At 51.9% G+C, this 56,980-nt stretch carries 29 protein-coding genes (1 of these 29 running past the window's edge); 22 read left to right on the plus strand and 7 right to left on the minus strand.

Annotation, left to right across the window (positions count from 1 at the left end; all coding sequences use genetic code 11):
• Together RID21_RS18570 and RID21_RS18575 are read left to right on the plus strand one after the other, a co-directional pair.
• Window positions 1-6,539, plus strand: the 3' portion of a protein-coding gene (locus RID21_RS18570; protein WP_350191393.1) for a beta strand repeat-containing protein. It extends 4,348 nt beyond the left edge of the window; 6,539 of the gene's 10,887 nt are visible here — the last part of the coding sequence; the start codon falls outside the window, past its left edge; the stop codon is at window positions 6,537-6,539.
• A gap of 196 nt (window positions 6,540-6,735) precedes the next feature.
• Window positions 6,736-9,375, plus strand: coding sequence for a hypothetical protein (locus tag RID21_RS18575; RefSeq protein WP_350191395.1), 2,640 nt, complete (start codon window positions 6,736-6,738; stop codon window positions 9,373-9,375).
• 204 nt (window positions 9,376-9,579) lie between these two features.
• Here the strand turns inward: RID21_RS18575 and RID21_RS18580 are convergent, their stop codons facing one another.
• From RID21_RS18580 to RID21_RS18590, 3 genes are all read right to left on the minus strand, one after another.
• Complete coding sequence (locus RID21_RS18580) at window positions 9,580-14,187, minus strand: SEL1-like repeat protein (protein WP_350191397.1); 4,608 nt, start codon at window positions 14,185-14,187, stop codon at window positions 9,580-9,582.
• A 351-nt stretch (window positions 14,188-14,538) separates the two neighbouring features.
• Window positions 14,539-15,888 carry a DUF1552 domain-containing protein gene (locus RID21_RS18585; RefSeq protein ID WP_350191399.1) on the minus strand — a complete coding sequence of 450 codons (1,350 nt, stop codon included), beginning with the start codon at window positions 15,886-15,888 and terminating at the stop codon, window positions 14,539-14,541.
• A 46-nt stretch (window positions 15,889-15,934) separates the two neighbouring features.
• On the minus strand, window positions 15,935-17,998 hold the full coding sequence (locus RID21_RS18590; protein WP_350191401.1) for a DUF1592 domain-containing protein: 2,064 nt from the start codon (window positions 17,996-17,998) through the stop codon (window positions 15,935-15,937).
• A 368-nt stretch (window positions 17,999-18,366) separates the two neighbouring features.
• Between RID21_RS18590 and RID21_RS18595 the strand changes: the two genes are divergently transcribed.
• From RID21_RS18595 to ppc, 12 genes are all read left to right on the plus strand, one after another.
• Window positions 18,367-19,806 (plus strand): sulfatase family protein, encoded by a 1,440-nt coding sequence (locus RID21_RS18595; protein WP_350191403.1) that lies wholly within the window; start codon window positions 18,367-18,369, stop codon window positions 19,804-19,806.
• Window positions 19,807-20,432: 626 nt separating this feature from the next.
• Window positions 20,433-21,134: a PspA/IM30 family protein gene (locus tag RID21_RS18600; protein WP_350191405.1), complete on the plus strand. Its 702-nt coding sequence runs from the start codon at window positions 20,433-20,435 to the stop codon at window positions 21,132-21,134.
• A 92-nt stretch (window positions 21,135-21,226) separates the two neighbouring features.
• The gene (locus tag RID21_RS18605) at window positions 21,227-22,060 is read left to right on the plus strand and encodes an RNA polymerase sigma factor (protein ID WP_350191407.1); all 834 of its coding nucleotides are present in this window, start codon (window positions 21,227-21,229) and stop codon (window positions 22,058-22,060) included.
• Window positions 22,053-26,111, plus strand: coding sequence for a protein kinase domain-containing protein (locus RID21_RS18610; protein ID WP_350191409.1), 4,059 nt, complete (start codon window positions 22,053-22,055; stop codon window positions 26,109-26,111). The genes RID21_RS18605 and RID21_RS18610 overlap by 8 nt, the downstream gene beginning before the upstream one ends.
• A 17-nt stretch (window positions 26,112-26,128) precedes the next feature.
• Entirely contained in the window at window positions 26,129-30,001 is a 3,873-nt protein-coding gene (locus RID21_RS18615; protein ID WP_350191411.1) for a WD40 repeat domain-containing protein, read from the plus strand.
• 617 nt (window positions 30,002-30,618) lie between these two features.
• Window positions 30,619-30,834: a hypothetical protein gene (locus tag RID21_RS18620; RefSeq protein WP_350191413.1), complete on the plus strand. Its 216-nt coding sequence runs from the start codon at window positions 30,619-30,621 to the stop codon at window positions 30,832-30,834.
• A gap of 5 nt (window positions 30,835-30,839) precedes the next feature.
• On the plus strand, window positions 30,840-33,500 hold the full coding sequence (locus tag RID21_RS18625) for a class III lanthionine synthetase LanKC N-terminal domain-containing protein (RefSeq protein WP_350191415.1): 2,661 nt from the start codon (window positions 30,840-30,842) through the stop codon (window positions 33,498-33,500).
• Window positions 33,497-34,339 carry a phytanoyl-CoA dioxygenase family protein gene (locus RID21_RS18630; RefSeq protein ID WP_350191417.1) on the plus strand — a complete coding sequence of 281 codons (843 nt, stop codon included), beginning with the start codon at window positions 33,497-33,499 and terminating at the stop codon, window positions 34,337-34,339. The genes RID21_RS18625 and RID21_RS18630 overlap by 4 nt, the downstream gene beginning before the upstream one ends.
• A 147-nt stretch (window positions 34,340-34,486) precedes the next feature.
• Complete coding sequence (locus RID21_RS18635) at window positions 34,487-36,172, plus strand: hypothetical protein (RefSeq protein ID WP_350191419.1); 1,686 nt, start codon at window positions 34,487-34,489, stop codon at window positions 36,170-36,172.
• Window positions 36,159-37,427, plus strand: a complete 1,269-nt coding sequence (locus tag RID21_RS18640) for a cytochrome P450 (RefSeq protein ID WP_350191421.1) — start codon at window positions 36,159-36,161, stop codon at window positions 37,425-37,427. The genes RID21_RS18635 and RID21_RS18640 overlap by 14 nt, the downstream gene beginning before the upstream one ends.
• A 553-nt stretch (window positions 37,428-37,980) precedes the next feature.
• Complete coding sequence (locus RID21_RS18645; RefSeq protein WP_350191423.1) at window positions 37,981-38,325, plus strand: hypothetical protein; 345 nt, start codon at window positions 37,981-37,983, stop codon at window positions 38,323-38,325.
• A gap of 27 nt (window positions 38,326-38,352) precedes the next feature.
• Window positions 38,353-41,058, plus strand: coding sequence for a phosphoenolpyruvate carboxylase (gene ppc / locus RID21_RS18650; protein ID WP_350191425.1), 2,706 nt, complete (start codon window positions 38,353-38,355; stop codon window positions 41,056-41,058).
• A 178-nt stretch (window positions 41,059-41,236) separates the two neighbouring features.
• Here ppc and RID21_RS18655 read toward each other — a convergent pair whose 3' ends face one another.
• Complete coding sequence (locus RID21_RS18655) at window positions 41,237-41,917, minus strand: FMN-dependent NADH-azoreductase (protein ID WP_350191427.1); 681 nt, start codon at window positions 41,915-41,917, stop codon at window positions 41,237-41,239.
• A 135-nt stretch (window positions 41,918-42,052) separates the two neighbouring features.
• Between RID21_RS18655 and RID21_RS18660 the strand changes: the two genes are divergently transcribed.
• Both RID21_RS18660 and RID21_RS18665 read left to right on the plus strand, forming a co-directional pair.
• Window positions 42,053-42,361 carry a winged helix-turn-helix transcriptional regulator gene (locus RID21_RS18660; RefSeq protein ID WP_350191429.1) on the plus strand — a complete coding sequence of 103 codons (309 nt, stop codon included), beginning with the start codon at window positions 42,053-42,055 and terminating at the stop codon, window positions 42,359-42,361.
• Window positions 42,362-42,541: 180 nt separating this feature from the next.
• Window positions 42,542-43,816, plus strand: a complete 1,275-nt coding sequence (locus RID21_RS18665) for a sialidase family protein (protein WP_350191431.1) — start codon at window positions 42,542-42,544, stop codon at window positions 43,814-43,816.
• A 226-nt stretch (window positions 43,817-44,042) separates the two neighbouring features.
• Here RID21_RS18665 and RID21_RS18670 read toward each other — a convergent pair whose 3' ends face one another.
• Window positions 44,043-45,368 carry a hypothetical protein gene (locus RID21_RS18670; protein ID WP_350191433.1) on the minus strand — a complete coding sequence of 442 codons (1,326 nt, stop codon included), beginning with the start codon at window positions 45,366-45,368 and terminating at the stop codon, window positions 44,043-44,045.
• Window positions 45,369-46,098: 730 nt separating this feature from the next.
• Window positions 46,099-47,820, minus strand: a complete 1,722-nt coding sequence (locus tag RID21_RS18675; protein WP_350191435.1) for a putative inorganic carbon transporter subunit DabA — start codon at window positions 47,818-47,820, stop codon at window positions 46,099-46,101.
• Window positions 47,821-48,634: 814 nt separating this feature from the next.
• Here RID21_RS18675 and RID21_RS18680 point away from each other — a divergent pair.
• From RID21_RS18680 to RID21_RS18705, 6 genes are all read left to right on the plus strand, one after another.
• The gene (locus tag RID21_RS18680; protein WP_350191437.1) at window positions 48,635-48,763 is read left to right on the plus strand and encodes a hypothetical protein; all 129 of its coding nucleotides are present in this window, start codon (window positions 48,635-48,637) and stop codon (window positions 48,761-48,763) included.
• A 391-nt stretch (window positions 48,764-49,154) separates the two neighbouring features.
• Window positions 49,155-49,799: a hypothetical protein gene (locus RID21_RS18685; RefSeq protein ID WP_350191439.1), complete on the plus strand. Its 645-nt coding sequence runs from the start codon at window positions 49,155-49,157 to the stop codon at window positions 49,797-49,799.
• A gap of 296 nt (window positions 49,800-50,095) precedes the next feature.
• Entirely contained in the window at window positions 50,096-51,124 is a 1,029-nt protein-coding gene (locus RID21_RS18690) for a DUF1559 domain-containing protein (protein WP_350191441.1), read from the plus strand.
• A 73-nt stretch (window positions 51,125-51,197) separates the two neighbouring features.
• Window positions 51,198-52,550, plus strand: a complete 1,353-nt coding sequence (locus RID21_RS18695) for an outer membrane protein assembly factor BamB family protein (RefSeq protein ID WP_350191443.1) — start codon at window positions 51,198-51,200, stop codon at window positions 52,548-52,550.
• Between the two features lie 221 nt (window positions 52,551-52,771).
• Entirely contained in the window at window positions 52,772-53,596 is an 825-nt protein-coding gene (locus tag RID21_RS18700; RefSeq protein WP_350191445.1) for a peroxiredoxin family protein, read from the plus strand.
• Between the two features lie 102 nt (window positions 53,597-53,698).
• Window positions 53,699-54,757 (plus strand): DUF1559 domain-containing protein, encoded by a 1,059-nt coding sequence (locus RID21_RS18705; protein ID WP_350191447.1) that lies wholly within the window; start codon window positions 53,699-53,701, stop codon window positions 54,755-54,757.
• 230 nt (window positions 54,758-54,987) lie between these two features.
• Here RID21_RS18705 and RID21_RS18710 read toward each other — a convergent pair whose 3' ends face one another.
• Complete coding sequence (locus RID21_RS18710; protein WP_350191449.1) at window positions 54,988-56,313, minus strand: DUF4832 domain-containing protein; 1,326 nt, start codon at window positions 56,311-56,313, stop codon at window positions 54,988-54,990.
• Between the last annotated feature and the right edge of the window lie 667 nt (window positions 56,314-56,980).

The following is a 56,980-nucleotide window of genomic DNA, read 5'->3' on the forward strand; positions in this document are numbered from 1 at the left end:
TGGCTGGAGATCTGGTAACTCAGAGCCCCACTTATCGGGCTTTCGTTTACGGTAGCACGCAGGCGGATACCTTCTGGATCGCCCCCTGCCTGAATTCCCAAATGATTGTGAATGCTGATACACCCGCTTCTCCAGACCTGATTGGGGATACGCTGAATTACTTACTGCCCGACGGGGAGACGGCGACACCGGTTCCGTCAAGTGATGCAAATGGTACTATTTCATTTACGGGCGGTTATCAAAACATCTTTTATAATAACGTTGAAACACTGCAGCAGGGAGATCTTTCACAACTGGCTGGTCAGCTAAGGATCGAGGGGACCGCCGCCAATGATGTGCTCACGATCAATGCGACTGATTCGAATTCCGGAACCTGGCAGCTCAATGCCGGACCAGTAGTGGCATTTTCTGCGATTGACGAACTCGCCTTTTATGGTCTGACAGGTGACGACCGGCTGGTGATCAATCATCCCGACGGCGCGATTTTCAATCCGGCTGGTGGAATCCTGTTTGATGCCGGCGGTCAGGCAGGGGACGAACTGGAACTCACAGGAGGGACCGTTCAATCCGTACAACATCGGCTGGACGAGGGACAGAATGCGATCTATTTAAACGGCTCTGTTGCCCCTACTGTGCGTTATCAGGGCGTCGGAACTGTCATCGCGGATACCGATGCAGTGGCGACCACAGTGGTGGGTGACAGTCTCACTGTTTCCTCGGATGATGGTGTGCAAACGCGAGTCACCGGTAATACGGGAGTGCTCTTTACGAGTTATTCTGGTCTCCTGGCGGTAGAGGGAATTTCAGCATCAGCGACGATACAGCTCAATTCGCTGGGATCGGGAGTGTCGGGGACGCTGCTGATCGGTGGTAATCAACAGGAAACCGTGATCTTGAACGATGGTCTGAACCTGGGTAGTGCGGATCTCACGATCCGCGCAGGTTCCGCGCAGGTGACCGGTGAAGTCACGCGGGCTAGTGATCTTCAGATCGAAGCAAACACGATTACATTTGCAGATGCGAACAGTGGGATTGATGCCGGTTCCGGGAATATCGAACTGATTTCCAGTGAAGATCTGATTGTTGGCAATTTGACAACGACAGGAGCTGTGGTACTGACTTCGTTGAACGGGGATATTCGCAGAGTCAACGCGGGAGCGTTCCTGATCAAAGCCTTCTCTGCTGTGATGTCTGCAGAAGAAGGAGGGATTGGTTCTTCCATTAATTTGGTTACTGAGCTGAGTCACTTGGAAGCAATTGCATATGGTGAAGTAGTAATCAACAATACCGGGGACCTGATCATTGGTGGCGGTAGTGATCTGGTGGGAATTGAAACACTGGCAGGGGGCGTAAATATCTATAATCACGGCAGCCTGAAGGTCTGCGAAGATGTGATTTCATTTGGGAGCCTTTATTTAAGGACACTAGATGACACTAATCCATCGGCCAACAGTAATCTTATTGTAGATTCAGGGGTGTTCCTGCAGGGCGGTTCGTCAATAAGTCTCGTTTCCAGTGATGATCTGTTGATCGAACAGAATGCATTGCTGACTTCTTTCTACATTGGTCTCTTCCTTGATTCATCCAGTGATGATGTGAGTGGCGGCAGGCTCGATTTACTGGGAGAACTGGTCGTTTGGGGGGGAGCACATGCGCGTATTTACGGTGGCGATCAGGCGGATTCCTATTACATCAGTCCCAGTCAGAGGAATCGGATTCAGGTTTATGCCAACGCCCCAACCTCTCCCGGGGATACATTGTATTATTATACCCCGGAAGGTGTCACAGCGACGTTGTCCAGTTCCAGTACCACCGTGGGCACAGTGAGTTTTTCAGATGGTTATCAGGAGATACTGCATGTTGATGTAGAAAATATTGAAAATGCAGGCACTCCTCCTGAACCAGATCCTGCCTGGGTCTCAGTCGCTGGAACCTCTGGCAATGATATCTTGACGGTCAATGCGACCGATTCGAATTCCGGTACCTGGCAATTGAATGATGGCCCCGTCAACACATTTTCAAACATTGAGAGCTTTACATTCTTTGGTCTGGCAGGCGATGACCGGCTGGTGATTAATAATCCGGTCGATAGCGTGTTTCATCCGACTGGAGGCATCAACTATGGTGGGGGCACGGGGGGCGAGACGCTGGGCGATAGCCTGGAAATCATCGGAGGGGGGATCGAAGACAGCGAGTTTGAGTTCATTGCTGAGAACCGGGGCCGGATTTTTTATGGAGAGGGGGCTACACCAGCGATCAATCACTTCAATCTGGAAGAACTGTCTTCTGAACTCTCGGTTACAAATCAGCAGATTTATTACAGCTTTCCAGGCACACGGCCGCTCATAATCAGTGACGCCGGAGCAGGTGTGACTGCCTTTGATACTCGATTTGGCACCCCGTTGAAACTGATCTCGCCCATCGAGACACTGGCTCTGCAGTTTGGTAATAATCCGCTGAATGTTTATCAGATCAATCTAAATTCCCTGGGAGCGGGGTTCAGTGCCGACTTGATTATTAATGATCGGGATGACAATACCAGCATCACTCTCGGAGATGGACTAAACCTGGGTAGTGGCGCTGTCTCCATCACTGCGGAAACCGTGCAGGTCGCAGGAACCGTAACCGGTAACGGCGATCTTGATGTTATGGCAACCACGATCGATTTTCCCAATACGAACAGCTCTCTCAATACGGGGGATGGGAATCTCAGACTGCAGTCTGAGAATTCGATTAACCTCGGGGAAGTAATCAGTACGGGACTCGTTGAGATTACTTCGATAACCGGTGATATCACTGACAACAATGACAGCGCGAACAACATTGCGGCTTCGCGGGCAATTCTGTCTGCGGTCAATGGTCACATCGGTTATACCCTGGAGACCGAGGTCGGAAATCTGGAAGCGGTGGCATCTGGGGATATCGACATCACTAATACCGGCGACCTGATCATCGGTGGTGTCAGTGAACTGGAGGGGATTGAATCGACTTATGGCCGGGTCATCGTCCGGTCTTTTGGGGGCATCGAGGTACAGGAGAATGTGTCCTCATATACAAATCTGTTGCTTTGGACGCAGGACTCGGCAGTGGCCAGCCTGGATGAAGATATCCTGGTTCACTCAGGGGTGACGCTGCAATCGGAGACAAACTATGTTGCCCTGTATGCCGACGATGATGTGACAGTTCAGGAACAGGCCCTGCTTCAAACGACCGCTAATCATATCCATATTCATATTAATTATGACAGTGCCGATGGGGTCGGAGGTGTACTGGATCTGGCCGGGAAATTGATTACACAGGATCCCTCTTATCGCACTCTGGTTTGGGGTAGCTCCCAAGCGGATTCCTACCAGATTGTCCCCAGTTTGGATTCTAGAATTATCATTCAGGGTTATCTTTGGTCCCAGACGGAGACGCTGGATGATGAGCTGATTTACTATATACCCCAAGGCGAAGTTGCTACGCACAATATTAGTGGGCCGGATCAGGGCCAGATCTCTTTCAGTGGTTCGTATCAAGATATCGGGTATAATAATGTGCATACTCATTTCCTGGCCGGCAGCCTGACGCTGGAAGGAACAGCCGGTGATGATGTCTTAACGATCAATGCGACTGATTTCAACTCCGGCACATTTCAATTCAACGAGGGGCCGGTCGTTGCGTTTACAGATCTGTCAGACCTGACATTCAGGGGACTGGAAGGAGATGACCGGCTGGTTATCAATCATCCGTCGGAAGGTCTGTTTGCGCCTCTGGGGGGAGTCCTGTTCGAAGGAGGGGGGCAGACGACGGAAGACACGCTGGAGATTTACGGTGGAACAGCGTCTTCAGTCGAACATCGATTTATCAACGAAAATGATGGCAGCATTTTCTATAACGGCCAGACGACAGCAGCGATAACCTACACGGGGTTGGAACCGGTGCTGGATACGATTGCCGCGACTGATCGCAGCTTCAGTTTTACTGGCGATGCAGAGACGATCACCTTGTCTGATGAAGGCGATGCGGGCGATGGTGAGTCAATGATCGATTCAACACTCGGGGAATCGGTGGTTTTCACTCATCCGACAGGCACGCTGACGATCAATACCGAAGTCTTCGGCGGTACAGGATCGGATACCATCATTGTCAACCCGGTCGATTCGACTTTCACGGCTAATCTGACAATCAACGCCGGTAACGATGATACGGTGACACTGAATACGATTGATTCTGGATCCGGAAATGTAGAACTGAATGCCAATGAGATTGACATTGATGGCACCCTGACGACCAGCGGCATGGTTGCGATCCAGGCTGATTCTCTGATCCGTTTTGCAGAAACCGGTGTCATCGATGCTACGGCAAATACCGTTCAGCTCACTGCAGGTCTCTCTATTCAACTGGGAAAGATCATTACAGCGGGGGATGTCTGGCTGACTTCCACAGGCGGTGCGATTCTGGACGGTACTTTAAGTGAAAGCAGCCTGGTTCAAAGTAACAGCCTGTTTTTGCAGGCGGCAACTGGAATCGGTGGAGCAGGCGATGCGGACATCGATATCGAAGCGAATCACATCACTGCGGATTCATACCAGGGTCCGCTCATGATCGAAAACTTCGGGGACCTGTTTGTTCAGCTTTCAGAACTCCCTGATCTTATTCTCAATGAAGATGCGGGCGAACAGACGATTCCTCTCTCTCTGATTACGACTGCGGGAGGGACATCTCAACCGTTAAGCGTGACGGCCACGAGTAGTCAGCCATCCCTGATTGCAAATTCCCAGATAAACTATGTCGCCGGTGATACCACAGACAGCCTGGTTTTCACACCGGAGCCCGAGCAGACCGGAACAGCCACGATCACCCTCATTATCACAGATGGAGGCGTGGATCATCTGCTGGAGACAACGGGAGATAACCGGTCTATCGAGTTGACATTCGATATCACGGTCAACCCGCAGAATGATGACCCCGAACTGGATCAACCCGGTGATCTTTTGGTGAGTGCAAATGCACCTGAGCAGACGGTTCTCTTGAGTGGTATTACCGCCGGTGGTGGCGAAGTGCAGCCCTTGCGTGTTACGGCAGAAAGCAATAATCCGGGTTTAATTGCAGATCCGGTGGTGAACTATACGTCGGCTGATGCTACCGGCAGTCTGAGCTTCACTCCTGTCGCCGATCAGACGGGGACCGCCACCATTACGGTCATCGTGGAAGATGGTGGCCTGGATGGCGATCTGGGGACAACAGCTGACAATGCCACATTGACTCGAACGTTTGTTGTTACAGTGAGAGTGCTGGAAACAGTCTCCTTGCGGGTCATGGACAATCCAACTGCAACTGACGGGAATGGAGAAACGGAATCGTTGTCAGCTGAGGTGGACTGGCTGGGTGAGTGGGACAGTTACTGGCTCGAACTCTGGGTGAGCACCGAAGACCTGAGCTCCCAGGGGATCGCATCGGTTTCGCTGGATCTGGCGTATCTGACGGATCTGACTTCAGCGACTGGCATCGAATTCGGGGCAGCATTTAACCAGAATCAGTCTGGGTTCATTAACGACGAAAATGGTCTGGTTGAAGGCCTGTCAGCGACAACCGATTTAACGGACCTGGGAATCAATACGCAGCTGCTGTTCGCACGAATCCAATTTGAATCACTGGCCGAGGATAACGTTCTGCTGGATCTGGAGGGGCAACGAATCGGTCCATATGATCTCGGTCTCCAAATTCAGACTTCGCAAATCGGACTGGGAAGTGAAAGGGTGGGCCAGAACGCGAACGTGGATCATTCCGCCGCTGCGATCTGGGCCAACCCGTACGACCTGAATGATGATGGCCAGATCAGCTTCCGGGATCTGTTGCTGTTTGCGAGTGTTTATAACAGCATTACTGCGGAGTCGAGTTCACAGCTTGCCTGGTTCAGCGACTTCAACCAGAGTGGTCGCGTCGCTTTCCGGGACCTGGTCTTACTGGCGACGAATTACAATAAATCGAAATTGCAGCAGCAGGAAGTGATTTATCCCAATAATTATCCCCAGGATTGGGATCAGCAACTGCAGGTTTCATCGGTTGTGGATGCTCCCTCAACGGCAACGGAACTGACTCAAGATCAGGCACAGACCGCTCTGCAGAGTGCTGCGGATGATGTGCGACCTAAACTGAGTGACGAGGGACAGCAGAAACTGTCACAAGTCCAGGTCGAGGTTGTTGATCTGTCGGGGAACACACTGGGCAGGGTAGAAGGGGACACGATCTATCTGGATGTCAATGCGGCCGGCCATGGCTGGTTTGTTGATCAGACGCCCCGGGATCACAGCGAGTTTCAATATAACAGCCAGCTGTCACTCATCGCTTTGCCTGACAGTGAGGCAGCTGGTTTGATTGATCTCTGGACGGTGATTCGACACGAACTGGGGCACCTGCTGGGTTACGAACATACAGACGACGGATTGATGGAAGCAGTGCTGGATCCTGGTGAACGAAAATTAGCGGACTGGTCAGAGGAGACCGATGACTTTTTTGCGTCCCTGGAAGACGATACCGAGCTGCTTTCGTTTTAACTGTCACCCATGACAAACGCAGTGGGACCAGGATAGAATCTGATTGAGTGCCGGGGAAGACGTTTTGTGAAGACCGTCCATTCCTCCTTCATACGATTAAGCGTGAATGGTATTGAACTGCGGCCTCTCCCTGAAATAAAATCTGAATCAGATTTCTCCAACTGCAAGATAGGTTTTCCTTGAAGTGAGACTCCTGATGATGAGATTTGCATGTGTCGTGATTCTGTTTTTTGCAGGGAGTGCGAGTGTCTGGGCTGATTCGGTCCGTCTGCCTGCCAACCAGGACAACTCGATAGTCATGGTTGACAAAGAGTGGTCGGTCAATGCTGGTTCGAGTGGCCGTATTCGGATCAAGGGGAACCAGCACATCGTGGCACTGAGCTTCGATCTGGCGGCTGTACAGGGGAAGACAATCACGCGGGCCGAACTGGTTTGTTATCCCGCCGCAGAGACGATTTCGGCAGTCACGCTCTCCACGATCGCGACCCCCTGGCAGGAGATGACATCAACGGGTTTGACTGCGGGCATTGAGGGCGTCAACGGATGGGGCTATCCTAATGCACGATTTCCTGCTGTTTCAGGCGGAAATGCATTTACCCTGGTCCAGCAGTCCGAGTTTGAACTGCGTGACGGTCAGTACCACTGCGAGGTGCCGGTCGATCTGATTCATGCCATGACCACAGGCGTTGCCTTCGGACTGGCACTGCATGAACACGAAACGGATTACGGACGGAACCCCACGATCTTCTCGCGTGAACAGTCCAGCAAACAGCCGTACCTGCTGGTTGAGACCGAAGACCGTTCTGACGACGCACCACTGCCTGCCACAGCATTGCAGCTGGTCCCCGTTGATGGAGCGTCTGCTCAACTGACACTGAAGGCACCACAGCGTGGCTTTGCCTACAGCGTTCTGGTGGATGGGCATCCATTAGGACGGCATAATATCCCTTTGGTGAATCCCGGCGTCAGGCAGACGATTCCGCTACGCGACCTTCCCGAGCGCGTGACAAAGTCGGGGCAGCATACAGTGGAAGTGATCACGGTCAACCGCACAGGACAGCAGTCGCAACCCGTTAAAGTAACAGGGAAACTTTTCAGTACTGCAGCAGTCCGTTTTCCACAAGTACGCCCGCTGCCTGCTGCCAGAGCTCCCGTGTCTGGTCTGGCAGTGATTCCCGTGACTGACAAGTACGACCAGAAGGGACGCGCCGTGGGGGACTTGCCCCCGGATTATCGGACACATAATTCCCTGTTCGATGGCCAGCGAATTCACCTGACGGCCGCCGCCGGTGAAGTGGTCGGCTTTCAGGTACTCCTGCGTGGTGACAAAGAAGTTTCCGTCGAGTGCAAGCTCGATGCTCAGAATTGGCGTATGGATCTGTTTCAGGCAAAATACGTTCCGACCCAGGGGCGTCAAATTCCAGATCCGCTGGTACCTCTGCCGAAAACGATTCCTTTAGATCGAGAGCAGGATCAGGCAGTCTTTGTCGACTGCTACGTTGCGTTCGAGGCAACAGCAGGGGACTATACCGGGAAGCTCACGGTTTCCGATGGTCGTGAAGTTCCGCTCAAGTTGACCGTGCTGCCTGTCCGACTTCCGCGGAAGGCGTCGTTCCTGTGTGAAATGAACGGCTATGGTCTCCCGGACCATGTTGACGATTATTACGCGCTGCAGCAGGTGGCCTACGACCATCGGGTGCATGCGAACATTCTGCATTATTCTCATCATACCGCAGCCCCTGGTGCCCGGAAGAGTAACCTCGATATGCGTCTCCGCTCCGGTCGCCGAATGAATAATCGACGGTACGATGCCATTGAGCCGGGGGCGAAGCGGGCTTACTGGGACGACTTTGCCGAAGCGTTTGGCCCGTATCTTGATGGATCGTGTTTTGAGGATGGTCACCGCGGTCGGATTCCGGCGCCGGGGTTCTACCTGACGTTTCATGAAAGCTGGCCGCTGAACTGCCGGGCGTATTTTAATGGGGATCCTGATGCGTATCGTGCCTTTAAAGACACTCCGGTTTATGCTGAGACGTATGTGAATGTGCTGGATGATTTTGTGCGACTGGCAAAATCCCGGGGCTGGTCCCAGGCTGGTTTTCAGGTGTATTTCAACAACAAAGGGTCTCTGAACGAGAAGACCAAAGCGCCATGGATTCTGGATGAACCGTCGGCTTATTGGGACTATCATGCGCTGCAGTATTATGGCGAGCTGACGGACCGCGGACTGAGACGCGCCGACGAGATTCAGGTCGACTACCGGATCGATATTTCCCGACCAGAATATACCCGGGGAGAACTCGCGGGGCGGGGAGACCTGTGGGTTGTTTCGGCCTCGGCGTTTCAGAACTATCGCAGGCTGGTCACCGACCGGATGGAGAGGGATGGATTACAGGTCTGGGTTTATGGTACTTCGAACCCGGTTCACGAGAGTAATCGTCAGTTGCAGGCCTGGGCTGTGGATGCCTGGCGACATGGGGCGACCGGTCTCGTTCCCTGGCAGACGGTCGATAAATCAGGTAAGGCGTTGCGACAGGCTGATCAGTTGGGACTGTTCATCTTCGATCAAACACCGGAGGGAAAAACGGTGATCCGCCACTCGACACGTCTGAAAGCCTATCGCGAAGCGGAGCAACTCATCGAATATCTGACACTGGTGCAACAGCGGCAGGGCTGGTCAGCCAGTCAGATGCGGACCTTTATCGATCACTATGTCACCTTGACTGGATCGGTGCGGAAGCAAAACGATGACGATGCGGGGACAGCGGAATACGAACGGCAGACTCTGTTGAATTTTGATCGGCTGAGACAGGCGGCTGTTGCACTATTACGATAGACGGTCTCCACAGCAGCCCGAGCTGTTCTCCTCGCATGGCTAATGGAAAGCCTTACCTGTTAAGCTGCTTGATCTTCATCTACGAGAGTGCGCTTCAGTTGAACAAAATGAAGGCGGTGTTGCGAAACATGACTGCGAAATGATTTGAGATGATACGGGACAGCGAGAGCGGGGCATTTTGTTCCGGTGAGAAATCGAACTGGTCTAATTCCCGGTGGGCTTGTTTGTTATGTTTCCAATCCTGGTGAGCAGTTTGCGAGCCTGCTGATCGCCCTGGTTCGCAGCTGCCTGCAACCAGCTCTTGAGCGTCTGCAGTTGCATCTCGCTCAGGGATTTGGCCTGACCGTCAGATACCATCTGGGCCAACTTGAGTTGAGCCGCGCGGTCCTCTTTCTCGGCTGCCTTCCAATACCAGTCTACGGCAGCATCGAGATCGACTGTCACACCGGTGCCCTTTCTGAGTCGATCGGCCCAGTCGTTCATTGCCATCGTATTGCCCTTTTCGGCTGCGGCCTGCACCAGGGCAATAGCCTGTTCTTCGTCAGGCTTGACCACTGTACCCTTCGCGTACATTCGCGCGAGCATCGTCATCGCGGCGGGGTGCTTGTGGCGGGCCGCCAGCTTGAGATACAAAACACCTTCCCTGGGTTTGGCGGGTAATTTGGTTCCGAAGACGAGGGTGTAGCCCAGTTGGTAATAGGCTTCATCATGCTTGTCTTTGGCGAGTTTTTGGAGACTGTGCAGGGCCTGTTCGTAGCCTTGCCGTGCGGCGTAGCCGTAAAACTCGATCCCTTTATCTAAATCTTGAGGCACCCCTTTTCCACGATGGTAACAGTAGCCGACATTGTTGAGTCCCATCGGGTACTGCTGTGCCGCCGCTTGCTTGGACCAAAAGTATCCCTGCTCATTGTCTACCGCAACGCCATTGCCGGATAGATAGGCGTAGCCCAGTTCCGCCTGGCCTTCTGCGTCACCCAGGTCCGCGGCTTTGCGATACCACTTGACTGCCTCCGCCAGATCCTGCTCGACACCTTGTCCTTTTTCATAACAGACACCGAGCTTTGTGTTGGCAGAAGCATTTCCCGCCTCTGCCGCTCGACGCAGCCAATCCATTCCCTGGGCCGGATCTGCATCCACATGCTTGCCTTGCAACAGAAACTGACCCAGATTACGCATGGCCTGAGCGTTACCTGCCTCTGCGGCCCGACGACACCAGTGAATCGCCTGGTCCATGTCGCGTGGCGTCCCCACTCCAAATTCATAGGCGACGCTGAGGAGGAGCATGCCGGTAGCTTCCCCCGCTTCTGCCGCTTGCTTGTAATAGTCAAATTCCCGTTGGGGATTTTTCTTGACGAACTGCCCCCGCTTGTAGGACAAACCCATCATCATGGCGGCAGTGGCATTGCCCCCCGCCGCCGCTTTCTCGACCCACTGGATGCCGGCCCGCGTGTCTTTGCCTGTCCCACGCCCTGCGATGAGCAGTTCGCCGAGATAATACTGTGAATCGCTGTCGCCCTGTCTGGCGGCAGCAGTCAGCCACTTGACTGCTTCGGCATAATCCCATTCATCCCGATGCAATTCGTCAAAGGACAAGCGAAAGCCGAGCTGCGCCATCGCCGCGGTGTTTCCTGCAGCGGCCTGTTGTCGCTGTAGTTCCAGTTCGGAAAGTGTTTTGGTGTCTGAACCTTCTACGGTTGCCAATGACTCTGACGGTGAACTTGTCTCCTCCCCGGAAATGTCGTCCCGGGTACTGTTGGTTGACGGTTCAGGTTGTTTCTTTAGGGCGGCCAGTTCCTTCACGTCGGTGGTTTGCTCTTCCTTGAGCTGCGCCAGCAGTTTTTTGGCGAGTGAACTCCCGCGCCCGGCTCCGTCGGTCAGGAGCTCCCTGGCTTTTTGGGTGTCCCGATCGACCCCGTTGCCTCCCATGTAGAGATATCCCAGCCAGACGGTCGATCCTCGATCCCCCGCGGCGTGTCCTTTCTCAAACCACTCGCGCGCTGTTTCAAGATCCTTTTTTCCCCAACTGCCGAACAGGAAGCCCTCTCCTAAATCAGAATGGGCATCGACCAGTCCACCATCGATGGCCTTCTGGAACAGGTTTTGCGCCTCTGCTTTGCGCTCCTCCCCCAGATCTTCTTCCAGGTACAGGCGGCCCAGGTTAGCCATCGCCAGTGGGATATTGCCTTCAACCGCGGTTCGCAATAGCTTTTGCGCTTTGTCGATGTTTTTTTCGACAAGCTCGCCAGTCCAATAAAGGATTCCGAGATTGTTTGAGGCTTTGGCAACAAGTTTGCTCCAGCCTGCGGCCATGTTCTGACCTTCTGGGCCCTCGGCAAGCCACTTCGCAACCTGCTTTGTGCCTTTTGCAATCGATTGCTCGAAGTATTTGACCCCCTCCGCAACTGTCTCGGAATCCGGCTTATCTTCGACGTCAGTCAGCAAGGTCCCCATGGCATACATGGCTTGGGCGTTGCCCGCTTTTGCCAGTGGCTCAATGAGCTCCCGCGCCTTAACAAGATTTTTCTCAACGCCCTGTCCATGATGGTAGTGCTCGGCCAGATTGAACCTGGCAACCTCAGCACCTTGGTCGTAGGCCCATTTCGTCCAGCGATACGCCTCATCGAAGTTGATATCGCAGCCGATACCTTCGTAGTAGTAGAACCCCAATCGGGCGGCACTCGCTGCGTCATCCTGTTCAGCCGCCTTTCGATTCCAGTAGAAAGCCTGCTGGTCGTCCGCTTCGACAGTATTGGTACGCCCTCCATAATGGTTGGCCAACATTACCACTAATTTGGTGTTACCTTGTTCTGCGAGCGACTTGAACAGCTGAAGAGCGCGGGATTCATCTTGCTCAATTCCCTCTCCGGTAAACAGTCCCTGGGCCAGAGTCAGCGTGGCTGTTTGCAGTCCGAGTTTATTTCCTCGTTCTGACCAGGCGAACACCTGTTTCTCGTCTTTCTTCCAGTGTTTGCCCGTGCGATATTCTTTGATCAGTTTCAGAATGGCAGGTGCATAGTCCTTCTCGGCTGCCTGCTTGATGAGTTCAAGGGCTTTGTCCGGATCCTGCTCGACGCCGACCCCTTGCAGATACATGAGGCCCAGTTCGTGGGTGGCTGCCTGATCACCCTGGTCTATCGCCCGCTGAAGCCACTTAGCCGCTTTGGCCTGATCCTGCTCAACGCCGTCCCCTTTCTTGAGCATCTCGGCATAGGCCCTGGGAACTCCTCCGAGATCCGAATTGGCCAGGTATTCGATTTTCTCGGCTGCCGTGGAGCTCCCGTGCCTTGCTGCTACTCGCAGCCAGTAAAATGCGGTGCGGAGATTTTTTTCACAGCCCCTTCCCTCCAGATAGAGTACTCCGAGACGCTCTGCCGCCGGCGCGTAATCCTGTTTCGCGCTCTTGTTCAGCCAGTCGTGCGCCAAAGGTAAGTCAATTTCTATTCCGCGACCAAACAGATAAGCGGAGCCCAACAGGTACTGCCCTGCGGGGTCGTTACGCTGCGCCGCCTGCCCGGCCCAGAACCGATGAAGTTTCATGTCTTTTTCGACTCCGTCACCGTAAAAATAACGAAAAGCCAGATCAGACATGGCCGGTGGATACTTGTGTTTCTCAATCGCTTCTTTTAGCCAGATTTGCGAGTACTTTTCGTGTTCCGGGAAACTCTTCATCGTGCGGAACATTTGACTCAAGTCATAAGCAGCCCGGGGGGAACCGTGCCTGCCCGCGCTGATCAGCAAGTCGGTGGCCCGCTTGGTGTCCTGTTCAACTCCCTCGCCTTTGGCAAGTGCCATTCCCAGATCGTATTCCGCTTTTGGTTCTTCCTGTGCGGCTGCCTGTTCGAGCCACTTAAAGGCCTTCTCTTTGTTTTTGGTGACAAATGTCCCATCGCGATAGGCGACCCAGAGTTCGTAGGCGGCAGGGCCATAGTCCTGCTGAGCGGCCTGCTCCAGCAGCTGACGGGCCTGTTTGAGATCGGCTTTGACCCCCTGACCATCGCGATACATGATTCCCAACTGGTATTGGGCAAGCTTGTTGTCCTGACTGGCGAACTCCTGCAGATGCTTGACGCTTTTCTGGTAACCTTTGGCAACGGCCCGGGCATACCACTGCGCCGCCTGATCTATGTCTTTCTCGGCTCCCAATCCATTTTTATAGCAGTATGCCAGATTGTGCATGGCTGCGGGATATCCGCGCTCAGCTGCAGCCTTGGTGTATTTGATTCCCTGGGCCAGATCGACCTCGACACCGCGGCCTTCGAGGTAGGAGAAGCCAACTTCAGACAGCGAATCGAGATCTCCGAGGTCGGCTGAGATTTTGAGCAGGCGTGTCATTTCACCCAGGTCGGCTTCAACGCCCCAGCCTTCGCGGTAGCATAGCGCCAGTCCCTTCAGACATTGAATGTCATTTTGCTTCACACCGCGACGCAAGAGTGCGACCATTTTCGCATAGTCCTGCTCGACCAGCTTGCCATTGCGGTATTCCCGGGCCAGGTCATGTAGTGCCGGGGGGTAATCCTGATCAGCCGATTTCTGCAGCCACTCGATTGCCTGCTTGAAATCCGGTTCGGCACCCAGGCCTCGCGCGCAGGTCCAGGCCAGTTGATATTGCGCCTGCGGACTCCCGGCTTTCGCTGCTTTCTCCAGCCACTCTCGTCCCTGGGGGACATTGGCGATGACCCCGTTGCCCAGCAGAAGGCGGACGCCGAGATCAACCTGCGCTGACAGATCACCCTGGTCCGCTTTCTTACGTAGTGCACCAATATCGACCTGGGCCTGAACCGGGGCGATGAGCAGCGCCATCGTCAGGAGCATTACGCCCCAACTTTTTGCTAAAAATGAAAAGTTACGTATGATGACAGCGACAAAATATCTCACGAATCTACCCTTCCGGCTGCTCACAGGGAACAATAGTTCTTCGGCTGAATTCATGGGCGAATCGGCGCGAAAACATCACCCATGACTTCCTCGCTTTGGTCTCGCTAAGCAGGGGGAACTGGATTCCCATATGCTTATTAATTTATTCTATACATAGAGGATCTCAAGGTCCAGAATGAATGTTCGAACTAAAAACTATTGGAGAACCGTGATTAGCAGTGCCAATTTCTTTGATGATCGACGGACACAATCATGACACTCTAAATTTTCTTTAGGGGGGCGATTGGATCAGGTCAGTAATTGCTGGACGGGGCCCGTACTGTCGGCGAAGCGGTCGAGCTTGAGGCCCATGACATGTGCGTGGGTGAGCCAGAGGTTTGCCAGGGCCGTGCCATCTGAGCAGTGCAGATGCTGTCCGGTCTTTAATTGTCCTCCACCCGAACCGGCGACGACGATGGGCAGGTCGGTATATTGATGCGTGGCACCGTCTCCCAGACCTGAGCCATAAGTAAAGATGGTATTATCCAGCAATGTTGTTCCATTCGCCTCGTGAATGGCATCCATCTTCTCAACGAGATAAACAAACTGTTCCATATGGAAGCGATCCACCTGCAGCAGTTCTTTCATGTACTTGTTTTGATTATGCGACATCTGATGATGGCTCATCGGTTTGTCGAACAGCGATTCGTAGCGCATGGGAGTATCCCAGCGTTCGGGGCCAATCATCAGGGTGCCCACATTGGTTAAACCGACCTGCAGGGCTGCGACCATCAGGTCTCCCATCAGGCGAATATACTGGCCACGGGGGAGTTGTGAATTATCTGGTTCTTTGACAGAAGCTTTGCCTATTTCATGTTTGATCTGATCGAGTTTGTCCATCTGTTCTTCGATCGTCCTGATGCCATCGAAGTACTCCTCAAATTTCTCACGGTCTGCCCGGCCGAGTCGTCTGTTTAATGAGCGTGCATCTTCGAGAACCAGTCCCGTGATGTCGCGAAAGGCCTGATTCTCCTGTGTGCCGAACATGCGGCGGTAGACTTTCCGTGGGTCGCGCATCGATGGCGCAACATGCTCCGTGCCATACCAGGAGATATTGTCAAAATAGATCGACTCTTTGTTGTCCCGATGGCTGTTGCAACTCAGTTCCAGGGTGCGGAAGGGAGTCTGCTCCCCGACGTAGTCCGCAATGATATGATCGAGCGTACGCGCCAGGGGGTACACCGACGACTTGACTGCATGGGCAGTGGCGCTGCTTAAAAAACAGGAGGCACATTGGGCGTGAACATCGCTTCCATGCTTGTAGAAGCGATCCATGCCGGTGATGAGCGTGACTTTCTGTTTTACTTTTTCGAGTGGTTGCTGAGTGGGTGTCAGCTGTTGCAGCGGTCGGATGCCGACTTTCAGGCCGGTTTCCCGGGTAATCTCTTCCTGACTGCTAGTGAATTTGGGGATTGCCGCATCCTGTTCGCCCGGAAAGAAACCGCGACGCACCACACCAATGGGCACATAGAAGACTGCCAGGCGTTGGGCGGGTTGCGGAGGATCTTCAGAACGCGCGAGACTTTCCAGCCAGGGTAATGCCAGTGTCGCACCTGCTGCTCCGCGGAGAAATGATCGCCGACTGGTTTTCATCATCATTCTGCCATTCTACGCTAACATGTTACGGGATCTTTTCAGGATGAGTTTACTGATTCAATGACACTGACTGGTTTCCCTGCCTGACTGTACCCTGTAAGAAAGGGCGACTCAATACGATTTCTTTGATGAGAGACTGGAACCGGTAATCTGCGGCTGCTGTTTCCGTCACAATCTTTTCGAGTGCCAGTGAATCTGCCGCTCCCATTTCGCGTCCGAGGGCGAAAGAAAGCAGGTGTGCTGCAAAGGCCCGAGTAAAGCGGTTCTTTTCATTCAGCAAAGCATCTTTGAACTCGATGATATTTGTGAATTCATGTTTGCTTAACAGCTTACCGCTGGCATCGACCATTCGTCCATTGGGGTATGTTTCACGCCAGAGGCCGGCTGCATCATAATTTTCCAGTGCAAATCCTAAGGGATCGATCCGCTGGTGACAGCCCGCACAGCTGGCATGTTTTCTGTGGACAGCGAATCGCTCACGCAATGTCAGGTTTTCTTCGCCAGACTGCGGCTTGTCTTCCAGTAAGGGGACATCAGCGGGCGGAGGTTTGGGGGGATCATTCAGAATGACGCCTGCTATCCAGGCACCGCGGGTAATCGGCTGAGTTCGCGTGGCATTCGATGTCATCGTCATGACGGCAGCGCTAGTGATGACTCCGCCCTGTCGCCGATCTTTCACAGGCACACGTCGAAATTGCACTGTCACCGGTGAGCCTGGATTGCCGCGCGTCCCATCGCGGTACCAGGCCTCCAGCAAATCGCTGCGATAACTGAAATCGGAATCGATTAACTTGAGGACGGACTGATCTTCAATCAGTATGGTTTCAAACAAGAGTAATGGCTCCAGCATCATATGCATGCTGGCACGGTACTTGGAAAAGTAGAACTGCGGATACCGCTGACGATCAGGAGTGGAAGAGATAATGCGTTCCAGTTGCAGCCATTGGGTGGGAAAGCTGTCGCAAAATCGCTTCAGACGTTCGTCGCGCAGCATGCGGGCAACCTGCTCGGTTAGTACGTCAGGCTCGTGAAGTTTCCCGGCCGCAGCCAGATCAAGCAGTGTCTGGTCAGGAATACTTCCCCAGAGGAAAAACGAGAGACGGGAAGCCAGGCTGAAATCATCAATGCCTGTTCGATTGGGAGAGTCCCCCTCAGCCGACTGGTCATACAGATAGAAAAACTGAGGCGAAGCCAGTACCGCTGCTGACGCTTCCAGCATGCTCTCTGTAAAAGACTTTTGTTGTTGTATCTGACTTATAACATACGAGGTATAACGCTCCACAAGTTTGTCACTGGCGGGACGTCGAAAAGCGCGCGTCAGAAAATTCCTTAAGCGCGCTTCCACGATTGCCTGTGTTTCTTCCGCTGTCCCTTCTGCCGGAGCTGCAAAGAACTCCTTCCAGATACCACAGGTTTTGGCGTTGAAGTCGGCACTGAAGACAATGGAACGGCTCAGTCTCAGAAATGATTCCAGCAGTAATGGGGAAAGCGAGAGGTGGTCGGCTCGATTATCAAACCCGTTTTCGGCCCGCAGGTCCTGTGGAAAGGCGGCTACTCCGCCCAGTCGTTTTTCGATCAACTGAGACTTGCCCAGCGGACGACTGCCGACTCGCACCTGCTGAGGCATCTTTCCGGTCTGTGGCTGAAAGTAATTGTCGTACTCCCGCAGCATCCGTTCCGGGAGTGAGAAGACTTCCACTTTCAGCTGGAACAGATCCTGAACGGCATTGTTGTACTGAAACCGGTTCATGCGTCGAATCGGTGTGCCCGGGACGTTCTCCGCTGATTCAATCGATTGCTTCAAGTAGGCTTTCAGACTGGCTACCAGTTGCGTGCGCGTCTTTTCAGCAAGAGGCTGTTCACTTTCAGGTGGCATGTATCCGGAGTCGACTGCCTCAATTACATCCTGCAACGTTTCTGGAGTGCTTACCAGCTGATCGGAGTTTTGCAGGCTGAGCAGATTGACTTCGCCTTCCACCTTTCCATTCTTACCGTGACACTTCACACAGAACTGCTGAAAGGCCGGCTGGATGATGGTCGAGAAAGTGTCAGTCTGCGGATCAGACGCAGGCTCAGCTCCCTGGCTGAACAGGGGCGAAAGCCAGATCGTCACAAAAACACTGCTATACGAAAATCGTGATATCAAGGTCGCCTCTGATCCGGGATTCACCATTGAGGATAAGACTGAGATCGTGCTATGCATGACTCACCGTTTATATATTAACTCAGTGCCCCCCACGATGTCTATTACGGAGTGGATAACCCCTGATTTCGTTGGAGTGCGCAATATTAAGCTGGGGGTTGAATTCGGAGTGCTGGCAACAAACTGCTCTTGATTTTCTGTTTCAACTTAGCCTTATCCCGCTGCAGTACTTGTGCCTGTCTGTTCGTGTCTGGTAGATAAACCAAACCGTTTTGATACAATCAAAGACCTCAACTTATTACAGGTATTACACCAGAGCCGGGGCGCAGGGCATTCCAATGACAGATCAACGACCAAACATCATATTTATCATTACCGATCAGCAGCGCTTCGATACGATTCATGCCGCCGGCTATGATTTTATGGAAACGCCCCATCTGGATCGTCTGCATCGCGAGGGAATTGTATTCAACAACTGTTTCATCACCGCAGCTTCCTGTGCTCCTGCGAGAGCATCGCTCTTTACGGGGCATTATCCACATACGACGGGGATTCTGAAAAATGCAGATACCTGGAAGCATGGCTGGATCGAAAACCTGCAGGAGGGAGGTTATCAGACGGTCAATATCGGCAAGATGCACAGCTGGCCCTACACGACTCCCCTGGGCTTCGATCAGCGGTACGTGGTGGAGAATAAAGATCGCTATCTGGAGGGACGCTACTTTTACGATGAGTGGGATAAAGCCTTACGAGCCCGCGGTCTGGTGAAACAGCAACGGGAACTCTACCGCCAGTTACCTGATTACAGAGAAAGCCTGGGGGCCTTCGACTGGCTGCTGGATGAGGATATGCATCCTGACATGTTCGTGGGGAATATGGCGGTCGACTGGATTCGCAACTACCCCGTGAGCGAACCATTGTTTCTGGAAATTGGTTTTCCCGGTCCGCATCCTCCCTATGATCCGATTCCCCGGTACGCAGAGTCTTATCTGAAAAAAGATCTCAACATCGCACCTGTTCTGGAAAGTGATCTGACGAACCAGCCGGACCCGTTGAAGGCGATGCGAATTCATAATCACGAGGTTGATCATGACTCAGTCGTGCATCTCCTTGATCCCACGGAAGAACAGCGACACCGACAGCGCGCCTATTATCTGGCGAACGTCACGATGATTGACGAAAAGGTGGGGGAGATTATGAATGCTCTGGAAGAGAAAAGGTTGCTTGACAACTCGATTGTCATCTTCAGCTCCGATCACGGCGATTGCCTGACAGATCATGGACACAGTCAGAAATGGACCATGTACGACGTCATTACGCGTGTGCCGATGATTATCTGGGCGCCAGGTCGCTTTGGGCAACCGCGTACAATTGATGGTCTGGTTCAGCAGATGGATCTGGGGCCCACATTGATGGAGATTGCTGATATCCCCATACCAGAACCAATGGCAGCACGCAGCCTGTTGCCGTTGCTGGAATCGGATGCTGAAGCGGCGTCATGTTTACGTGATGTCGTTTTTGCCGAACAGGCCAAAGATGGTATTCTGACAACCAGCAAGTTTATGACTATGGTGCGCACGCAAGATTGGAAACTGGTTCACTTTCTGGACGAACCGTGGGGCCAGCTGTTTGATCTCACAGCTGATCCCCTGGAGGTAGACAACCTCTGGGATGCGCCCGAACATGCCGAAAAGAAGAAAACGCTGCTCGCTATCCTCCGCGAATGGCGCATTCGCGACAGTTATGAAAACTCCGACCTCTGGGAGGATTATCGGTAACTCTGATTATCAGCTATGAAGCTTGTTCTGTGACTCATTCTCTGAGTTCAGCCAGGCTGAGCGCTGGAAAAGCTCTGTACCGTATGTCACGTAAAAAAAGAGCCACTTGCGGCGAATCGCAAGGGGCTCTTTTTATGGTGGCGGGTGTCACTTTTGAGCTGGATATCAAGTTGAAAATGATTTCGATAAGTCCCATTGAATTTGAGATTTGGGAAGAGGCGGTCCGAAGGACTATCGCTTTGGAGATTTCCTGAATCGGACCCAGTCGGACTATTTTTGGACTGAGTGTATACATCTGAATCTCATTGCTCTCATGAGAAGTTCTACAGCAGGTGTTTTAACACCCCCCCGACTGTCTGGGATCGTGTGAGGAATCAACCGCACTGACACTCAGTTCTGATCTGTAGCCTGCAGGGGATCAGGGTGCCGGCGGTTACCCGGGAAAATCTCTGTAAGTCGAAGAGCAATTGATATTTTGGAGGAAGGAACTGGCCTGGATTGGAACTGTTAGAACTAAAAATCAAATATTCTCTGACCGAATGTCATGTTTCATTACATCACTCAGATAGATGAAACAGACGTCTGTATTTTTACTGCAATCTGAACACAGAGATCAGGAATGTCCCATGCGAATATTTGAACGAATCAACGACATTATTGCGGCCAATATTCATGATATGCTCGATCAGTTTGAAGATCCGGAAGTCATGTTGAAACAGGCCATCCGGGAAATGGAACATTCAATTGATACCGTAACCCAGGATACGGCACGTGTGATGGCGGGTGAGAAGCGACTCATTCGGGAGTTGACCAAAAATGAAATGGAAGCTCAAAACTGGCAGCAACGTGCAATGCAGGCGGTCCAGAACGGAGACGATCAACTGGCTCGCAAAGCGCTGGCCCGCAAAAAGGAACATGAAAACCTGAGCCAGGCCCTGAAAGAACAACTGGAGCCGGTTAAAAAAGCAGGGGAAACGCTGAAGGTTCAACTGTCGGCCATGAAAGCCAAACTGGCGGAAGCGAAGCGGGAGTTGTCTGCTTTACTGCTGCGCAAGCGATCTGCAGAAATCCGGAAACAGTCGCGCACTTCATTAAGTTGCCAGCAGACAAAAGCCTTTAATGCAAATGCATTTCGCAAGTTCGATCGGCTGCGAGAAAAAGTCGAAGAAGCAGAAGCGGAAGCCGATGCAATGGATGAGTTAAACGCTATGGCTGATATGTCCATGCTGGATCCCCGGGATACATTTGCCAAAGATTCTCTGGCTGAGGGAGTTCATTCACTGGAGATCGAAGAGGAGTTGAATGCACTGAAGCAGAAGAAGGACTGATTCTTCTCAGGATGAAAACTTGACAAATGAATCCGGCAATACTGAGAATGAAGAGTGCTTCGCTCCTACAGGAAGGAAAAGGCCCAGCGTCCGTGAATCGATTCCCCCAAACCCGGCAGACGTTGATACAACGTATCGCGACCGATCGTCAATCGCCGGAATGGAATACGTTTCTTGATGATTACTGGGGGCCTGTCGTTCGCTTTGCGATTCGCTCCGGGAACCTGAAAACCCAGGATGCCGAGGACATTACTGCTGAGACTTTCAAAACACTCTTCACGGCCGATCTGCTCTCACGCTGGCTGGAAGACCGGCGTTCCCGACTGAGTACCATGCTGTGTGTGGTGGTCAGGAACCTGATTTCCAATCGCGCGCGGCTTCAGTCGGGTCGTGAGAAAATCATGCACGAACTCAAGCCTGTGCTGATTGCTGAGATTACCAGGCGGGAACGGGATCCTGCGGAAGATCGTTTCTATGAAGCCTGGGCGGAGTCACTGTTGCAGTCAACGTTACTGCAGTTGCAGCAGGATTCTCTCAAGCGAGGGCGGGTGAATGCATTCCGCGTATTTTACGGTCGAGTTCGGGAAGGATTATCTAACCCGGAAATCGCGGACTGCCTGAACCTGAAGGTGACGGATGTCGAAAACCACTATAAACGGACGAGGGGGCAGTTTACCGACCGGTTGCGCAGCGGCATTGAAGAGCATGTTCGCAGGTATGGGAATGAGGATGACTTCGCTCAGGAAGTCGAGAGGGAGTGGCAGACTTTGGGGGAGTATCTGAAAATGCACGGCGATCTGGAGGCTGTGTTCCATCAGCTTCCCACAGAGTCGGAAGAACTCCGTTGCCGCGAGCGCGAGTCGAAGGCCGATCTCTTACAGCAGCTGACTTCATTCATCGATCGAAAGACAGAACAGCATGACTGACCACCGCGAACGGGACTATGCAGAGCCTCACAAGGCAGCCGGACGAACGGCTTCCCGTCTGTCGGATCTGAGTGAGATCGTGGATGTTCTGCTGGCAGCAGCTACGATGATCCGCGGCTGTCACCAGGCAGGCCGCTTGTGTGGATCGATCGATGCTTCCCGGATCATACAGGTTGAAGGGAGGAGTGAATGGCGGGTAACCCCCGCGAAAGAGGAAACGTCCGAGCGAGTGACGTTCCCCGCAGCTGCCACCTGGTATGCTGTCGCAGAGCATGCGGAGTTACAGGTATTACCTCTGAATATCGAAGAGGCACAGCAGCGCGTGGACCAGGCGGGGGTAGAGTTCCCCGTGCGGCTGATTGACAGTTTTGCATTGGGAGAACTCGCCTGTCGAATCGCTGGGGATTGCAGAGTTGCGGATTATCTGCAAAGCCCCCGGGTTCTGCAACGGATTCCGTCTGAACTCCACACGTTGATCGATCTCACGCTGGGGTTCGATGACGATCAGCGCTGTGAGGAGATTGATGCTCTGCTGTACCTGCTGAGAAATATTCAAAAGGCTCTGCAAACGGATACGCAACGCCTGACTGATGCGAGCGGCCCGGGCAATGAGCCGAAAACTACCGTGGCGGATACGCCTGAATCGTACGCTCGACTGCCATTTGACCAGATTGGTCATTTTCAAATCGTCAGGCGGCTCGGTAGTGGGGGAATGGGTGATGTCTACGAGGGTTACGATCAGTCACTGAAACGCACCGTGGCCGTCAAGGTGCTGCCGCCGGAGCTGGGACGGCATGATTCGTTCGTGCAGCGATTCTATTCCGAAGCCGCCAGCGTGGCGAAAATCATTCATCCCCATATCGTTCAGATCTTTTTCATAGGCGAGGATCTGGGGCAACATTATTTTGCGATGGAATACGTCGAGGGAGAATCTCTGGTAGAACAGCTGTCGTGCGGATGTCTGTCTGTCGCGGCGGCGTTGAATGTCATCGAACAGATTCTGCAGGGTCTGGAAGCCGCGCATCGGGCCGGACTGGTTCATCGAGACGTCAAGCCGGGAAACATTCTCCGCGAGCGGGAAACGGACCGTTACCTGCTGGTGGATTTTGGTCTCGTCAAATCACTGAATGATGACAGCGGGCCGACGCTTTCCGGAACGGTCCTGGGGACAATGGATTACATTTCTCCCGAGCAGGGCAGTAGTCGGGGCGTGGATGCCCGTAGTGATCTTTATTCGCTGGGAGTCGTGCTTTATGAGTGTCTCAGCGGGAAGCTGCCTTTCACCGCAGACAGTCCCACTGGGATGATCTTTCAGCATGTGTATGAGAGGCCCGTGCCGCTGTCCGAAGTGGCGGGGCCGGTGCCTGCTGCTGTCACGGCGATTGTTTCAAAAATGATGGCTAAGGATCCGGCCCACCGCTATGCGGATGCCAGGGCCGTACTGGAGGACATCAGGGCCTTTCAGCAGGGAGAGCTGTTGCCTTCGCACGCCGATCAAATCGTCCAGAACGATGTCGATTATTTTTTCAGACCTGTGGCCAGAACTTCGCCTGCTGCCGCAGCAACGGCAATTATTTCCGCGCCCGACTTCAGTGATTTTGACGATGAACTGGAAGTGCTGAATCGCGGACCAACGCATCTTGGCGAACGGCTTGTGCAACGTTTCTTCGACTGGTTTGAGGCGAAGTCTCCGCACTGGGCGGAGCAGTTGCAGAATACCCAGATGCAGATCGACCGGGCGATATTGAAGCTGGAGCGGCATCGCGATCACCTGTCGTCTCTGAATCGGGATGCCCAGCTGCTGCTCAAGCAGTTGCAGCGGGACATTAACGCAAAATCACAGATTACCGCCGACACAGAAAGCGGAGAAGATTTCCTGCTGGAAGAACTGCGTAACGCCTGCGCGGAGCAGGAGGAACAGGCAGAAACGATACAACGGCAGTTGCATCAGGTGAATGCACGACTGGCACAGGTGCGAACGGAACGCGATGTGTTACTGGCGCGGTTGAACAGCGCGGATACCCGCAGGGGCGGGAGCCGTCCTCTCCGCAGACGGAGGGTTGCGGTACTGCTGACGCTGGTGGCAGGTTGCCTGCTGCTGATCTATCTCGTGAGAAATGCTGCTGTCAGCATTCCCGTCTCCGGGCGGTCGGAGCCTGCTGGGAAGGTTTCCCTGGCTTCGCAGACCGGCTCCCTGTTTCAGCGCTGGCCAGTCGGTTCCGGCCCGGAGATTATTATCCCGTTGCAAGCCAGGGTGCGTGCGATGGATATTGCTGTTTCCCGGTACGTCGATCAATCCGCTTACACGATAGTCGCTGCACTCGAGAACAATATATTGCTGAAATATTATTATCGTAAAGGTCTGCAGAATGTTACACAGGACAGATTTGAAGGTGTACCCGCCGGGATTACGGTGGTGACCCTTTCCCCGCAGGCAACTCTGACAGCTGTTGCTGCCGGCGATCACTCGATACGCGTGTTTGAAACGAACAAAAGTGGAAAGGAAGAATACCGCCGACTGGAAGGACACGTACAGCCGGTCCTGAATATGGCATTTTCGGGAGATGAATCGACACTGGTTTCGCTGGGGGATGATCGAACCGTCCGTTTCTGGGACATCCGATCCGGAACGGAGATCCGGCGTTTCGAAGTCGGTCGAAACAGTGCGCAGAAGCTGGCTGCTAATGGAAATCTGAGTCGACTTCTGATTGGAAATCAGATACCCATCGGTGACCCACTGGTGCTGTGGAACTCGTTGGAGTCGCGACCGGAAAAGGTGTTTCCTACTGAAGCAACACCTGCCCAGCTGGCGCTTTCGACAGATGCGCGAATCGCGCTCGCCTTTGCGGCTGGTCGCATAGATGTGTGGAATGCACTGACTGCGGAAAAACTGCGTACTTTCGCTCCCGGGAGCCAGGCAGCAGCATTTGCACCCGAAGTTAACCGTGCGGCAACGCTGGTCAACCGGAGTCTGAAACTCTGGGAGACCACGACAGGGAATCTGGTTGAAACGCAGGATTTACAGATTACGTCCAGCAAGCGAGCAAAACTGCTGCTGTCAGAAAATGGGACCTTGGGCGTGGTGGCGACTGATAATAAGACGCTGCATTTTTGCCTGCTGCCCGAGGTCCCTCTTCCTGATGATTTAGTGTATCAGTTTCACGCCAGAACACCGATTCATGCGCTGGATCTTGCACCCGATGGAATCTGGCTTGCGGGTGGCGGAGATGGAATGATCTATGTGTGGAACATGAATCATCCGCCAGCGAGTTTTGAACTGGATTCTCCAAATCAGATTTCGAGTCTGGCATTTTCTCCGAATGGGGAGTACCTCGCATACGGAACGGGACAGGAAGGTGCCAGAACCAATTATGTGGGGGTACGAAAAATGGATTACACCAATCGGATACAGCGATTCCTCAAAAAAACAACCGACTTGAAGAAACTGGAAGACTTCGAAGGTCCGGTTTCATCCGTCGCCTGGGATCCGCACGGTAAACAGATTCTCGCAGGCAGTCTGAGCGGGCAGATCAAGAGCTGGGTTCCGGAACTGAACCAGGTCAAATCGTCGCTCCAGCTCAAAGTGCCCGTACTGCAATTAAGTCAGTTCAAGGATCGCACCGGTTGGCTGATGCTCACGGGGGATCACGGGCTGGAACTCTGGAATTATGATCAGACTTCGCCAAAAGACATTCTGCAGACAGCTTATGAGGGGATCGCCTGTGCTGTCTCTGAGAAAGAACAGTTGATTGCCATTGCCGATCGGAGAGGGTTGATTCATCTGATCTCCGAGGAAGATCTGGGGCAACGGGGAGTCCTGCAGGCTGATTCTGACCTGGTGACGGATCTCTGCTTTGTTCCCGCTGCATACCTGTTGGCGGCCGCATACCGGAGTGGTGCGGTTCGGTTGTGGGATACCCGTGAGCTCAGTGTGGTTAAAGAATATCGTGATGGTGTTTCACCTGCGACGTCGCTGTTAGCGAGTCGTGATACCAGGCATCTGATTGCCGCGATGCAGGATGGAAACGTTAATATCTGGAAGCTTCCCTGAACCTGGGAGTGATGATGATGAAACAAAAAACTGGCAGACAGAAAACGCGCAAATGGTGGATCATCGGCAGCGGACTTCTGCTGTTGCTGGCCGTGGGAGTCATCCGTGAGTATGGCCTGTTCTCGACAACAGCGGAGTATTTCACTGACGCCTCCTTTGAGAGCAAGCTGGACAGACTGAAATCTCAACCGATAACGCCCGTGGAAATTGACGAAGATGCGGAACGCGTACGGCAGTTGATGGAGGAGCGAACCGATTATCGCGGTCGACTTCTCTTTCCACCCACCACGGTTGCCGAAATGAAATACGACCCGGAACTGGTTGCGGGGATTCCCTGGGAGAAGAACTACGAGCCCGTGCCGCTGAACGAGGTCGAAGTTACCTATACCGAGAACCAGTTTCAGCAGGAGCGTGCGGACTGGTATCAGAACCTGTTTTTAACAGAGTATGAGGAGCATGGGGAAAAAGATCCGCGGTGGGATGAGCCGGCGCGGGAATTTCTGAAAGAGGCAGCCCGTTGGGTTTCGATTGCACGATTTCAAAAGCACCGCTCACCAAAGTTTTATCCAGACCAGTCTGATGGGCAACTGGCAGAGCAGGGCACAGCGGTCGTTGAGCTGGGGTGTCGGGATCCTCTGGTTATCAGCCTGGTCATTGAAGCACTTGCCAGTCAAAAGATGTATGGGGTTATGACCGCGCTGACTCAACAGCTGAATAAACTGTATACCCCTGACCGTTACTCGGAAATCGTGAGTTTTCAGATTCTGAAGTCTCTGGTACTTGTGGGGAAGGGGACCGATAAACGGGAGGCTATGTCGCGCCACTTTCTCAAAGCGATCAAGGAGAAGCAGCTATCTGGTCTCGAAAGACGGATTTATCTGGAAGAGATGGGAATCATCACGGCTCCTGCGCATCAACCGATTCTGGGGCCATTCATGCTCGCACTGGAAAGCCAGGAGAACGCTGACCCCTGGCTCAAAAGTATGATTCTGGGATCGTTTTACAATCAACTGGGGACCAACGGGAGTACGCTCAGGGAGTACTGGCCCCCCTATACCAAATTCATTCAGACTGACTGGGCAAAAGTGAAATCCGTGTTCATGGGGCATCTGCGTAAATCGTACCGGTTATATCTGCAGGCGTATCAGCTGGCTCCCGAACTTCCAGAGGCCCCGTTGAAACTGTATCCCATGTCGTATCGGCAGAATCCACAGATGTTGTACGCGGACATTCTGCTTGATGATGAGGGCGAATTTGATCGGCTCTCACCGGCGAGTCCAAGATACTGGTTTGATCGTGCCATCGCAGCCCAGTTCGATTATCGTCCCATGTATCGGCTGTACCGCGGCTCTCTGATTCCTTCCCCCACAATCTACGAGAACTGGAAGCGTTATCAGCCGGTGCTCAAGTTTGGAATGGAATGTCTCAATTCCGAACGCTTTGATACGCAGGTGCCTTTTGGTTTTCAGGATGCGTTGCAGGCCATGATTGCCGGTCATGAATTTATGCGGGGGCCTGGTGGAGCCCGCAGTCGTGAAGTCTATGGCTCTGATGATGTACTGCCCCAGATGCAGAGAATGGTAAAGGGATATGCATCCCACTTGAGTGTGGAGCAGACGGACTACTACGAAACATTGCTGGCTGGAATGAACTGGATTCAGGGGCACGAGGAGGCCGCCCAAAAGCAGTTTGCGGCTTTGGGAGAGCGTATGAAGCTGGAGGCGCTGCAGGAAGTCTCCCTGAATATAATGGAATTGAAACGCAGTCAATCCCCCAAACAAGACAACGATCAGCTGACAGTAGACATGGAAAAACTCCGCGGGATTGGTTATCTCAGCGATCGGTCACAGCTGATGATTTCCCTGGACGGCGGTCGGGTTCAGACATGGGATCTGGAAACACGTCAGATGTTGAAGGAATATACTCTGTTTCCCGATGTCGCACCGGAGGCAACACTCGCGAAGAGTATTTCAGATAATGTGAAATTTATCAGCTGCTATCAGCAGCCTGAAATCAAAATCTTTGAAACCGTATCATTTACCGAAGTCGCCAGCCTGAAGCTGCCCGCCGACAAGCCCGTGAAAGCACATCGTGTTTCGAATACCGGCAAGTACATCGCAGTGGCACTGGCAGATCAGGTGGAACTCTGGGAAGTCGCTTCGCAGAGCAGGATTGCTGAAATCAATATTCGAGCTAAAGAAACGATGGTTGATAAATACGACTGGCGGGATTTTCTGCAGCTTGTCAGGGAAGTTCACTTTACCGCGGATGATAGTAAGCTGGCCTTTGTGCGCGGGGGCATCTATAAGAAATTCAATCCGGGATTCTGGTCGCCCGGAGCACTGCCGCATGTGGTGGATGTTCTGTATGTCTGGGATTTGCAGCAGAAAAAGCTGATTTATACGGGGCAGCCATGCCTGCCTAACATTAATTCGATCGGATTTACCGAAAACGGATTGGAACTGCTGGTCTCCGGAACGAAATGGAGTCTGGCTAACCGGAGTCCGGATTCCTATCCGGAAACGGTCGAAACCCACACGATCGGGTTGCTGAATCTCAAGGAAGGAAAGATCGTCCGAGAATATGCCGGTCGTAACAAGCCTCTCTGGGTTCCGAAAGCGTTCGGTAAGGATCGTGCGCAGTTGATCGCGATGGCAGGTAACGAACTGCTGGTCTGGGACTGGAAGAGTGGCCGGGAGCTGACCAGTCTCCAGCAGCATCCCCATGATGTGCGGTATCTTTTGACTTCAACGGAACAGGATCGGATGGTGACGGTCGACAAGGAGGGAGTCGTTAAGCTCTTTGACGGTCAACTGGTTCCCCAGGTACGACAGGTGTTGACCGGCCCGGACCTGTATCCCCATCAGCAGCCCCACACGATTCAGTTTCATTCAGAAACCGGACAGATGGGGGTCTGCAACGGACGAACCGGCGCGCTGATCTGGGATTTTTCCGATCCGAAAACGGTTACCGGAAGGTTGTATCGTTCACCAGGGCCGATCGGGACCAGGGCCCTTGGTTTCAGTTCCGACCTGAAGTATCTGGCGACCACCGCGACCACCATGCCTGGGGAGCTCATGCAGGAACTGGCTGAACCGACGCCTGTATCCATCTGGGACACGGCATCAGGCGAAGTCGTCCGGATTCTGGAAGGAGAGACCGATTTCGTCGAGTCGGGCGTTTTTGATCCGTCGGGGCGATATTTTGTGAGTGGCTTGAAGAATGGAAACATCCTGATCTGGGATCTGGAAACAGAATCCAGTCAGCCGGTTCAGGTTCTCAAAGAGCACGTCGCCAGAGTTACCAAACTGAAATTCTCGCCAGACGGCAAGACCCTGCTTTCCGGTGGGTGCGGCGGGGAGTCGTTTGGCAAGAAAGTGAAGCCCGCAGTCAAGGTCTGGACACGTGCGGAATCTGCAGGCGAGTTTCAGGTACAGCAGACAATGGAACTGGATCGTCATGTGCCTCCCACTTTTGGGATTCAGGACCTCGATTTTTCTTCGGATGGAAAGTGGATCCTGGCTTCCTGTAATCATCGTGCTTCGCTGTTTTCAAGGGAGGGGGAGTTGCGTAGTACGGTAGAAGGGGGGGCATTACAGTTTTTACCGGAGGGGAATCAGTTCCTGACTGGAGAGGGAAGGGCAAAGAAAGCAATTCACCTGTGGGATCTTGACGGCGCAAAGGTGCAGACCTATGCGTACCATCCGCAGACCTTTATTACGGCGCTGGCACTCTCCCCGAAAGAGGATGTGATATTGTCGTCCTCTTATGGTGATGGCATCAAAGGATGGTTTGTCGAGTCTGGGGAGCAGGTTTTGTTTCTGTCCGATATTTTTTCCAGGAGTAATCTCCAGAACGAAAAATCTGCATCGGAGCCACAAAAAGAGTAAAGAATCTTTCTGCGAAACCACACCTCGCATGGCGGGGTCTCTCTGCAAATAATCACACCACAACGGCTCGCAACCTCTGGTTTAAATGAGGTGGCGCGCCTTTTTTCTACAATAAACAGCATTTCTGCCTATCACTCCATCACTGTCTGCTGATTTTATTTCGGATCTTTCCAATTTCTTTGCACAGTCGCAGTCAAAATAGCGCCATGTAGTATGAGTGCAGCTTGGAATTGTAGTTATCGGAATCCTGCCTGCGAGAAAGAGTCACCTGGTTGAGTTCGATTTATTTTTCAGCAGGCAGGAACAGCTCTTTCAGACAGCCAGGCTCATTCTTTGTGAATTATTTCTGTCTATTTTTCTGCGTTTTTTTCAGACTGCGTCGGGATCTTCGTCCGGATCTTGATTAAGTGAATGAAAGGCGACGTTTCTCAGCAGGCATGAGGTCGCCAGATCTACGTCTTAACTGTCAGTCGCCAGCCGCATTGATCCGGAAAGGAGGGAGAGTTCAGCATTTAGTACGAGCTTACTGCTGATTCTGTGAGGGAATCAGCGGGTACTATCCAGTGGTGTATTGGTTATATCACATTAAAAACAGTATCAGTTAAAAAGGAACTATGATGACTAGTACTACATTAATGCGTGACAAAATTGATGGACTGCGCCTGCAGTTCAATTCGGGTGAGCTGAATTCATCCGACCTCGAGGTTCAACTGGAATCGATGTGTGCAACCAGTGATCTGGATGCAACCGGCACTCACGCCGATAAAGATCACCTGGTTTCAGACATTCATATGTGCCCCTGGCATACATGCCAGGCAACACGACACGGGTAATGCCGATGACCAGTCAGACCAGAATGATTGAGAACTATCAGGCGACCGTCGCGGCTATGACAGATAGCCTTGATTCGTTCTGGGATGTGGTTGACTGGAGCGATGCCCCCCTCCGATGGCGGTTTTTCCGTCCCAGGGGGGCGTTGCTACCTGTTCAGGGATGGAAGATCCACATTTCAGCGAGTGCTCATGAAAGTCAGCGGATGCTCAAAGTGGTAACACCGCTTCTGATTGATGCTGAGGCCGCGTTCAAGTTTCCTCGACATCTCGAAGACATCGTCTTCCTGAATTCAGGTGATGGCGGAATCTCGGTATTGGGAAAGATTGTGACGATCTATCCGACTGATCTTCAACAGGCGCAACAGTTGATACCACTGTTGGAAGAAGTCTGGCCTTCCAGTTGTGGTCCTGAAGTGGTGACCGATCTGCGAAGGCGCTCGGGAGCAGCGGTTTCGTTCCGTTATGGAATCTTTGGGAAATCTCCCGTGCTGACCGATTCGCGGGGGATTCACCAGTATGCCTTGAGCAGTTCTGACGGGACGCTTTATGCTGATAGTCGGGATCGTGCGCCAGACACACTGCCTCCTGATCCTCCTTATGCGGGAGTTCCTGCAGAGGCATGTCCTGTTCGTCCAGGTAAGACCTTTACCGTCGACGATCAGCGCTATTCGGCGTTGCATCAGATTTCCGAAACGGCTCGTGCTACCGTATATCTGGGAATCGACTTGCAGTCATTCGACAGTGTTGTGATTAAGGTTGGCAGACCGGGAGTGGGAGGGAATCTCAGTGGTGACGATATTTCGACACAGTTAAGACGGGAATATCAGTTTTTAAAGCGGCTGGAGTCTCGTGGGGTCTCGCCGCGAGCGATTGCGTTTTCAGCTGACAGGTGGCCGGTTTTAATTACAGAAGACATACGTGGAACGGAGTTGAATCAACTGTCGCGGGAAGAACGCATCCAGAGCCTGCCTCTGCTGGCAGAGGCATTGAAACAGATTCATCAGGCCAATCTCGTTCATGGAGACATCAAGCCGGGAAATGCACTTCTGAGTGATGTTGTCGTGAGATTAATCGATTATGAACTTACTGTAGAGCAGGGGGAAACAGGCAGTCGAGGGGGGACGCGCGGTCACATTGCTCCGGAAATTGATGGAGAGATCGCCGCTGATTTCTCTCGTGATATTTATGCTCTCGCGGGTTGTGTCTTCGAGGCTGTTCTGGGAATTCCTCCAGGACTGTTACCGGGGAATGGACAGCAGCTGGCTGATCTTCTGAAAAATGAAGGTGAGTGTTCTGCAGCAGCAGTGATTGAATCACTCACCAATCCCGATCCTGAAAGGCGTCCCGGGATCGATGATGTCTGCAGAATGTTGCGGGAGTTTGCGGACGATCATCAAGCCGATTCCGTTTCCAGGCTGCCGGGCGAAATACAGGACACGGTTGCCTTACAGCAATGGGCCGATCATGCAGCAAGAAAAGCGGGTCGGCAGATCGATCAGTATTTGAAATCTGAGGGGAACCAGTCCTGGTGGCGAAACTCACACAATATGCGGCACTTTGACTGCGAGGCCATTAATCTTGGTGCTGCCGGCATTCTCCTTGGTTTGGTTTCCATCGATCAGGCCTGTCAGACGGATGAATTCAGCCACCGATTACAAGCGGGGGCTGAATGGCTTGCCAGTCGATCTCCCCGTGGGCAGGCAGCAGGATTGTTTACCGGGAATGCTGGAGTGGCACTTGCACTGTGCACGATTGGCAAACGTGATCAATCGGTGAAATCTATTCAAGCTGGTTTGAATCGGCTGGAATATGCTGCGTTGGATCATCGCGAACTGGATTTATTTTCCGGTTGTGCCGGCGTCATCTGGTCCGCATGCCTGATGGCAGAGATTCTAGACGATGCCTCTCCGATTGACTTAATTCAGCCGACCCTCAAACGGCTCCATGAATGCCGGCACCTGAGAAAACAGATGCCGTTCTGGTCTATCAACAGGGAGAGAGAACCCGACTATCTGGGCTGTGCACATGGATCAGCGGGCATCGCTCTGGCATTCGGAGCACTCGGTCGTCAAACCGATGATGACAGACTGACGGAGCAGGCCATCGACACTTTTTACCGCCTTGCCAGGTATGGGAAGAATGAGCGGGGAGATGCGTTAAGGTCGATTGTTGACCAAGGCGGGCAGTATGCGACAGGGGCCTGGTGCCATGGCGTCGCGGGATACCTCTGGTGCATCTTGCAGAGTGTGGGGGATCACGCAGCCCTTCGGACGGAAATTGACTGGGCCGTGGAGCGTCTGACAGAGAGTCCTGCAGTGGGGACCCCGACGTACTGTCACGGCCTGGCAGGTCAACTGGAGTTGTGGATGATGCTCAGGGAATTACCGCGTTTCCAGGATCTGGCGGAGCAGCGAGCTCACCGGGTTTCGAGAGCATTGCAGATTTTATGTGATGAAAACGAAGCGACCTGTGCGTGGGTTTCGGATGACCCGGAAGTTACCACACCTGATTTATGGGTTGGCTTTTCCGGTCCTGCCAGTGCGCTGGCGAAGTACTCAGCCCGAATCACATCGCCACTGTTGTCTGGCAGTTGGCTCAAAGCCTGCTCGACGTCAGTAGATACCAGAGAATTCGATTCCATTGTTGAACAGGGGATACTGCCATGATCCGAACCGGGGAGTTGAGCTATGCCACTGGCTTTGCTGCAGACGGTGTGGTGTGCTGTCGCGGCCTGCTGGACCGGTCTGGACTTGAATACGCGGAGTCAGCTTACCAGTGGTCGTTGGATCATCCGGGGCCCTTTGCCAGTGAAGTTCTGAGTGGAGTGCCGGGTTCGTTTTATCAGGATCATGCCCATCCGGATGCGTTTCCCCACTATCGCTCTTTGATTGTCGATTCGGGGCTGGCACAGCAGGTTTCTCAAATCTTGGGAAGTCAGAATCTCTGGCTGCTTTACGAGCAAATCTGGCTGAAGGAAGCAGGAGACCGCTTACCGACACCGTGGCATCAGGACTTACCCTATCTGCCCCTGGAGGGAAAACAGATTGCCACGATCTGGATTAATCTGGATCCGGTTCAGCAAGCAGATTCTCTGGATTTTGTCCGGGGCTCTCAGCGGGGCCCACTCTATAACCCGACCACATTCGATGCGAGAGATCGCGCTGCGCAGATGTATGAAGCAGGTGTCTGGCCCGCATTACCCGATATCGAGTCGGAGCGAACGAGGTGGGATATTGTTTCCTGGGGGATCGAGCCGAGCGATGTGCTGATCTTTCATCCGGCCGTGTTGCACGGTGGGGCGGGAACGAAACGGGGAACGCGGCGGCGTTCGATTTCCCTCAGGGTCATCGGCGATGATTCGTATGTGGCTGCACGACCTGAATCTGGTTTAGCCGACGGGGATCGTCAGGAGGACGACAGACATGATCTCGATCCATTTCAGATGCTCGCCGGTGAGAAACCCGGCACATTGTTCCGACATGCTGCCTTCCCCAGAATCGTTTGAGGGAGTGTAGCGTTTCCTGACAGTGTGTCTGACCAGTATGGAATTATCAAATATGTATTTTGCCGGCTATGCGAATCCACTTTCCTTTTGCCCGGGGGAAACCGTTCATGATTCCCGATGCTGACTGGTTTGAAAAGGACATCCAGTATGAATGTGACTGATTGTTCATTCGAAACTTTGTCCGGCCGGTTTTCTGCTCTGGTTCGTTCCTGGCGAGGAACTGTGTTGCCGGACGATCCCTGTGAGCTGGAACTACCGTCGATCACAGAACAGATTCGGCAGGAGGCAGAATTGCGATTCTTTGTCGATGGGACAAAGAACATGGGGCATCAGGTTTCAACATTGACGTTGATTCAACGTTGCATCGCGCAGTGTGACTATCGCGGCCACGTAAGGATTGTTTATGCAGATTACAATAATCCGTTTCTGGGCTGTACTGCCGAGAAGCTGGCTCTTTTATTTCAAGGACTGGATCGAGATCGGATGCATGCCAGTGTTTTCTCAATTGGTTCCTGTGTACATGTCACCTTCTGGCCTTATCACCGTCGAGCTGAACTGCAGCAACGGGTGAGATTCGGATTTACCGGCGGCGCAGATGACATGTCTGTGAATTATGCCGCGGAACTGAATGTTGATTGCTTCTGCCGAATTCAACCTTATTGCTGGGATGACTTACCCGGCCAGAAGGAAGATATTTATTACCAGAGTTCCTGTATCGAGTGTAATGACGGACGTCGATTTTACCTGGTTGATGCGTTACCGGAATTCAAGGCCCTGGTTATCAATTCGCCTGAACCTCCGCCGACTGAGGTGAGTGCGCAGACCTGGAACTGGTATCAAAGTGCTCAGGCATTCGATCTGGAACAGGGCAATAGAGTGCGGAATACTTACGTTCTGCAGCAGCGACTGCAACAAGCAGATCCGCCGTTAATCTGGCCGATCTATGGATTGCAACATTTCAGAGAGCAGACTCCTTTTATCGCCCTCAATTGTGTTTCCGCTGCCTGTCGGTTGATGAAAGGTTCTTCGAAACCAGTAGTGCTGGCGTCCTTTACCCCAGAGGAAAATCTTGAAGAGACCTACAGGCTACTGAATGCTCTGGCTATCGATATGCAGCGGCAGGATTCCGAGTTGAGCAGATTGTCTGAGACCATCCTGCATGAACTTTCAACTGACGAGTTGGTGATCGACGCAGATGTGTCAGCACCTTATCTGGAAGAGATTCGTGGGGAATTTCGAGAATGGATCGAATCGCGGGGGCGGTTGTTTGTACTACCAGGTTTTTCAGCCGCCACCGGGCAATATGAAAACATTTCAGATGCGTTGCAGAACACGCTTCCGCATCTGCAGAAAAATGATCTTCTCTGGATCGGCCTGGGGCCGCAACCTCAAGAAATCTTTCAGGTCTATTATAGTCAGGCAGACATTCCGGGAATTATAGAAGGGCAGGCATCAGTGAATTACCTGCTTTCGAATGGAATTCCGTTCATTCAACTGATCCGGAAAGAACATTCATTTACGAATTGCTATCCTTTGCGCCCTCTGAATTATGATTCCAGTCATGTTGTGAAGGTGTTGAATGGATTTGCTGCGTGGATCAGAGATCGCTGTCCCGATCTGAAAGCCAGCGATCTGAGAGAGGAGTCTGTCCTGGCAGCAGAACTTGTAACGGGGATCTCTGAAAAAAGTGATGGTGAGAACCCCTTCGATGCCTATTTTCAGCGAGTTAAACAGAGCTGTCAACAGCCGGGAAATGACAAGTTTCTGGTCAGCCTGGTTGCACTCAGTCTGCTGTGCAATGAACAGAGAGGAAATGCCAATGCTTCATTCTGAGTCGACACAGAAGTTCGATCGAATTCCTCTGCCCATCGATGATCAGAAATTCAAAGCGGATCCGTATCTGTTTTACAGATCACTTCAGCAGTCGGGAGAAAAGCTGGTCGCCATCAGCTTACCCGGTGGTCTGGAGGCCTGGCTGGTGCTGGATTACGACCTGACCCGGCGCCTGATCAATTCTCCGGATCTGTCGAAGGATTTCAAAAAGTACATTGTGGGAGGATCCGCTGAGGGAAGAGAAGAATCAGCGACAGACCTGCATCCGATTTATCAACATCTGCATACCACCGATCCCCCCGAACATACCTCCCTGCGCTCGTTGCTTGCTACGGAATTCACTCGCAGTCGGGTCTTACAAATGCGCCCTCAAATTCAGGAAATCGCAGATCAGTTGATCGCGGAGATGGCCCCAAGGGGGGAGGCAAACCTGCTACAGGCGTTTGCGTCACCTTTTTCATTGCACATCATCTGCCAGTTCCTGGGGGTGCCGACGTGTGACATTCAGTTGATTGGACAATGGTTACAGAGGTTGAATCAGGCTGATCTGGAGGGGACCGCAGTTGCACATGAGATCGCTGCGAATTTTCAGAATTACCTGTTGGATCTAGCTGTCAGAGAGCGTGGTTCAAATTCTGACACCTTATTCAGGCGTCTGGTAACGCGTCATGCTGATGGTGATCTCTCGGAGAAAGATTTAATATCCAGCAGTTTCCTGCTGTTGTCTGCAGGATACGAGACGGCTATGAATCTGATTGGAAACAGTGTCTTGACACTGTTAACGAAGCGTGGGATCTGGGACGAGATTCAAAGTGGTCAATATGAGCTGGCAACGGTAGTGGAGGAACTGCTCCGCTGGGAGTGCCCATTGGAGTTCAGTACTCTGCGCGTGGCGATCAGGAAGATCGAACTTGAAGGTGTCAGTATTGAGCCGGGGGAAAAAGTGCTTTTCTGTTTCTATGCGGCAAACCGCGACTCTCAATATTTTATGGCAGGAGAACAGCTTCAATTTCAATGCAGGCATGCAACGGCTCACATGTCGTTTGGCTTCGGCATTCATTACTGTCTGGGGGCAGGTTTAGCGCGACTCGAAGGTGAGGTTGCTATCTCATCACTCCTCGAAGCATTTCCCGAGATGCGTTTAAATCCGGAGCAACCAGAACCTCGGTGGCTTCCCGGATTGACGATGCGCGGTTTAGATCAACTCCCCGTTCGATTCGATTCGGAAGGTTTCTTACCTGAGGGAAGAGAATGAGAACGTGAGCTAAAATGAACCCGGCTGGTACTCATCCAGTCGCCACGTTTCCTGACAAACAGCCAATCTCCGGGTGAAGTGATCGACTTCCAGGTACTTCTGCGTGGTGGCGAAGAGGTTTCCGTCCAATGCCAGCTCGATTTGCAGAATTGGCGCGTGGACCTGTTCCAGGAAAATATTTACCGACCCAAGGGCGGAGACGTGCCGACGAAATTCGGATTGACTAGCGGATTATTATTTCCCGTCCGGAGTATTGCCGGAGAGAACTTGCGGGGCGGGGAGACCTGTGGGTTGTTTCGGCCTCGGCGTTTCAGAACTATCGCCGGCTTGTCACCGACCGGATGCAGCGGGATGGATTACAGTTCCGGGTTAATGGTACTTCGAACCCGGTTTATGAGAGTAATCGTCAGTTACAGGCCTGGACCGTAAATGCCTGGCGACATGGGGCGACCGGCCTGGTTCCCTGGCAGACGGTGGATAAATCAGGGAAGGTGTTGCGAAAGGGCGACCAACTGGGCTGTTCATCTTCGATTAAACACCGGAAGCGAAAACGGTGATCCGCCACTCAGCTCGTCACAACACCTGTCGTGAAGCGGAGCAACTCATTGAATTCCTGTTCCTGATTCAGCAGCGGCAGGGCTGGACAGCCAGTCAGATGCGGGCTTTTATCGAGCACTACATCACCTTGACCGGATCGGTGCGTAAGCAAAACGATGACGCTGCAGTGACAGAGGAATACGAACGGAAGACTCCGTTAAATTATGATTGGTTGAGACAGGCATCCGCTGTGCAGTTGCGTTGGTCGTTCATGCTCACGATCAATCAGCTTGCTTTCTTGCTTTTCCTTTCCACGTCAAAGTTGATACCATATGTGCTTTTGACGAAACGCTCATATTAGAACCGCAATTAATAGCTCAAGAAAATGATGACAAACCGAAGTGATCAAAGACTTAATTATCTTGTAGACCTGCTCGATCTTGTTGTTCGTGAACAGGTTGGAGAATCCCTGGCCGATGTGATGCAGAAGATCCGCCGATTGGCGATTGAACGTCGATCCGGGCTTCCCGATGCTGAGAAACGCCTCGTTGCCACCCTGCAAGATCTCGAACCGTCTGAATTGCGTGATGTAATCCGCTGGCTCAGTCTCTTCTTTGACCTGGCAAACGCCGCTGAAGAACGCGTTCGTATTGAAATTCTCAATGAGCGCGATCGGAAATCTCAAATCCCCGGAGCCCCACGGAGCGAATCGATCGCTGCTGCCATTTCGGAATTGCACCAACAGGGACTTCCGGCTGCCGAAATGCAACGCTGGCTCGATCAGTTAAAGATTGAACCGGTGTTCACAGCTCATCCTTCCGAGGCAAAACGACGAACGACGCGCCAGTTACTTCGGGGAATTCGGCAACATCTGCCGGATATCGAGGCCAGCGGCAAGACGGATGTTGAACAGGAACTCGTGGCAGATCTGACAGTTCTGTGGCAAACAGACTTCATCCGTCCAGAACGCCCTCCGGTGATGAGTGAAGTCAGTCGGGGGTTGTACTTTGCCTCAACACTCTGGGACGTTGTACCTCGTATTTACAGCGAACTGAAGCAGGCACTAGGCCAAACTTATCCCAACCACCATTTCGAAATCCCGCGGGTGCTGTCATTTGGAACCTGGATCGGTGGCGACCGGGATGGTCATCCCTTTGTGACCGCAGATGTGACACGTGAAACATTCGTAAAGCTGCGTCGGGCCGCCGTTGAAGGCCACTTGCGAATGTGTCAAAAACTGCGGAAGCTGATCGTGATGTCCGATCAGCAGATCTCTTCCGAACCAATCCTGCGCGAGCGGATTACACGTTGTTGTGAGAGCGCTCCCGATCTCAAGGATAAACTGGCCTCGATCTCACAAATGGAAACGCCCCGGCAGTTTATGCAGATGCTGGAGTTCAGATTGGAACGAACTCTCGATTCGCTTTCCCAGGATCAGCCTGAAGCCGGTAGCTATGAATCTGTCGAGGAATTCCGCGATGATCTGGAAAAGTTGCATGAGAGTGTTCAGAAAAATCGGGGACGAAGAATTGCCGAGCAGTATTTGCAGCCCTGGATCGACCTGGCACGTACCTTCGGACTTCACTTTGCCTGCCTGGACGTGCGACAAAATTCGGTTGTTCATCGCCGCTGTCTGGATGAGGTCGTCTCTTTGCAGAAATCGGACGATCAGGTCAATGCCCTCGATTTTATATCATCGGGCATACCATGCAGCATCGATGTCTCTCAACTGAGTGACGAGTCCCGTGAAGTTTTTGAGACGTTGACCTTATTGGCGGAAGCCTACGATCAGTGGGGATCGGAATCGATTGGCGGATACATCATCAGCATGACGCATTCCGCCCAGGACGTGATGACGGTCCTCTGGCTGTGGCGAACCGCCTGGCTTCAGCATCATGGCGAGGGGCGCGATGTTCCAGCTTTGCCGATCATTCCTCTGTTTGAAACGATTGAGGATCTGCGGAATGCTGCATCAATTCTCGAGCAACTTCTCACAGATGAAAATTACCAGCAGTACCTGACGGAAACGGACCAGCGGGTTCAAATGGTCATGGTCGGATACTCCGACAGTACCAAAGATGGCGGGTATTTGACGGCTTGCTGGGAATTGCATCAGGCCCAGGAGCAACTCGCGGAGACTGCGGAGAAGTATCATATCGGACTGACGGTGTTTCATGGACGCGGCGGAGCCCTGGGACGAGGTGGCGGACCTGCCGCACGAGCGATTCAATCTCTGCCCCATAATTCCGTGGCGGGACGATTGCGGGTAACGGAGCAGGGAGAAGTTCTTTCGGAACGGTATGATGACCCCGTGATTGCGCATCGCCATCTCGAGCAGGTCTTCAACGCCACGCTGATGGTGAGTGCGGGTCCGCGGCAAGATCTGAATCCCTCGTGGGCAGATACCATGGAGCAACTCTCCACAGCTTCGTTTCAGAAGTATCGGGAGTTGATTCAGCATCCCGGTTTCCTGCATTATTTCGATCGAGCGACACCCATCAGTGAGATCGAAACTTTGCCCATCGGATCCCGACCATCCCGCAGAAAGGCGGAACATCGGACTCTGGATGATCTTCGTGCCATTCCCTGGACGTTTGCCTGGACGCAATCTCGTCATCTATTACCGGCCTGGTATGGAATGGGAACCTCGATTCGAAAGTTTGTCGATCAGGATGGCTCGACATGGGCGACGCTTCGTACGATGTACCAGCATTGGCACATGTTCCGGGCATTGATCGACAATGCGGAACTCGCTTTGGCGAAGGCTGATATGCAGATCGCTCAAGAGTATGCCGTTCTGGCCCATGACGAGAGTGCAGCCGAGCTCTGGGAAATGATTTCTACGGAGTTTGAATTGAGTCGTGGTTCGATTCTGATGATCAAGGATAATTCCGAATTGCTGGCTGATGTTGAGTGGTTGAAGAACTCTGTACGTAGCCGTAACCCTTATGTTGACCCACTCAACCTCGCACAGGTCATTCTGCTGGAACGAAAACGCTCTGAAGAAGCTGAAGCAGCAGACAATGACGATCTGGTTCATCTGATTCGAATGTCGATTCAGGGCATTGCTGCCGGTTTGAGAACAACGGGTTAAGTTGATTCCAAAATTCTTTTCTTAGTTCCAGGTCGCTGATCGCTTATGTTGTGTTTTTGAAATCACAGTTTCGTGTGTCGGTTTCCCGAACTGATGAAATTATCTATTCGGATGGATGACGCCTGCTGGGCATGTGTGCCTTCTCCTCAATCGGTCCAGAATCATGATTGGTAGATCATCAAGTTCTGGTTCCGGTTAAGGGGGCGAGGTCACCCCTTTGTGGTTGATCTTCGGTCGCAAGCCTCAGAAGTTCTCTGCGAGCAGACTCTAAGGAGTCGACCAAAGCCGCACCACCATGCTCGTCATTTTCAGCGGCGACAATCTGTAAATCGTTCACGCCGATGAAGCGAAACACCGTCTGTAAATGTGGATCAAGATGGTTATTTTTCTCGTTTCGACCGCCGGGACCATACCCACCATCACCACGGGAGATCACCGCAATCATCCGTTTACCGTGAACGAGCGGTGTATACGGTGATTCTTCGTCATCGGGATTAATTAAGAACGTTCGACCTATACGCACAATCTGATCTATGTAAGCTTTGAATCCGCTTGGCATTCCGAAATTGTAAAAGGGAATCCCGGCAACAATCACATCAGCCAGTAATAGCTCGTCTATCAGTTCGTTGCTCAATCGCAGGGCATCCTGCATTGCCTGACTGCGTTCATTCGGTGGCGTGAATGCCGCTGCGATCCACTCTTCCGTCACATGTGGCAATGGGCTTTGTCCAATGTCACGATACGTCACGGTGCTGTTGGGGTGGTTGACCTGCCATCTTTGTACATAGTCGGCTGTGAGACCACGTGTGTGGGAACGGTCGCTGCGAGGGCTTGAATCAATGTGGAGCAGGTGAGGCATTTCTGTTCTCCTTTTCAACAAAAAGTTTTGGTATCTGAATTACAGTAACAATGCTGGTATAATTGCCATTCACGAGGCAGGTTCAACCGGGCACAAATTTGTGGGGTACTTTCTTTTAAGTAGGGTGCGGGAAATATGAGTGAGATTGATGTAACCGAAGTCTTCGAAAAATGCCTGGGTTGTCGCTACATGGTGACACTGCTCCAACGCATTGAGCAGGGAATTCAACGACCGGGGCAATTGGAGAGGGCAGTCGATGGGATGACTGCGAAGGTCCTTTCGGAACGCCTCAAGCGACTCGTCGAATATGGCGTCGTTGAAAAGACGAGTTACCCCGAAATTCCTCCACGAGTCGAATACACTTTGTCTACATTTGGTCAACGTTTGCTGGAAATCATCGACGAAGTTGACATTCTGCATCAGGAGGCTCGGTTGAAGAAATGACAAACCGCCCGTGGATTCCCGCCTTCCAACTCCAGCATCAGCTGATCGCATAACAGGAAAAAGATAATACCAGCTTGAAGTGGAGAGCATGACAAAGTTAGAGTGGTGAAATAAATAGTCCTGAAGCAAATTCAGACTCAATCCAAGTGATCAATGTAATCTCGAAGTAGAGAGACTCGCATGAAAATTTTCCAGAATCTGTTCTCATCATCCATCATTATAGTTTCTCTGCTGATGCAAACCGCCAGCGCAGCAGATACGGGGAAGCTTTCACTGAAGAAGAAGCAAATGCTCAAAACGATGTCGCCGTTGTTTAAAGCCATTTATCAAAATCCTTCAGGACTGGAAATGATTAAACTGAATGGCGTTTCACCTGATAATGGTCGCACATGGAAGCCTGTAAAGCCCACTCCCGATTTTGACAAAGACCTTCCCTACGGCTACCGACGCAGTCATTACGGCCTCTGGCGAGATCCGGTCAACGGCAACATCGTGTCACTTTTTAACTGTATGGACACACCAGATAAAGATCCCAAGGCACATGAACCACGCTGGCAATGGCACTGGTATTACCTTCGTTACCGTGTCTCGACTGATGGGGGACGCAGCTACCTTTACGACAAACCCATCGTCCAAAAGGGAAAGGAGTATTCCCCCGAGCACCCGGTCGACGGTGTGCACATCAGTCAGAATTGCTTCTTTCTGGGTGATCTCGGCTGTGATCCGATTCGTACCCGCGAGGGTACGATCCTGGTTCCGATGCAAATGCCCCCTCTGGCAGATGACGGCAAGAGTCTTCACAATCCCGGAGGTGGCTGGTACTGGCTGCAAACCAGAATTCTCATCGGACGCTGGACGGATAACAACGATCTCGAATGGGAGTCGTCAGAACCGATCGAGGGTGATGGGAAACGCACCGTCCGCGGTTTGTATGAACCGACCCTGGCTCAACTGCCGGATGGGAATCTCATCTGCGTTATGCGTGGCAGTAATGGAGGCAAGAGTGACCCTTCGAACAAGCTCCCCAGCCGGAAATGGATCAGCGTCTCTAAAGACGGCGGCCACAAGTGGAGCAAGCCAGAGCCCTGGACCTACTCTGATGGAGAACAGTTCTTCTCTCCCTCTTCAATGTCAGAACTGATCACCCACTCCAACGGTCGTACCTACTGGATTGGAAACATCAGTGAGAAAAACTGCCAGGCCAATCATCCCCGCTGGCCTCTGGTCATCGGAGAGGTCGATCCGAAAACTTATGGAGTCATTCGCGATAATCTGGTTGTAATTGATACGAAACAACCTGCTGAGGAGGATGTGAACCTGTCGCACTGGCACGCTATTGAAGACCGCCAGACGGGTGACATCGTCATTACGACGTCCCGGGCGAGTAAGGGTTACAAAAGCCGCACTCCGGTCATTTATACGATCGGTGTGGAAGGAGCCCGTCCGCAGGAATGAAGCGGGGCACACTATTTAGTGTCTTGGTTGCTTTTATGGCCGTTACGACTACGCCAGCACCGTAAAGCGCAACGCAGTCAGTCGTGAGACGAAGGCGTGTTGATGTTCCTCATGAGCCCATGAGTCAGAGCAGATTGTTGACGCGACGCGTGAGCGAGAGATCGGGCTGCCTCGGTCAATATGACCATGAGGCAGCCCCGTTTGTGAATTCTCGCATCGTGTGATGTTACTTAGCAGCACCACCGGGCGTTTTGGAGTGCGCGTTCTGCGGGAAGTCGAAGGTCAACACAAGTGGCTCGTTGCCGGTGTTTTCGATTTCCACGCCGCCGTTATTCAGGGCGGCCTGAGTGATGAACCCGATCTCGGGATAGAGCTCGCCCAGCTTCATATCCTGGTGATATCGCACATTGAGCTTTCCAACACGGCCGCTTCCGCCATTCGTGTGGAACAGGGTGGGGCTCTCCGGGCAGAATTTCGTCTTGGCGCCAGGCTCAATAATGAGACGGAGAATGGAGCACTTCTGATCGCCGAGGAAATCGCCGTACACAATCCACTTTGCATCGACTCCGTCGCCTGCGAATTCTTCAGCAGTGATTGCCGGACGTGAATTCTTCAGAACGAATTCCGGGTCCTGATTCGCTGCGAAGTCGAACTTTTCAACCAGGTACTCCCAGTCTTCGTGCCGATCCTTGGGATAGTCTTCTTCCCGGCAGGCATAAAACGCGTCGGCTGCTCCGATACGTCCGTCAAGCGTCAGGTCCTCAGCCAGGAAGTGCTCATCCATTGTGACATGCAGTTCGTGTGTGCAAAGATCCGTCGGCGAGTGCAGCACGCCGTTGGGCATCACGAAGCCATTATCAATATGCATCATCGTGTGCGGGGATAAATGACGAACCCCGTTGTAATCACCTTTGCCGAAACTCTTCATGCAGTCAAGAAACTGATCTTTCGTGATGAACGGGTACAGTCCCATTGCTGTGGTGTGATAATGGGACGGGCAGACGCCAGGGTTGTCGTAAGAATTGATGTCATAGACTTCCCACTTTGACCAATGAAGGTGATGCGGAATCGGATTCAGATTATCAAACTTCTTGGATACAATCGGCCAGGTCGGGTCGCCGTACAGCGATTTCGAGAAGGCCGTGATCTTCTTACCCATGACCGTTTCCGGATTGGCGAGGATCAAATCCTGCAGCGAGATGACCTGTCCGTTTGGAGTGAGTACGTGCGATTCCCCTTCGCGAAAAGGGGCCTTATTCGTGCGTGTATCGATGACCCCCGTCACGATGGGAACGGTGCAACCCATCCAGATTTCATCGAGCCCCGTACCGTTCATGTAGTCCGGGTAGTACGACTGTGCATCCAGGCGAAGGCGTTTCCCTGGCGTACAAAAAGTCCGGCCAGCGTAACGGTGGAGTAATTGCAATACCCCGTCGGAACTGTTAATGCAATCATCGAGAATCGCATCCGATCCTCCTCTGGTTCCGTCGATGACATCATGTTGGGGGTATTCGTGCAGTTTATCCGCGAGAATTGACGACGAGGCAGTCATGTGTAATACACCTTTATGAGTTTTGAGAAGTGGGCTGGTCCCAAAGAATGTTGTGGAGTGATGATAATGCTAAAAAAGAGTTTCTGTCGCAATTCTGCTTATCATAATAAGAAAAAGACGGGGGATCTAATCCCGCGTCCATAAAACCAGCAAACTCTTTGATATCAAATGGTTACAATGTGAAAACTGGAGGCGGCGGGTTTCCAGTATGGAATTGGTAAACACCTGAAAACAAGTGATTTACGGAAGAGCTGTTTCTCTAATTGAACCTATTTAACTCTTAAAAGTCTCAAAAATCAAGGAGCTGGTAAGTTGGCCTGATTGGTGGCGGCGGGGATCGCTCTTGAGCTGGACTTTTAAGTTGAAAATAATCCTGGTAAGTCCGAGTGAATTGGACATTTGAGAAGAGACGGCCGGCGGGACTATCGATTTGGGGATTTCCTGGATCGGACACAGTCGGAGAGCAAATCGGACATGTTATCGGACGATTGATGATACTCAGCATTTTCCTGCTAAAGGATCAGACAAGTCCCAGAGCCAGTAATTTTGTCTGTGCTTCCGGCGTTAATATGAAGCCACATCCTCCGTAGAAAAGAAGATACGCGGCAGGCGATGACCTGTTTTTATTTGAGATACATAAGGCTATTCGCAGGCGTGAGAACCAGCTCGTAAACACGGTGACTTTCGAAAGAAACTGACGAGTGAAAGTCCGCACCGGGCCTGGAGAAGCTCAGTTCTCTGGCAGCACGATCTTTTTCCATATCCCATCAGTAGAGTACTCAAGCGCCTGTTCCTCATCCAGTGAGACGAGATGCATCCAGTTGCCGCTTAATAGATTCATAATACTTGGATGTTTGGAAATAATTTTTTCGATCAGGTATCTGGGAGCTGCAATTACTATATGTAACCGGATTGGTTTGTGATCGAATCTTGATCCTGTCTGCAGCGATTGCCAAGGCGAGCCTGTTGTCAGATCACCGCGCTTATCAGATAGAATTCCCATGCCCCCCAAGACGTTTTGGAAGTTCAAATTACTGCTGCCAAACTGATGATTATCGACTGCGGAAGCGTAAGATTGCATGTTCTTGCAGTGTGCAAAAATCATCGGGGCTGTCATGATATTCTCAAGCACGATCCCTTCTGGATCGTGACTGTGGTCATAACTGCACAAAAACGTATTGGCTTCAAGATCATTTTCCCGGATGTATTTTTGTGAGGCGATGACGAAGGCCGGTTTCCCCGCCAGTTCACACTCCGGACCTGCTTTTGACCATGCACCAGCTGCTGGCGATAACTCAATCATTGAGTAAGAATTCGACACAGGCATTCGCTCGGTGCGATCTGATTCTATTGCTGATGACTTACCTGTCGACTCTGATACGACTTTTGTATTGTCTGTCTGAGCTGTGAGTCCACGCAGCAGCTGATCGCGAAAAGCAATTTCCGAAGCGCGTAACAGCGTATATCGCAGAAGCTCATCATCATGCGCAGAGGTTGATGATTTAAATGAAATCGGGTGTTTGCTGGGATATTCGCTCCAGTCAATCTCGAATTTCTGAGCTCTTGAAAGTGCTGCATCGTACGCGAGTCTTATCGCCAGCAACCCTGAGAGATCGTCAATCCCTGATTCAATTGCCTGGCATTTTATCCGGGCAGACCAGCAGTGAATCGAAAATGCCTGACACAGTAAATACGTTTCCCAGAGAACTGGTGGAACTTTCAGGCTTTTCAATGAAGAGATTATCGAGATCTCAGGCGTATGTGGAAGCTGAGAAATGTATCTACGCAAACCGGACAGTCCACGGAATTCGAGGTTTCGATCATAGACCGATGCCGATCGCCAGGATTGATATAAAGTCAGCTCCTTCCAGGGGCTCGGCCAGATTGCTTCTCCCTGATCATAATGCATTGCACAATACTTTGAGATTTCGTCATAGATCAATTCTGACCAGTCGGAATTAGTGTTTTGATCCAGCAACTCAGACAGTGTGCGAACCGGTCTGTTGTGTTGCTGTATCAATTGGTCAGGAGCACGGTCCTGGTTGTCCACGTTGTCGGCCAGTTTTTGTAATCGTTCGGCTATTTTCTTCGCGGAGGGAATATGATGTGTACCGACTAGATAATTCTCCAGTTCCTCGATTGCAGACTGGATGTGTTCAATTCCGAATCGTCCGGAATGAAACTCTTCGGCATAGAATTCCAGAGGCATCAGGGTGTCATAGTCTGAAAAAATTCGTAAATACTTTCGAGCATTCAGGAATGATCGCTCACAGATTCCATGATAAGGATTTACAGCTACCTGATCTTTGATAGGCGTGACAGATGAAATCACTCGTGAAACAACATGAAGTGCTTCGGAAAGGTGCTCTACCAGGTGTACCTGTGCAGGAGAGTATCTATTCAGCAATGTGGGCAAAGGAAAATATGTTGATTCAGATTTCTTTTGTGACATTGTGGCACTCTTTCCAGTAGCTTTGATTGATATCCGACTGCAAAAAATGATCTGGCAGGATTATTGGCTGACAGGATTTTATAAACGTTGTCCGAGCATCATCTCATCAAAAAATAATTGAAGACTGTTTAATCCAAGTGGTTGAGTTCACTTGTTTTCTGGAAACCGGTCTGTGAGCCCGGCGTAGAGCAGGGTCAAATCAATTACAGCAGGCATTATGGTTTCTTTTGAAGCAAAAATTGAAATTATAATACACGTATCATAAAGCACGAAATAAAATACGTCAATAATATTTCGTCATATGTTTAGAAGATCTTGAAACATTTTTCTGAGATGAATTGAGAAGACTTCTGTTCATCGAGAAATTAGAAAAAGAAGTTCCTGGCTGTCAGGCGTTAACAGATCGTTGAGGGAAATGTATTGTAAAAACTGGGATGGTGCCGGACGTCTTTGACGTAACTTGATAATGGTTTTGATCAATATGGGGTTATCGGACGAGTTCTCGTTGAAAGAAAAAACTCGTTATGAGAAACCGTTTACGGGTTTATCCACTAATAAACTGTAGAATTTCTGTCTGTTACGACATTCTCTAGAATTTTGCGCGAGTTCCGGACACTCTCATGCCGCGATATTATGAAGATCTCTTTCCCCGGGCACTTTGAATCACCAGAATCTGGATATGTTCAACAGCAAACGTAGGCAACGCAGCTATGAACATCGACTGAAGGAACTCGTTCGATCCACTGGCAATATTGACGTCGCTCTTCAGCGTGGGGGCCTTCGATTTTACGGCCCGAGGCTGGCTGACGAAACGATGTCGGATGTAATTACCGTCGACGTTTTAGATCTGAGTCTGGAGGAACTGCAATGTGAGATGATTGCATTGCGTCGTCGCAATGCTCGACTGATCGCTTTGCTGCGTCTGATTAACACTGTAATGTAAGTGACTCGCTTCACCCTGTCACAAATTCGGCTTCCGCTGGAAGCCCAAAAGCTCCGTCGGACTGAGTATACCCGTCTGAACCCATTACTTTCATAAAACGCGCTGCAGCAGATATGAAAACAACTGTCCGACTGTCTGGAATCATGTGAGGAATCAACGGCACAGACACTCATGCCTGGTCTTTGCCCGGCAGACGGAGTAATCCGTTTCCTGGATTATCAGGCTCAGCGTTTCCGATTCGCAGGAAATTTCGCACTAGAATTCTCATATTTAGAACTGGATATTAGTTGCTTGCTTTCGCTTAAACAGGCTGTTAATCTTATTCGCGTGGAGAGTGAGCAGATTACTTATTAGCATTTGGTACCGTGTTACGGTATCTACGGGTTCGTTCATGTTCACTCGGCTCCTTTTAGCGAAATATCATCACGCACGCAGGTGGATCGGCCTGTTTGTGTTGATTTCAATTGTGTCTTCGCTGGTGCCGCTCCCATTGAGTCTTTCTTCTCCCGTGGAAAAAGATCTTTCCACTCCTTTCCCCTGCCAGAATCGTCCTTGTGGCTGTCAATCTGCAAAACAGTGCTGGAAATCCTGTTGTTGCTTTACGAATCGTGAAAAAATCGTCTGGGCCAAGGCAAATCGCGTCGAGGCTCCCGCTTATGTTGCTCAGGCTGCTAAGAAAGAAAGCAGGGAAACAGCCTGCAGTTCAGGGAGTTGTTGCTCTGAGAAGAAGCAGCATGCAGCGGATCTTCCGGTGCTCAATGAAAATCACCCTGGCTGCTGTACTTCGGCCAAGGCTGTTACAACTCAATCTGAAAAAACAGCTGCAAGTAACACGGACAACGGTCCCGTGATTGGTCTGTATGCCCAGAAATGTCAGGGGCAGGGGACCTTCTGGAACAGCCTTCCCTGGGCGATCGTGCCTGGCTTACAGGCAGAAGTACTGGTCTTTGCTCCGGATATCTGGAACCCTTTCTACTCGGTGAAAGCGCCAGAGAAGGCGCTTGAGCCCCCCACACCTCCCCCACGCATCGTCTGAGTCTGGTTCTCTGTCGAGTCCGAATCTTGCCTTCTGGTTCGTAACAGACAGTCGTTTTGCGCCTCGCTTTAAGTAGCAGAGAGCGTGCGGCTTGTGCTGGCGCGCTTACGGTGGGCATAGACTTACTCTCCACAAAGTTCGTTTTGATCTGCTGTGAGCGTGCTACCACTGGCCGCACTGCCTCCGCCTATCAGACTCGACATCCCGCTTTGGTATTCATTCTCAACTGGTTGTTCTGATGTAACAGATGTTCTCAGAACGAAGCAGAACGCTCTTTCTACGTCCGGATATATCTAATGAAAAAATGCTTTCAATATACCAATTCAGAACCGCAGACGATTCGTCGCGGCTTTACACTGATCGAACTACTCGTGGTCATTGCCATCATCGCAATCCTGATCGCCCTGCTGTTACCAGCAGTCCAACAAGCGCGGGAAGCGGCAAGACGTACGCAATGCAAGAACAACCTCAAGCAACTCGGACTGGCATTACACAACCATCACGATGCTTTCCTGTATTTCCCTTCGCAACGCGATCAGGATGAAGCTCCCGTTGATCCCTCCCATCAGAGTTTTTACCGCTGGTCTCCATTGGCGATGCTGACTCCCTACCTGGATCAGTCCAATATCTATAATCAGCTCGATCTGAAGTCCCCCCTGTATCTCTACAGTTCTGGTCCCCCGCCTTCCGTGACGACGAATCCTGCGCTGTCTGGTGTTGTGAGTACGAAGGTTCCTGTATTTCTCTGTCCTTCGGATATTCACGAACGCGTCAGTAATACCTGGGGAGCGACGAATTATGTCTTTTGTCAGGGTACGGGACAGGATGGCGGTGCTTATGAGGACACTGACGGAGCGTTTGCCATCGATTCTCGAACGAAGGCCCGCGATGTTACAGACGGACTGTCAAACACGGTATTCGTCTCCGAACACCTGATTGGAAGTGCTGCTTCCGATTCGACGCGGGGCGTGGCTAACAGCGGCTCCGAATGGAACCTGGCTTCTGTCTGGAATGCGTCTGCTACGGCCGTGGAAGATTCCTGGTGTCTTGATAACTCGGCGACAGTGACGTTTCAACGGGGAGAGAAATGGGCTGATGGTTCAGTTAATGATACCGGCTACAACCATTTCCGAAATCCCAATTCCCGTACCAATGACTGCTATTCACGCTATTCCTCTTCGAAAAGTGCCCGCAGTCGCCACGCTGGTGGGGTGAACGCCCTGCTGGGGGATGGCGCTGTGCGGTTTGTGAGTGAAAACATCAGCATTGAAATCTGGCAGGCCCTGGGCAGTGTTTCCGGGGGCGAAGTGATTGGTGAATTTTGACAGACATCCCGTGTGCAGGGGACGATCGCTCCCGCAAGACGTCCCTTGACTTATTGATACAGGAAATCAAATTATGAGACTTCAAATTGTACTTACGTTGTTATTGTTGTTTTCCTCGGCACTCTCAGCCCAGGATCGCTGGCCAGGATTTCTGGGCGTGGGGGCCAGCAGCATCTCAGCATCATCGATTCCCACGGAATGGGCGCCCGATAAAAATCTGGCATGGCAGGTTGCGATTCCCGGTTATGGACAGTCCAGCCCCGTCATCTGGGGAGAGCGGGTTTTTGTGACATCTGTTGAGGGGGAAAATAAAGAGATCCTGCACGTGGTGTGTTATTCACTGCGTACAGGCAAGCTGCTCTGGAAGCATTCTCAATCATCAACTTTTCCCGAGAAAAACAGTGTCTACATCAGTCGGGCTGCACCGACGCCTGTGGTTGATGCAGATGGAATCTATGCGTATTTTGAAAGTGGTGATATCGTTTCGCTGACACATACCGGACAACACAACTGGTCTGTCTCATTGAAGGAACGTTTTGGCGCTCCTCAGAATAAATTTGGTCTGGCAGCCTCCCCGGTCCAGTTAAAAGACCGGTTGATGATTCTGATCGATGATGAAGGCCCCTCCTGTCTGACTGCGATCAGTAAAGCTGATGGTAAGACTCTGTGGAAAACGAATCGCAAAAGTCGGGTCAGCTGGAGTTCTCCCATGCTGGTTCCCTTCGACGATTCGGTTCAGGTGGTCTGCAGTTCCGCGGGGAGTCTGGATGGATACGATCCTCAGAGTGGAAAGTTGTTATGGAGTTTTAACAAAGTGGGGGGGAATGACAAGACAACTCCGCTACCTGTCGGGCAGGGGGCGTTCCTGGTGGGGGCCTCACCTGGACGCTCAGGAGAAAATAACGATTTGGCGAAAAAGTCCAATGGACTCTTTGTCGTAAAGCAGAGTGGTAAGGAGTGGATTCCCCAATATGGCTGGACGAACCCCGGTCCCGTTCCTTCCTGGGCATCGCCGATGATGTATCGTGGATATGCGTACTGGGTCAATCGTGTGGGAGTGGTATATTGCCTGGACATTAACAATGGACAGGTGGCTTATACGGAACGGCTGAAGCAATCCTGCTGGGCGACTCCTGTAGGGGTGGGAGATGATGTTTACTTTTTTGGTAAAGACGGGATCACCACAGTTCTCAAATCTGGAGCCACGTTTGAAGTTGTCGCAGAAAACAGACTGTGGACAGACGATGCGCCTCCTGTAAATCAGGTACCTTCCGCTGAAGAAGAATCAGAGGACCGCCGCCGTTCCGCGGCCCTGTTTGCCCGACCGACTGTCTATGGCGTCGCGCTAGTGAAGGACTATCTGGTACTCAGGACAGGCAGTCAGCTGTTCTGTATTCAATCACCGCTTTTAGCCTCATTAGATTGATCGTGGGAATATCAATCGGGACGCCAGCAGTCTCAGGTTCATGATCAGTTCGGACTGGTAGAAGTGAAGGTTCGAATCAGGACTGAAGTACCACCGTCAAGATTGTAACAACATGCTGGCGCCGATAGTCACGTCAATAAAAACTCTTTCCTGAAGATCTGAACCAATCAAATGGCGCTTGTGAAATGACAAAAAAGAAAAAAAGTTCCCCCGGGAAAAAAATGAAGAATCCAGCGACCAAAGTGAAACGAAGTCTTGGTACAGAACTCTTTCTGGGATTTCTGGGCTGCGTGGCTTTGTTCTATATCCTGATTATCGTCTATCACTTTTCCACACCCATGCAGCGGGCAGAGGCAACAGAGCCGGACTGGCTGGAGCAGTGCCGGCTGTTCTGTGCTGAATATGGGCTTGTCTCTACGGGAGATATCAAAAAAGATGCAGAGGCTTACCTGGAAGTAACAAACAGGGAAACGCTGTCTGCGTCATTGAACGAGATTCTGTCTGATTCTCAATTTGACAAAGCGGAAACACAACAACATCCATTTCTGCATCGACAGGGGACCGACTTCATTTTACCGGATGTGGAAGGGCAAGCGGTATCACTGGAGTCCTTCAGGCTCAAGAAACCTGTCATTTTAGTTTTCTACTATGGCTATTACTGCAGTCACTGTGTCGCTCAACTGTTTGCTCTGGAAAAAGACCTCGCGTATTTCCATGAGATGGGGGCCGAGGTGATTGCAATCAGTGCTGATTCGAGTGAGTCCACGCAAGAGAAGTTTGGAAAATATGGGAGTTTCAGCTTTCCCGTCTTATCCGATCATGATTATCGAATTTCAGAAGCATGGGGTGTTTACACCCGCCCCTCTCAGGAGCAGGCCGCAGATTTATTGCATGGAACGTTCGTCATCAACCAGGCAGGTGAAGTGGTCTTTGCAAATCGTGGCCATCAGCCATTTGTGGATAACAAATCGCTTCTCCACTGGCTGGCAGAACTCAAGCGGGAATCAGCAACCCAGGTCGCCGATACCTCTGGTGATGCTACATGACAGAGGCGACGAGACTGAAACCGGTTGTTTCTTTCTGTCTTTTGAAGTGATTAATCAGTCTCCAATCAAACTCCAGATAAACTGTGGCAAGGAAAACTGGAAATGAAAAATTCCCCTACTTACGGCAACGTAACCGTACGAGGATTTACACTTATTGAACTACTGGTGGTGATTGCCATCATTGCGATTCTGATTGCGCTTCTGCTGCCCGCTGTGCAACAGGCGCGTGAAGCGGCCCGGCGTGCGCAATGTAAAAACAACCTGAAACAACTGGTGCTGGCAATGCATAATTATGAAAGTGCCTATACCCGTCTGCCCAGCGGTGGTAACGGTGGAGGCAGCACTATGGCCAGCAGTGATGCTTTTTCGGTGCATGCCCGTCTGTTGCCGTTTGTGGAACAGGCAAATGCACAGAACGAACTGGATTTCAACCTGCCCGTGCTGAACGGCAGCCCGCCTGCATTTCACAATCCTGCTTCTAAGATCCTGATTTCCTTTTTCATGTGTCCCAGTGACAGCGCGCCACAAACGGCGGAAGTTATGTTCGGGTCGATGTCGTTTGGGACCGGGTTGGCAGGAACCAACTATGTCGGGAATACCGGAACCGGCATTTCAGGTGGAGGAAAAGAGTATTACGATCCTGCTTTTCCCACAGATGGTATCTTTTATTTTGACAGCAGTACACGCTTTGCAGATATCACCGATGGGACAACCAATACGATGATTATGGCAGAAGCACTGCGTGGTCCCGGCAGTGACCTGTCTGCGACTCCTTTATCGGGACTGCAGAAACCATATCGTGTCGCCGCCAATCTGAGTTCGGGGCGATCTCGAAATGGTACTGCCCCGGGGGGAGTTTCTCCTATGTTCAGTGAATCCGACATTCAGTCTGCTACGAGCTGGAGGGGAGATCGAGGGTTTCCCTGGATCTGGGGTCAGGCGAGCGCAACGCTGTTCAACACATATTTGGGGCCCAACGCACATCTACCCGATGCATTTGCACACAGTCGAGGCTGGTTCGCAGCGCGCAGCCTGCATCCTGGCGGCGTGAATATCGGTCTCGCGGATGGATCGGTCCGCTTTGTCAGTGAAAATATCAACCTTGACCTCTGGCGCGGTCTGTCCACGCGCGGGGGAGGAGAGGTTCTTGGCAATTTTTAATTCAGTCATCCGGGCGAGGTTTTAAAATGAATCACAACAAAAACAGAAGATCAAAACATAGATATAGGCTGACTTTCATCTCGATGGGAATTGTCATCAGCATGTTGATTGTCTGTTATTGAAATCACGGCAGTTTGGTATTGTTCGATCCAGATCGTACGTGACTCAGTCATGCTTCACTGGTATTGGGATGTATTTGATCTTCGGTAACAAGGAACGGCGTGCCACGATCATTTAGTGATTTTTATCCTGGAGAGTACGGTCCAGCCATCGACCACCGGTAGATCGTTGGCAAATCTGACCGCAGGACGGTTCTGCCACGGGTCCCGGATACCAAGCGCCATTCGATATTCTCCGGGCTGTACGTCGAAGGAAACGTTCGCCGACTCCGAGAACTCACCCGGTTGCCAACCTCTCACGTCCCAATTCGTTTTCTTACTCATGATGATCTCACCTGACGAATCAAGCAGAGCCAACTCGACCGCCCAGGGATAGTAGAAGGGCGCGACCCCGTTGTTTTGCCCTTTGAGAGAAATCTTGATGGCGCTGTTGGCTTCAGCCACTCTCGTATGACTTAATTCAGTCAGTTGGAACTCGTATCCCATCTTTCGTATGAGCGCCTGACTGCGCTCCAGGAATTCTTCACTGTCTGATCGTTCCAATGCCGGGCAGTACGGCCCAATCCACGAAAAATGGGCTCGCTCCAGCATGGTCAGCGTCGTGTTGTATTGACTGCCAAGCCATTGTTTTGCTTTATTCGGGACCATCTCGCCGCCAATGACGGCCTGCTTCCAGTTGTTGACTCTCCCGGACGATCTGACTCCCGACAGGAAACTCCAGTCTTTACCATTGTCGGTGTCCTCGGGAAACATGTCGTCGTGAAATCCGATCCACGACTGCTGACCGGCGTAATCACGGGCGTAGCGAACCATCAATGACTTGTCAGGAAACGCCTTTCGGTAAGCGTCGATGATCCGTCTTTCTGTTGCGGCCGTAGCGTAGAGTTCCTCACGCGGCCACGTATGCCATTCTCCCCAAAATCCGAGCAGACCTAGTTGAATGAATCCGATGCGTGGATGCTTGTTGTACCGTTTACCAAGCGCCTCGATAAGTCGCTCCATGGCTGTGATCATTCTGGGATCGTTATAGTCTGGAGAGAGTCCGCCGCCATGTGCCTTGTACGGCGTCTCCTTGACTCCAGCTTCTCGGATCCAGACTGGCAATCCTGACGGTAACGAGGGATAGTCGATGTAAACACGAAAAATGATATGCTTGCCTTTGGCTGCCTCCACATTCCATGATTTCTCCCAGGCATCGAAGCGATAGTTCCCCGGGGTTGGTTCAAGTTCACTCCACGGGACGTACAGAAAGACCATCGAGTACGGTTGGCGTATTGTCCCCGCGTCTGTGTACGGGCACCATCCTTTCAGCGGATTGTCGAGCGGTCCCGGTTGCGGCAGTGGCCTGACAACCATTTCTTCGGCGTTAAGGCAGACGGAGCCCATTAATAAGAGCAAGACCGATGAAGTGATTGCCGTGATCAATCTATGTTGCATAAATCCAAGATTTCCTCTGCAGGGGATTCAATATGAAGCCGGAACTGCTCCAGACCCATTTCGAGTGCCAGTTTAACATCGCCGCCACCTCTGAGTCTATCGCCTGATAAATTATATGGCGTTTGCTTGCCGTAGCTGCAGATGCGAAACGCAGCAGTGCTGTATCAAACGGCCCTGGAGACGACGCCGATTCAAGATTGTGATTTCCCGTTAACCGGGAATGAAGGCCGTCTACTCCCTTTATAACTGGCAATAGTCCCTGTGCAGCTTAGAAATATTCATCTTTAGAATCACAGTACTCTCAATAAAATAGTGCAATCCAGATCGTCTCTTGAACCCGCACCTGTCAAGTATCGATCGGAAACCTGATTTCGTCACGATGACTGACAGTGTCCCGCTGTGTTGAGTTTATGATTTTGTGAAACGGCGTGGGGGAGTCAAGTGGAATGGGTGTGTTGACCTGCTCTGAGTGTGCAGTGAAGAGGCTTGAGTCTGTTGTGAATTGCTCTGAACATGCTGCGAAATGATTTGAAAATTTACGAGACATCGAGAACCGGTTCATTTTGTTCCGGTGAAAAGCGGGAAAAATCGATGGCGATTCAGGTGCTTCTGAGTCACAAGTGGGACAGGTTCCAGTGCACACTTCATCCGCCTCGCGCGCGAAGCA

It is taken from the genome of Gimesia sp., assembly GCF_040219335.1.
GTDB lineage: Bacteria > Planctomycetota > Planctomycetia > Planctomycetales > Planctomycetaceae > Gimesia.

Coding starts and splice junctions, on each gene's coding strand:
- RID21_RS18680 (WP_350191437.1), top strand. CDS start 48,635: ATGTCGGATGTAATTACCGTCGACGTTTTAGATCTGAGTCTGGAGGAA.
- RID21_RS18670 (WP_350191433.1), bottom strand. CDS start 45,368: ATGACTGCCTCGTCGTCAATTCTCGCGGATAAACTGCACGAATACCCC.
- RID21_RS18660 (WP_350191429.1), top strand. CDS start 42,053: ATGAGTGAGATTGATGTAACCGAAGTCTTCGAAAAATGCCTGGGTTGT.
- RID21_RS18685 (WP_350191439.1), top strand. CDS start 49,155: ATGTTCACTCGGCTCCTTTTAGCGAAATATCATCACGCACGCAGGTGG.
- RID21_RS18580 (WP_350191397.1), bottom strand. CDS start 14,187: ATGCTCCTGACGATGGCGCTGCTCATCGCCCCGGTTCAGGCCCAGGTC.
- RID21_RS18610 (WP_350191409.1), top strand. CDS start 22,053: ATGACTGACCACCGCGAACGGGACTATGCAGAGCCTCACAAGGCAGCC.
- RID21_RS18710 (WP_350191449.1), bottom strand. CDS start 56,313: ATGCAACATAGATTGATCACGGCAATCACTTCATCGGTCTTGCTCTTA.
- RID21_RS18640 (WP_350191421.1), top strand. CDS start 36,159: ATGCTTCATTCTGAGTCGACACAGAAGTTCGATCGAATTCCTCTGCCC.
- RID21_RS18675 (WP_350191435.1), bottom strand. CDS start 47,820: ATGTCACAAAAGAAATCTGAATCAACATATTTTCCTTTGCCCACATTG.
- RID21_RS18600 (WP_350191405.1), top strand. CDS start 20,433: ATGCGAATATTTGAACGAATCAACGACATTATTGCGGCCAATATTCAT.
- RID21_RS18575 (WP_350191395.1), top strand. CDS start 6,736: ATGATGAGATTTGCATGTGTCGTGATTCTGTTTTTTGCAGGGAGTGCG.
- RID21_RS18705 (WP_350191447.1), top strand. CDS start 53,699: ATGAAAAATTCCCCTACTTACGGCAACGTAACCGTACGAGGATTTACA.
- RID21_RS18700 (WP_350191445.1), top strand. CDS start 52,772: ATGAAGAATCCAGCGACCAAAGTGAAACGAAGTCTTGGTACAGAACTC.
- RID21_RS18690 (WP_350191441.1), top strand. CDS start 50,096: ATGAAAAAATGCTTTCAATATACCAATTCAGAACCGCAGACGATTCGT.
- RID21_RS18665 (WP_350191431.1), top strand. CDS start 42,542: ATGAAAATTTTCCAGAATCTGTTCTCATCATCCATCATTATAGTTTCT.
- RID21_RS18695 (WP_350191443.1), top strand. CDS start 51,198: ATGAGACTTCAAATTGTACTTACGTTGTTATTGTTGTTTTCCTCGGCA.
- RID21_RS18585 (WP_350191399.1), bottom strand. CDS start 15,888: ATGATGATGAAAACCAGTCGGCGATCATTTCTCCGCGGAGCAGCAGGT.
- RID21_RS18595 (WP_350191403.1), top strand. CDS start 18,367: ATGACAGATCAACGACCAAACATCATATTTATCATTACCGATCAGCAG.
- RID21_RS18655 (WP_350191427.1), bottom strand. CDS start 41,917: ATGCCTCACCTGCTCCACATTGATTCAAGCCCTCGCAGCGACCGTTCC.
- RID21_RS18630 (WP_350191417.1), top strand. CDS start 33,497: ATGATCCGAACCGGGGAGTTGAGCTATGCCACTGGCTTTGCTGCAGAC.
- RID21_RS18620 (WP_350191413.1), top strand. CDS start 30,619: ATGACTAGTACTACATTAATGCGTGACAAAATTGATGGACTGCGCCTG.
- RID21_RS18625 (WP_350191415.1), top strand. CDS start 30,840: ATGACCAGTCAGACCAGAATGATTGAGAACTATCAGGCGACCGTCGCG.
- RID21_RS18635 (WP_350191419.1), top strand. CDS start 34,487: ATGAATGTGACTGATTGTTCATTCGAAACTTTGTCCGGCCGGTTTTCT.
- ppc (WP_350191425.1), top strand. CDS start 38,353: ATGACAAACCGAAGTGATCAAAGACTTAATTATCTTGTAGACCTGCTC.
- RID21_RS18615 (WP_350191411.1), top strand. CDS start 26,129: ATGAAACAAAAAACTGGCAGACAGAAAACGCGCAAATGGTGGATCATC.